Here is a 55713-nt window from a genome sequence, read left to right on the forward strand (position 1 = left end):
GATGACGATGATGCCGCCGGGGTGCGCGAGTCGCAGCCCGACGCCGCTCAGCACGCGGACCACGTCGAGGCCGTCCGCGCCGCCGTAGAGCGCCGCCGGCGGGTCGAAGAACCGCACCTCCGGGTCGCGCGGGATCGCTTCGTCCGGCACGTACGGCGGGTTCGACGCGACGACCGAGACGGTGCCGTCGAGCTCCGGGAAGGCGTGGGCGAGGTCGATGAACGCCAGGTGCGCGTTGCCGGCCCCGACGTGATCGAAGTTCTCCTTCGTCCACACGAACGCGTCGACGGAGTTCTCGGCGGCGTACACCTCGGCGTGGGGCACCTCGGTGGCCATCGCGAGGGCGATCGCGCCGGAGCCGGAGCCGAGATCGACCGCGATCGGAGACGGGGATGCCGCCTCCCGCAGCGCGTCGATCGCCAGCTGCGCCACCATCTCGGTCTCGGGCCGGGGCACGAAGACGCCGGGGCCGACCCGCAGCTCCAGGTGGCGGAACGGCGCCGTGCCGGTGAGGTGCTGCAGCGGCTCGCGCGTCGCGCGGCGCGCGACGAGGCCGTCGAGGCGCTCGGCGTCCTCGGCCGACAGCGCGTCGCCGCGGATGGCCGCGGCCTGCACTCCCCCGCGCCCGGTGCCCAGCACGAAGCCGACGAGGAGCTCGGCGTCGACGGCCGCATCGGGCACCCCGGCAGCGGCGAGGCGGTCGACGGCGCGGCGGAGCGCCTCGGCGAGAGGCAGGGCGGGGATGGAGGAAGTCATGACCGACCCACTCTATTTCGCGCACCCGTCACACAAGGACTCACATCGGATCCCGGGTCCTAGGCTGGGTCCGATCTGCCGTGAACCCTGCGAAAGGCCCGACATGCCCGGCATCCACTCCGATATCACCGCTGCTTTCGGCAACACCCCGCTGGTCCGCCTCAACCGCGTGACGGACGGCGCCGGGGCCGAGGTCTACGCCAAGCTCGAGTTCTACAACCCGGGCTCGAGCGTCAAGGACCGTCTCGGCATCGCCATCGTCGACGCCGCCGAGGCGTCGGGTGCGCTGCAGCCCGGCGGCACGATCGTCGAGGCCACCAGCGGCAACACCGGCATCGCGCTCGCCCTGGTCGGCGCCGCACGCGGCTACAAGGTCATCCTGACCATGCCGTCGTCGATGTCGGTCGAGCGCCGCCTGCTGCTGAAGGCCTTCGGCGCCCAGCTCGTGCTCACCGACCCCGCGGGCGGCATGAAGAACGCCGTCGCCGAGTCCGAGCGCATCGCCGCCGAGACGCCGGGCGCGATCCTCGCCAAGCAGTTCGAGAACGAGGCGAACCGCCTCATCCACCGCAAGACCACCGCCGAGGAGATCTGGCGCGACACCGACGGCGACGTCGACATCTTCGTCGCCGGCGTCGGCACGGGCGGCACCATCACGGGCGTCGGCCAGGTGCTCAAGGAGCGCAAGCCCGACGTGCGCGTCGTCGCCGTCGAGCCGTCGGCCTCGCCGCTGCTGTCGACCGGCACGCCCGGCCCTGCCAAGATCCAGGGCATCGGCCCCAACTTCGTGCCGCCGATCCTCGACACCACCGTCTACGACGAGGTCGTGACGGTCGAGTTCGAGGACGCCATCTCGACGTCGCGCGCTCTCGCGGCGAACGAGGGCATCCTCGTCGGCATCTCCAGCGGTGCCGCGGTGTGGGCCGCCATCCAGCTGGCCAAGCGCCCCGAGAACGCCGGCAAGAAGATCGTCGTCGTCACGCCCGACACGGGCGAGCGCTACCTGTCGACCGCGCTCTTCGAGGATCTGCGCGAAGATTGACCCGTCACGACGACGGCGCGACCGCATTCCGACCCGTTCGGACGCCGTCGCGCCGTCGTCGTCTTGTCCGCCGCACCTCGACACACTGGGAGCACCCGTGCCCGGCATCCATCCCGACATCACCACCGCGTTCGGCGAGACGCCGCTGGTCCGGCTCAACGCGCTCACCGAGGGTCTCGACGCGGAGATCCTCGTCAAGCTCGAGTTCTACAACCCCGGCTCTTCGGTGAAGGACCGCCTCGGCTACGCCCTGATCGAGGCGGCCGAGCAGTCCGGCGCGCTGCAGCCGGGCGGCACGATCGTCGAGTCCACGAGCGGCAACACCGGCATCGCGCTGGCACTCATCGGCGCCGCGCGCGGCTACAAGGTGGTGCTGACGATGCCCGCGTCCATGTCGAAGGAGCGCCGTGCGCTGCTGAAGGCCTACGGGGCCGAGCTCGTCCTCACCGACCCGTACAAGGGCATGACCGAGGCCGTCGAGACCGCGCAGCGCATCGCCGCCGAGCGCCCGGGCGCGGTGCTGGCCCGCCAGTTCGAGCACGAGGCGAACGCCGCGATCCATCGCCGCACCACGGCCGAGGAGATCTGGCGCGACACCGACGGTCACGTCGACGTGTTCGTGGCAGGTTCGGGCACCGGCGGGACCATCACCGGCGTGGGGCAGGTGCTCAAGCAGCGCAACCCCGACGTGAAGGTGGTCCTCGTCGAGCCGAAAGACTCGCCCGTGCTCTCGGAGGGTCGCGCGGGGGGTCACCGCATCCAGGGCATCGGACCGAACTTCGTGCCCGACGTGCTCGACCGGTCGGTCGTCGACGAGGTGTTCGACGCCGAGTTCGACGACGCGATCCGTGTCGCCCGCGACCTCGCGACCCGCGAGGGCATCCTCGCCGGCATGTCGGCGGGCGCCGCCGTGGCGGCGGCCCTGGAGATCGCCGCACGTCCCGAGTCGGCCGGAAAGCGGTTCGTCGTCATCGTGCCCGACTCGGGCGAACGGTACCTGTCGACCGCCCTGTACGCGCACCTGCGCGACCCGGAGGAGGGGGCGAAGTGACCGACGTGCGCATCGGATTCCTCGCCCGCGTCCGCGAGGATGTGGCCGCCGCCAAGCTCCGCGACCCCGCCGCCCGTTCGGGCATCGAGATCGCCGTGCTGTACCCCGGCCTCCACGCCATCTGGGCGCACCGCGTGTGGCACGCGCTCTGGGTCCGCGACTTCCGGTTCGTCGCACGCGCCGGATCGCAGGTCACGCGCTGGCTCACCGGCATCGAGATCCACCCGGGCGCCACGATCGGCCGCCGCTTCTTCATCGACCACGGCATGGGCGTCGTGATCGGCGAGACCGCCGAGGTCGGCGACGACGTCATGCTCTACCACGGGGTCACGCTCGGCGGACGTCAGCGTGAGGGCGGCAAGCGCCACCCCACGATCGAGGACGGCGTGGCGATCGGCGCCGGGGCGAAGGTCCTCGGCCCGATCACGATCGGCGAGGGCTCGGTCATCGGCGCGAACGCCGTGGTCACCAAGGATGCGCCCGCCGACAGCGTGCTGGTCGGCGTGCCCGCGAAGCCGCGCGCCCGCCGCGTCGGCGACGACACGCGCGCGCTGCTGACCACACCCGAGTACTTCATCTGATCCTCGCCCCACAGCGGGGGACGGGATGCCGCGTCACGCGGCGCTGCGGCGGTGGATGGCGGCGGCGGCGGCGCGCGAGGGCGCATCCAGCTTGCGCAGGATCGCCGACACGTGCACCGAGACCGTCTTGGAGCTGATGTACAGGCGCTCCGCGATCTGACCGTTGCTCAGGCCCTCGGCGACGAGCTCGAGCACCTGCTCCTCGCGGGCGGTGAGGGCCGAATGCGACGAGGCACCCGTGAGGCCGGCATCCGTGAGCACGTCGTTCGCGCGCCGTGCGAGCCCCTCGGCGCCGATCTCGCCGGCGTACGCCGCCGCACCGGCCAGCACGTCGCGGGCGGCGGCGCGGTCGCCCGCCGCGAGCAGCTCCTCGCCGTGCCGCACGCGCCCATAGGCACGCGCGTAGGCGGGGCCCACGCCGTCGGTCGCGGCCTCCCATGAGCCCTCTCCGAGCTCCGCGGTGAACACGGCCGCCCACAGCGGCGCCACCGGCCAGTCCGCCCAGGCGCCGACCACAGCGCGGTACGGCGCGATGTCGGCGTCCTCGCCCTGCTCGCGCAGCATCGCGACCGCACGGGCGGCGACCGACGTCAACGGCAGCGCGAGCGCGGCGGAGCCCTGGGAGCGCAGTGCGGCCTCGGCATGACCGAGCGCGGCGCGCGCGTCGCCGCGTTCCAGGGCGAGCAGGCCGCGGTCGTACGCCAGGCCGAGTCGCGTCTGGAACTCGTACGCGCCGAACGCATCCAGCTCCTCGCGCGCCGCCGCCAGTGCGTCCTCCGCCTCGCCCACGCGGCCTCGCCACAGCGCGAGGCAGACCTGTCGCTCGCGCAGGAACGCGGAGTACAGGCTCGGCTCGATCATCGGCAGCAGCCCGGCGCCCATCTCGGCAGCCGCCCGCAGCTCGCCGGCGTACATGAGCGCCTCGATCGTGTTCGCCTCGACCATCGCCAGGACGCCGCGATCGGAGCGATGCGCGCGGGCGTACGCCATGCCCTCGTGAGCGACGGCGACCGCCTCGTCGTACCGCCCGACCAGCATGAGCGAGTTGGAGTAGTTGATGAAGTACCGCATCATCGCGCGTACGAACCCCTCGGCGAAGGGGCGCGCGGATTCGAAGTCCGCCACCGCTCGGGCGTCGCCGCCGCTCGTGCCGCACGTCGCCGCGATGAGCATCGCGTGGGCGACGAGCTCGCGGGCCTCCGGGTCGCCGGCGGCCGCGGCCGGTTCGGCGGTGGCCTGGGCGACGAGCGCCATCTCACGGCCCACGCGCTGGTCGCCGCCCATCATCTGCACGCGGGCCGAGGTGACGAGCAGTCCCGCCCGCTGCACGTCGTGGCGCGGATCGTCGCCGAGGATCCGCAGCGCGCGCTCGATGCTTCCGGTGCCGTCCGAGACGCCGGACTGGAACTCGGTCGTCGCCAGCTCGCCCAGCATCGCCGCCTGTCCGACGGGGTCGTCGGCCGGCCACGTGTCGACCGCCTCGCGCGCGAACGCGACGGCGCGCTCGAGCCGGTTGGCCGACACCAGCGCGGCGGCGGTGCGGCGCAGCACCTCGGCCCGCGGCATCCCGCTCACCCCCTCGGGATCGGGCACGGCGTCCCACAACTCCAGGGCGCGCTCCCCCGCCTCGGCGGCCGTCCACCAGGCGGACGCGCCGATCGCGGCGCGCTGCGCGACCACCGCGGCGGCCAGCGCGCGGTCCGGCACGTGCGCGGCGCGCCAGTGGTGCGCGATGTCGGCGAGCACCCGCGGCGTCGCCGGCGCCGACTCCAGCGCCTGCGCATACGTCGTGTGCAGCCGGGTGCGTTCGGTCGGCAGCAGCTCGTCGTACACGGCCTCCTGCATGAGCGCGTGGCGGAACGCGTACGCGTCGTCGCGGACCACCACGATCTGCGCGTCCACCGCGCTGCGCACCGCGGTCTCGAGCGCGTCCTCGTCACCGCCGAACACCGTGCAGACCACCGCGTGGCCCACCTCGACCCCGCCCGTCGCCAGGACGCGGGCGAATCGCCCGGCGTCGGCATCCAGACGCTCGTAGCGCAGCAGCAGCACGTCGCGCAGCGACATCGGCAGGCGTTCGTCCGAGAAGCTCGCGAGCTCTTCGACGTAGAACGGGATGCCGTCGCTGCGGGCCGCGATGTCGTTGAGCACGCCGGCGGTCAGCGTCTCCCCCGAGACGGCGTTCGCGAGGGCACCCACCTCGACGGGGCTGAGCCGTGCGAGCGGGCGGTGCACGAGCAGGCGCGCGCGATCCAGTTCGGCGAGCACCGGGCGGAGGGGATGCCGGCGCCCGACGTCATCCGTGCGGTACGACAGCAGCACGAACAGGGGCAGCGCCGCGGTGCGGCGCACGAGCCGCGACACGATCTCGCTCGTGGTGCCGTCGGCCCAGTGGAGGTCTTCGACGATGACGACGAGGCGGTGGGTGCGCGCCAGGTCGGAGAAGAGCTCGACCACGACATCGGCCAGCCGCTCCGTGTCGCCGGGGGCGTCGGCGAGCGACGGGACGAGCACGCCGAGCGCGTCCGCACCGGGTCCGGCCGCCGCACGCACCGCGTCGGCGCCGAGGGCGTCCACCAGGCCTCGCACCAGGTCGGTGATGGCCGTGAGCGGCGCGGGGCCCGAGCCCGAGTCCACGCAGGCGCCGCGCAGCACGATCGACCGATCACGGCCGTCCGCCCGCTCGACCTCGTCCACGAAGTCGCGGAGCAGGCGCGTCTTGCCCATGCCGGCATCGCCGGAGACGATGACCGCGCGGCCCGTCTCGCCGACAGCGGCGAGCTCCTGCCGCAACGCATCGAGGTCCGCCTGACGACCGACCAGCGGAACCCTGCCGACCTGCATACCGTCCATCATTCCACCCGGCCCGGCGTGCGGGACGCCCGGCCGGATCAGGAGGTCTCCCTCTTCCGGCGTCTTCAGCTGCGGCGCTGCTGCACCTTGTCCTTGATGAACAGCGGCGGCAGCAGCCACGTCGCGAGCGCCGTCACGAGCCACACGATGAGCGTGCCGATGATCCACGCCACGGCGCCGTCGATGCCGATGCCGGCGGCCGGGATCAGCACGGCGATCAGCAGGGCGACGAAGGTCGAGAGCAGCCCGATGCCGCCGATCAGCGCGTTCGCGTGGCGGCGGGTGATCTTCAGCAGCCACGGCGCGAGGATGCTCTGCAGCACCGCGAAGATCACGACGGCCAGGACGATCCCCCACCAGTCGTTCCAGTGCAGGTAGAAGCCCGGCAGGATCAGGTCGGCCGCGATGAGCCCGAGCGCCGCCGACACGAGGAAGATCAGGGCGCGGATGAGGAACGTGAGCACGCTCGAAGCCTAATGGGACGGCATGACCCGCCGACGGCGCGTGTCACCGCATTTCGGGCCGTGTCGCGCCGACGCCGTTCGTCACGCGTCGGTGCCGAGCGCGGCCAGCCGTGCCTCTTCGTCGGCCTGGATCGCGGACTCGATGATCGGCTCCAGCGCCCCGTCCATCACCTGGTCGAGGTTGTACGCCTTGTAGCCGGTGCGGTGGTCGGCGATGCGGTTCTCGGGGAAGTTGTACGTGCGGATGCGCTCGGAGCGGTCCATGCCGCGGATCTGCGAGCGGCGGGCGTCGGATGCCGCGGCCTCCAGCTCCTCCTGCTGCTTGGCGAGCAGGCGGGCGCGAAGGACGCGCATGCCGGCCTCGCGGTTCTGCAGCTGCGACTTCTCGTTCTGCATCGACACGACGATCCCCGTCGGCAGGTGCGTGATGCGCACCGCCGAGTCGGTCGTGTTGACCGACTGGCCGCCGGGACCCGACGAGCGGAAGACATCGATCTTCAGGTCGTTCGGGTCGACGTGGATCTCTTCGGGCTCGTCGACCTCGGGGAACACCAGCACGCCGGTCGTCGAGGTGTGGATGCGTCCCTGCGACTCGGTCGCCGGCACGCGCTGCACCCGATGCACACCGCCCTCGTACTTGAGGTGCGCCCACACGCCCTGAGCGGGGTCGGACGAGGATCCCTTGATCGCGACCTGGACGTCCTTGTAGCCGCCGAGGTCTGACTCGTTGCGCTCGAGCAGCTCGGTCTTCCAGCCCTTCGAGGCCGCATACTGCAGGTACATCCGCAGCAGGTCGGCGGCGAACAGCGCCGACTCGGCGCCGCCCTCGCCCTGCTTGATCTCCATGATCACGTCGCGCGCGTCGTCGGGGTCTCGCGGGATCAGCAGACGGCGCAGCTTCTCCTGAGCCTCCGCGAGCCCGGCCTCCAGGGCCGGGATCTCGTCGGCGAACGCGTCGTCCTCACGGGCGAGCTCGCGGGCGGCATCCAGATCGTCGGATGCCGCCACCCAGTCCTCGTGGGCCTTCACGATGCGCGAAAGCTCGGCGTAGCGCCGGTTGACGCGCTTCGCACGCGCGGCGTCGGCGTGCACCGCGGGGTCCGAGAGCTCCTCCTGGACCGCGCGGTGCTCGTCGATCAGCCCTTTGACGGACTCGAACACGGGATCACGCCTCGACAAGCTCAGCGGATGCTGTTGTCGTGCGCGTGGCTGTGGCCACCGCTGTGACCGTTGCCGGCCCCCGGGATCGACTTCATCTGCATCGTCTGCATCTGCACCAGGAACTCGACGTTCGACTGGGTCTCCTTGAGCTTGCCGAGGACGACCTCCAGCGCCTGCTGCGGGTCGAGGCCGGCCAGCGCACGACGGAGCTTCCAGGTGATCTTGACCTCGTCGGCCGAGAGCAGCATCTCTTCGCGACGCGTCGACGACGCGTTGACGTCGACGGCCGGGAAGATGCGCTTGTCGGCGAGCTGGCGGCTCAGGCGCAGTTCGCTGTTGCCGGTGCCCTTGAACTCCTCGAAGATCACGTCGTCCATCTTGGAGCCGGTCTCGACGAGGGCCGTCGCGAGGATCGTGAGCGATCCGCCGTTCTCGATGTTGCGCGCGGCGCCGAAGAAGCGCTTGGGCGGGTACAGCGCCGACGCGTCGACGCCACCGGTCAGCACGCGGCCCGAGGTCGGCGCCGAGATGTTGTAGGCACGGCCCAGACGCGTGATCGAGTCGAGCAGCACGACGACGTCGCGACCGAGCTCGACGAGGCGCTTGGCGCGCTCGATGGCGAGCTCGGCGACCGTCGTGTGGTCCTCGGCGGGGCGGTCGAAGGTCGAGGCGATGACCTCGCCCTTGACCGTGCGCTGCATGTCGGTGACCTCTTCGGGGCGCTCGTCGACGAGCACGACCATGAGGTGGACCTCAGGGTTGTTGATCGCGATGGCGTTGGCGATCTGCTGCAGCACGATCGTCTTGCCCGCCTTCGGGGGCGCGACGATGAGGCCGCGCTGGCCCTTGCCGATGGGGGCGACGAGGTCGATGATGCGCTGGGTCAGCTTCTCGGGCGCGGTCTCCAGGCGCAGACGCTCCTGCGGGTACAGCGGCGTGAGCTTGCCGAACTCGACACGCGTCGCCGCGTCGTCGACCGACAGGCCGTTGATCGCGTCGACCTTGACCAGCGCGTTGTACTTCTGGCGGCTGGACTGCTCGCCCTCGCGCGGCTGCTTGATCGAGCCGACGACGGCGTCGCCCTTGCGCAGGTTGTACTTCTTGACCTGGCCGAGCGAGACGTAGACGTCGCTCGGGCCGGGCAGGTACCCGCTCGTGCGCACGAAGGCGTAGTTGTCGAGCACGTCGAGGATGCCGGCGATCGGGATGAGGACGTCGTCCTCGCCGATCTCGGTCTCGAACTCGTCGCCGACCGGCTGCGTGCCGCGGCGCTTGTTGCGCTGACGGCCGCGGCCGTTCGCCTGGCCCTGCTGCTCGTCGGCGGCCTCGGCCTTGGCAGGCTCGGCGGCCGGCGCCTCGGCCGGCGCGTTCTGCGCCTGGCTGTTCTGGGCCTGGCCGTTCTGCGCGTTCTGACCACGGTTGCGGCTGCGGCTGCGGCTGCGGCTGCGGCTGCGCGACGGGGTCTCACCGTCACCGTCGGCGGCGGGCGCCTCGGCGGCCTCGCCCTCGGCCGGTGCCTCGGCGGTCTCGCTCTCGGCAGCAGGCGTCTCGGTGGATGCCTCAGCCGGTGCCTCGGCGGGCTCGACGACCTCTTCGGCGGCCGGAGAGGCCTCCGCAGCGGGCGCGGCCTCAGCGGCCGGCTGCTCGTCGGCGACGGGCGCGGCCTCGGCCGGCGCGGCCTCGGCTGCGGCGTCGGCGGTGGTGCTCTTGGCGCGGCGGGGCGCGCGCTTGCGCGGCGCCTTGACGGGCGGCGCGGGCTCGACCGGGGCCTCTTCGGCCACGACCTCGGCCGCGACGGCCTCGACGACGGCCTCTTCGGCCACGGCCTCGGCCACAACGGCCTCGGCGACCGCCTCCTCGGCGGCCTCTTCGGCCTCCGGAGCGGGCTCGGCGACGGCCTCGGCCACCGCCTCTTCGGCCACGGCCTCGGCGACCTCGGCCTCGACGACCGCCGCCTCGGCGACGACGTCTGCTGCTTCCGCCTGGGCGACCAGGTCGCCGGCGGTGTCGACGTTCTCGGCGCCCTCGGGCGCCTCGGCGCGCTCGTCGGCCGGAACGTCGGCGTGGATCTCGGAGATGGACTCCACGAGTTCTCCCTTGTGAAAAACGAACGGATATGCACGATCGCACGGCGCTGCGGGGGCAGCTGCCCAGCCATTCGGCAGGGTTCAGTCCCGGCCGACGGGGTGAGGGACCGCGAGGGTTCTCAGCGGGCGTCGGCAGGTAAGAATGCCGTGCGGTGGTTTCGCAGAATTGCGACGGAGGCCAGATTCACGGGTTACGTGGAACCCTCCGCGTACTCCCTCACTGTACCACCCTTGAAGTCGACGGCGAGCATGAGCGCCTCCCACGGGGTGTCGGCTGCCAGGTTCGTCGACGATGCCGCGAGCGCCGCCGCCTCGAGGCGGCGCCCCGGTCCGTCGGCGAGCACGAGCACACTCGGGCCCGCTCCTGAGACCACCGCGGCGAACCCCTCGGCTCGCAGCGTCCGCACCAGCTTGTCGGTCTCGGGCATGGCGCTCGCCCGATAGTTCTGGTGCAGCTTGTCCTCCGTCGCCGCCTGCAGCAGCTCCGGACTCTGGGTGAGAGCCGCGATCAGCAGCGCCGACCGCGACACGTTGAACACGGCGTCCTCGCGCGGCACCTGCATGGGCTGCAGGCTCCGGGCGAGCGCGGTCGACATCGTGAACTCGGGGACGAAGACGAGCGGCGAGACACCGCGGTGCACCAGCAGCTTCTTGTGCTGCGGGCCGTCCTCGTCCACCCACGCGATCGTCAGCCCGCCGAACAGCGCCGGGGCGACGTTGTCTGGGTGCCCCTCCAGCTCGGTCGCGAGGCGCAGCAGCGCATCCGGGCCGAACTCGACGTCGCCCTCCAGCAGGCCCTTCGCGGCCAGCAGGCCCGAGACGACGGCTGCGCCCGACGATCCGAGACCCCGCCCGTGCGGGATCACGTTGCGCGCGTGGAGCCGGAGTCCCGGCATCCGTCGTCCCACCGACTCGTATGCGTACGCGATCGATCGCACCACGAGGTGCGAGGCGTCGCGCGGCACGTCTGCGGCACCGGCGCCCTCGACCTCGATCTCGAGCTGTCCCTCGGGCAGCGCGGTCACGTCGAGCTCGTCGTACACGCTCAGCGCGAGGCCGAGCGTATCGAAGCCGGGACCGAGGTTCGCGCTCGTCGCGGGGACCCGCACCAGGACGCGGCGCCCCGGTGCGGGGACGACGGCTGCGTTCACGCCGAGGCCGCCGCGGGGGCGAGATCGAGGACGGATGCCACCTCGGACGTGGTCGCGTCGACCACCGTCGGCTCGACCTGCGAGCCGTCGGCGTTGCGCAGCGCCCAGTGCGGGTCCTTGAGGCCGTGGCCGGTGACCGTCAGCACGACGCGCGCACCCTGCGGCACGATGCCCGCCTCGACACGGTCGAGCAGACCGGCGACGCTGATCGCCGACGCCGGCTCGACGAAGATGCCGACCTCGCTCGAGAGCAGCTTCTGGGCCGCGAGGATGCGGTCGTCGTCGATGGCGCCGAAGTAGCCGTCGGTCGCCGCGCGGGCGTCGATCGCGAGATCCCACGAGGCCGGGTTGCCGATGCGGATCGCGCTCGCCACGGTGTCGGGGTCCTTCACGACCTCGCCGAGGACGAGCGGCGCCGATCCGGCGGCCTGGAACCCGAACATGCGCGGCACGCGGGTCGACACGCCCGCCTGGGCCTCTTCGGTGTAGCCGCGCGTGTAAGCGGTGTAGTTGCCCGCGTTGCCGACCGGGATGAAGTGGAAGTCGGGCGCGTCGCCGAGCTGCTCGACGATCTCGTACGCCGCCGTCTTCTGGCCGTCGATGCGGTCGGGGTTGACCGAGTTGACCAGGTGCACGGGGTAGTTGTCGGCGAGCTCGCGCGCGATCTCGAGGCAGTCGTCGAAGTTGCCGCGGATCTGGATCAGGCGACCGTTGTGCGCGACGGCCTGGCTGAGCTTGCCCATCGCGATCTTGCCCTCGGGCACGAGCACGGCGGCCGTGATGCCCGCGTGGGCGGCGTACGCGGCGGCCGAGGCCGACGTGTTGCCCGTCGAGGCGCAGATGACGGCCTTTGCGCCGTGCTCGATGGCACGCGACACGGCGACGGTCATGCCGCGGTCCTTGAACGACCCGGTCGGGTTCATGCCCTCGAACTTCACCCACACGTCCGTGCCGGTGCGGCGCGACAGCGCCGGTGCCGGCAGCAGCGGCGTGCCGCCCTCGCCGAGCGTGACGACGGTCGAGGTGTCGGTGACACCCAGTCGATCTGCGTACTCGCGGAGGACTCCGCGCCAAACATGAGCCATGTCGGTCTCCTTCACACCCTCACTTGCCAGAAAAGTTCAATCGCCTTCGACCCGGAGCACCGAGACGACGCGTTCCACGACGCCGCTGGCGGCAAGACGCGCCACGGTGTCGCTGAGGTCCTGTTCGACCGCCTTGTGCGTGCCGATGACGAGGCGCGCCACACCGGGCTCGCCGTTGCCCGCCGAGACGACGGTCTGCTCGACGGTCGCGATCGACACGCGCCCCTCGCTCAGGGTGCCCGCGACCGTCGCGAGCACGCCCGGCTGGTCGTCGACCTCGAGCGTGATCTGGTAGCGCGTCGTGACGCGGCCGATCGGCACGATCGGCAGGTTCGCGAGCGTCGACTCCCCCACGCCCACACCACCGGCGATGTGGCGGCGGGCGGCCGACACGACGTCGCCGAGAACGGCGGACGCCGTCTGCACGCCGCCCGCGCCGGCGCCGTAGAACATCAGGTTGCCGGCGGCCTCCGCCTGCACGAACACGGCGTTGTTGGCGCCGTGGACGCTCGCCAGCGGGTGCTTGCGGTCCACGAGAGCCGGGTACACGCGCACCGAGATGGATTCGCCGGATGCCTCGACCAGGCGCTCGCACACGGCCAGCAGCTTGATGACGTAGCCGGCGTGGCGAGCGGCATCCATCATCGACTTGTCGATCCCGGTGATGCCCTCGCGGTGCACCGCATCGAGCGGCACCGTGGTGTGGAACGCGAGGCTCGCGAGGATCGCGGCCTTCTGCGCGGCGTCGTAGCCCTCGACGTCGGCCGTCGGGTCGGCCTCGGCGTACCCGAGGCGCTGCGCGTCGGCGAGCACGTCCGAGAACTCCGCGCCCTCGGTGTCCATGCGGTCGAGGATGTAGTTCGTCGTGCCGTTGACGATGCCCATGATGCGCTGCACGCGGTCGCCCGCGAGCGAGTCGCGCAGCGGACGGATGATGGGGATCGCACCGGCGGCCGCCGCCTCGTAGTACACCTCTGCACCCACCTGGTCGGCGGCGTCGAAGATCTCGGGGCCGTGCGTGGCGAGGAGCGCCTTGTTCGCGGTCACGATGTCGGCGCCCGAGTTGATCGCCTGCAGCAGGTACGTGCGCGCCGGCTCGATGCCGCCCAGCAGCTCGATGACGATGTCCGCGCCCACGATGAGCGACTCGGCGTCGGTCGTGAACAGCTCGCGCGGGAGGTCGGCGTCGCGCTTGGCGTCGACATCGCGCACCGCGATGCCGGCCAGCTCCAGGCGTGCGCCCGCACGGTCGGCGAGCTCGTCGGCGTGCTGACGCAGCAGCGCCGCGACCTGCGAGCCGACGGCTCCGGCTCCCAGCAGCGCGACACGGAGGCGGCGGTAGTCGGTCACTTCGTCTCGCTTCGCTCGCTCAGTACAGGCATGCGTGGTTTCCCTTCCGTCGGTGAATCGCCGGGCTCGTCCGTGAGGACGGACCCGACGGCGAGGCCGGCGTCGCGCGCGAGCAGATCGTCGATCGACTCGCCGCGCACGATGACGCGCGCCTCTCCCCCGCGCAGCGCCACGACGGGCGGACGCGGGACGTAGTTGTAGTTGTTCGACAGCGAGAAGCAGTAGGCGCCGGTCGCCGGCACCGCGAGCAGGTCGCCCGGGGCGACGTCGCCGGGCAGGTACTCGGCATCCACCACGATGTCGCCGGACTCGCAGTGCTTGCCCACGACGCGCGACAGTGCCGGCGCGGCGCCGCTCGTGCGCGAAGCGATGCGCGCCGAGAACTGCGCGCCGTACAGCGCCGGCCGCGCGTTGTCGCTCATGCCGCCGTCCACGCTCACGTACAGGCGGGTGTCGCCCGACTCCAGCGCCACCGGCTTGGTCGTGCCGACCTCGTACAGGGTGACCCCCGCGCGGCCGACGACGGCCCGCCCCGGCTCGAACGCCAGGTTCGGCATCGGGATGCCGCGCACCTCGCACTGCCGGGCCACGGCGTCGGCGATGCCGAGGGCGAGCGCCTCGATCGGCGTGGGGTCGTCGACCGACGTGTAGGCGATGCCGAAGCCGCCGCCGAGGTTCAGGACCGGCAGCTCGCCGCCTTCGCGCAGCTCTGCGTGCAGCTCGACGAGGCGGGCCGCGGACTCCTCGAATCCGGCGGTGCCGAAGATCTGCGAGCCGATGTGGCAGTGAAGGCCGACGAACTCGAGACCGACCAGCTCGCGGATGCGGGCGACGGCGGCCGGCGCGTCCTCCAGTGTGAAGCCGAACTTCTGGTCCTCGTGAGCGGTCGCCAGGAAGTCGTGCGTCTCGGCGTGCACGCCGGTGTTGACGCGCAGCAGCACCGCCTGCGTGGCGCCGCGGCGCTCGACGATGGCCGCGAGGCGCTCGATCTCGATGAGGCTGTCGATGACGATCGATCCGATGCCGACCTCGACAGCGCGTTCGAGCTCGGCGACCGACTTGTTGTTGCCGTGGAACCCGAGTCGTGCAGGGTCGGCACCTGCCGCGAGGGCGACGGCGAGCTCGCCGCCGCTGCACACGTCGACCGCGAGCCCTTCCTCGGCGACCCAGCGCACCATCTCGGTGCTGAGGAACGCCTTGCCGGCGTAGTAGACGCGCGCCTGCGCGCCGTGCAGCGCGGCGGCGGCGCGGAAGGCGTCGAGCGTGCGACGGGCGGTGCGGCGCACCTCGTCCTCGTCGAGCACGTACAGCGGAGTGCCGAACCGCTCGCGCAGCGCGGTGGCCGGGATGCCGCCCAGTTCGAGGACGCCGTCGGCGGTGCGCCGGGCGTCTGTCGGCCACACGGCCGGAGCGAGGTCGTTCGCCTCGACGGGGCGCTGAAGCCACGCAGGAGCGACGGAGCGGGTGTGCGGGTCGGCGGACACTGTGGACCAATCGGTGGGAGCTTCGACGCTTGCAGATCCGTCGCGGTGGTCGGGCGAGGGGAACCTGCGTGTGCCGCGGCCCGGGAGGTCACGAGTGTGCAGTGATACCGGCGCCTGGCAGTGCTAGAAGTCTAGGGCACACGGCATCCCGCGCCCGCGCCCATGACGTCGCACGGCATCCGGACGCGCGGGTGGCGAGCGATCAGGCGCACGTGCCGTTCTGCCGCAGCGCGGGATCGGTGGCGATGCGGCCGTCGACGTCGAAGTCCGCAACGAGCTGGGGGCCGTCGACCTCGACAGCGGTGAGCGTCGCGCCGGCGGGGAGCTGGTCGGCGATGCACACGTTCCAGTCGCGCAGCACGGCGTTCGCCAGACCGCCGAGCTGATCGCTCAGCCCGTCGGCGGTCACCTCCGACTGCCCGAGCGTGAACGATGCCGGAGTGAGCACGATGTCGCCGTCCGCCACCGATGGCGTCAGCGCGACGCCGATCGGGATCTGCGCCCCGAACAGCGTGAGGTCGAGGGTCATCGTGACGTTGGGCGCGTCGAGCCCGACGGTGTCGGCCGGGAAGCCGTCGATCGACGACAGCAGCTTCTGCAGCTCCTGCTCGTCGAGCGACACCTTCGCGGTCGCGCCGGCCAGTTCGGGCTCGCCGCGCACCGGGATGCCCCGCGCGTTGACGGTGACGTCGCCGGTGACGCCGGTGTCACCCAGCGGCACGTCGTCCGACGAGACCGTGAGGTCGTCGATCGTGCCGCCGATCAGCTGCGGCAGCACGGCGCCGGCGATGTCGACGTCGATCTCCTGGTCCGCCGGAAGTGACAGCTGCGTGCGCACCTGATCCTGCACGACGCCCGTCACGATCTGCCGCGCGATCGCCTCGGCGGCGAACCACGCCCCGACCGCCAGCACCGCGACGATCGCGAAGCCGACGATCCACGGCCACACGCGGCGGCGCGACGGCTCGACCGGGCCGCCGGGAACCATTCCGTCGGGAAGGGGCAGGGTGGGCTGAGCGTCGGCGTCGCTCATGCCTACATCCGCTCCGGAGCGGCGACACCGAGCAGATCGAGCCCGTTGCGCAGCACCTGGCCGGTGGCGTCGTTGAGCCACAGCCGCGTGCGGTGCACGGCCTCGACAGGCTCATCGCCCAGCGGGATGACGCGGCAGTTGTCGTACCAGCGGTGGTAGAGGCCCGCGAGCTCCTCGAGATAGCGCGCGACGCGGTGCGGCTCGCGCACCTCGGCGGCGAACGCGACGATGCGCGGGAACTCCTGCAGCGCGCCCAGCAGTGCCGACTCGGTCTCGTGCGTCAGCAGCTCGGGGGCGAACTCGGAGCGGTCGACGCCCGAGCCGTGGGCGTTGCGGGCCACGTTGTGCGTGCGCGCGTGGGCGTACTGGACATAGAACACCGGGTTGTCGTTGGTGCGCTTGCGCAGGATCTCGGGGTCGAGCGTCAGCGGCGAGTCGGCGGGGTACCGCGCCAGCGAGTAGCGCAGCGCGTCCGTGCCGAGCCACTCGCGCAGGTCGTCGAGCTCGATGATGTTGCCGGCGCGCTTGGACAGACGTGCACCGTTGACCGACACGAGCTGCCCGATGAGCACCTCGATGTCCTTCTCGGGGTCGTCGCCCGCGGCACCCGCCAGCGCCTTCAGACGGTGGACGTAGCCGTGATGGTCGGCGCCCAGCAGGTAGATCTTGTGCGCGAAGCCGCGGTCGCCCTTGTTGAGGTAGTACGCGGCATCCGCGGCGAAGTAGGTGTACTCGCCGTTGGAGCGGCGGATCACGCGGTCCTTGTCGTCGCCGAAGTCGGTGGTGCGCACCCAGACGGCGCCCTCGTCGTCGAACACGTGGCCCTGCTCGCGCAGCCGGTCGACCGCCTCGTCGACGAGGCTCGGCTCGCCGTCGGCGCCCTGGGCGTGCAGCGTACGCTCACTGAAGAACACGTCGAAGTGCACGTTGAACTTCTCCAGCGACGCCTGCAGGTCGCCGAGCTGGAGCTCGTACGCCCGGTCCCGTGCGACGAGGAGCTGCTCGTCGTCCGGCAGCGACAGCAGATCGGGGTGCGCCGCGAGCACGCGCTGCGCGAGGTCGTCGATGTACGAGCCCGGGTAGCCGTCTTCGGGGGTGGGCTCGCCCTTCGCCGCCGCCAGCACCGAACGGCCGAACCGCTCCATCTGGGCTCCGGCGTCGTTGACGTAGAACTCGCGCACGAGCGTCGCGCCGCTGGCGAGCAGCAGTCGCGCCAGCGAGTCGCCGAGCGCCGCCCAGCGGGTGTGGCCGATGTGCATCGGACCGGTCGGGTTGGCGCTCACGAACTCGAGGTTGATCGTGTTGCCGCGCTGCGAGTCGTTCGTGCCGAACGCGGCCCCGGCGTCGACGATGGTCTTCGCCAGGGCACCGGCGGCGGCGGCATCCAGCCGGATGTTGATGAACCCGGGTCCGGCGACCTCGACGCCCGCGACGCCGTCGACCTCCGCGAGGCCGTCGGCGATCTCGGCCGCGAACTCGCGCGGGTTCGCGCCGACCGCCTTGGCCAGCTTGAGCGCGGCATTGGAGGCCCAATCGCCGTGATCGCGGTTCTTCGGCCGGTCGAGCACGAAGTCGGCGGTGGTGAGCCCGTCGGCCGCACCGGGTCGTCGCGCCTCGGCGAGCGGGGCGACGACGGCGAGCAGAGCGGCGGAGAGGGCTTCAGGATTCATAGACCGACAAGTCTAGTTGCCCGCCCTCGCGCGCCCGCTCAGGCGATCTGGACGAGGGCACCGAAGTCGTCGAGCGAGGGATCGGATGCCGGCGGCACCGCCTCGTCCGTGAGGCCCGAGAGCATCTCCAGGCCGTCCGTCACGGCGTCCGGGACGACCCAGGCGTCCACGCGCAGGCGCTTGAGGCCGACGTAGCCGCCGTAATAGCTGAGGAACGCGCAGTCGGCGGCATCCCGACCCGTCGCGATGCGGACCAGTCCGCGGCGGTTGGCCAGGCGGGTCGCATCGATGACGTACCAGGCGCCGTCGAGGTAGGCCTCGGCGACCGCGTGGAAGTCCATCGGGCGCAGGCCGGGCGCATAGCACGCGGCGTACCGCGCGGGCATGTCCATCGCCCGCAGCAGGGCGATGACGACGTGCGCGTAGTCGCGGCACACGCCCTGCCCCGTCATGAGGGTGGTCACCGCGCTGTCGGTGCCGTGGCTGAGGCCGGGCGTGTAGGTCGTGCTCGTCGAGACGAACTCCGACACGGCGGCGATGAGGTCGTGGCCCGACAGCCCCTTGAACTGGCGGCGCGCCTGCTGGAACACCTCGTCGGACTGCGCGTAGCGGCTCGGACGCAGGTACGTGATCGCTTCGAGGTCGCTCGTGCGACCCGTCGCCGCCTGGCCGTCGACGGTCGCCTCGTAGCGGATCTCGAGGCGTCCGGGCTCGCCCGTGAGGCGGTGCAGACGGCTCCCCTGCTGGTCGACGATCTCCGTCGGCGTGTAGACGCGATCGCCCTGCGTGAACGTCAGCGACTCGTTCGACACAGGCACGCCCTGGGCGGTCGCCAGCTGCAGGATGAGGTCGACGGAGGCCCCCAATTCGAGGTCCATCTGAGCGGTCACGACGCGTTGCACCGAAGTATCCTCGCACGCCGCGGAGGCCGCTTCGTGCGGGGCCGCCGGGGGTCCGCCGGGAGTGTGCTGGAAGCGCTCCCGACCGAGCTCGCCGACCAGGGATTTTCTCCTGTTCACAGGCCGATGCGAACGTTCGCGGAGTCTTGACGTACCCTCTTCGCATGCACGCTCCCGGACGCCTCCGCGCACGGCGGTTGTGGCTGCCCCTCGCGGGCGTCGCGCTGGCCGTCGCCGCGGTGTGCGCGGTGGCCGTCGTCCGGCCCTGGGGCACCACCGAACCGGCGGTGCCGGCGACCGCGGCCGCCGACGATGCGGGAGTCGCGGCATCCGCCCCTCCCGCGCCCCTCGTGATCGACGACGACGCGAGCGTGCTCGTATTCGGGGACTCGTGGGTGTACGGGTCGGCGGCGACCGTGCCGACCCTGGGCTTCGCGTACCTGCTGGCCGACGAGCTGGCGGTCGAGACCGTCGTCGACGGCGTGCGCGGCAGCGGCTACCTCAAGCCCGGGATCGACGGCCCCGCCTACGGCGAGCGCATCGCCGCCCTCGATCCGGCTCTCGACCCCGACGTGATCATCGTCGAGGGTTCGATCAACGACCGTCGCGCGTATCCGACCGGATACCGGGATGCCGTCACGTCGGCGTGGGACGCCCTGCAGGAGCGCTTCCCCGATGCCGAGATCGTGATCCTCGGCCCGGCGCCGCAGGTGCTGCCCGTCGAGGAGCCGACCCGGGCGATCGACGAGGACCTGGCGGAGCTGGCCTCGGCGCGCGGCTGGTGGTACATCTCGCCGATCGGCGAGGACTGGATCACCGAGGCGAACTACCTCGACGTGATCGACACCACGGAGGTCGGCAACGACCATCCCTCGACCGCGGGCCACGCGTATCTCGCGAGCCGGCTCGCCGACGACCTGAAGCGGCTCGAGCAGCAGCCCGCGCTCGCCGCCGACGCCCCCTGACCTGGCGGGGACGCCCGTTCCGGGATGGTAACCTCGATCGGCACGCCTCCGTAGCTCAGGGGATAGAGCGTTGGTTTCCGGTACCAAAGGTCGCAGGTTCGATTCCTGTCGGGGGCACCAGTCGGGAGTAGGGGTCGCGGGACATTCAGTCCTCGCGGCCCCTTTCTCGTGACAACACATTGACAACACTTGAGACACGCTTGGCCTGATCGAGCTTGTCCGCCACGGCATCCGCTGCACCCGCCGGCCACATTCGCCACAGCGCCCTCGCCAGCAGAGAGATGATGGACTCATGCCGGCCGTCCACCGCCCCGGGCTTCGCATCAACGCAAGGGTCACCATCTCCGAGTCCGAGCTGTCATGGCGGTTTTCGCGTTCCTCGGGCCCGGGCGGACAAGGTGTGAACACCACAAGCTCACGAGCCGAACTCGTCTGGGATGCAGCATCCTCAGCCGCCCTCTCCCCTCAACAACGAGAGCGGCTCCTCACGCACCTGAGCGGCCGCCTGGTGGGCGGAGTGCTGACGATCACGGCATCCGAACACCGCGAGCAATTGCGCAATCGGGATGCCGCACGCGCGCGACTGGCCACGGTCGTCGCCGACGCCCTCCGCCCACCCCCGCCGACGCGACGACCCACCAAACCCAGTCGAGGCGCAGAAGAACGACGTCTGAAGGCCAAGAAGCATCGCACTGACGTGAAGCAGCTCCGTCGACCACCCCACGATTGACCTCTGACAGCCACCATCAGCGGCAGGAGCGGCCGAACGAACCAACCATGCGCCACATCAGGGACATGCGACACCTCATTCGCAGACCCGTCGCTTCGAGAACCGCCACCGCGTTTCCACAGCCGCAACGCAAGTGAGCGGGCCGCCACGATCCACGATGCCATGCTGGGCTGTCGGCCCTCGGTACAAGCGCCGACAGCCCACCATGAGAAGGAGATCGATGAAGAAGTTCCGTGCCTCAATTGCGTCCATCGCCACCGTTGGCGTGCTCGCCGGAGTGCTGCTCACCGCAGCACCCGCATCTGCGGCTGCCGACCTCTACTACCGGGCCACCACCCTCGCGAAGTGCCAAGCAGGGCAGGCCGATCTTCGCGCACAGGGCGCGAAGATCCTGGTGAGCTGCAACTACCAGCACAACGGATTCTGGCGGGTCACGTACACGTGGTGACCGGATAGCTTGACGGTCAGGCGAGGGGTAGGGCGGAGACAGCTCCCATGCCCTGCCCCTCGTTGCGAGGTTGGTAGCGGCGATCCCATCGGCGTCGCGGTCTGCACGCGGTCGGCACGTTCGCTTGTGCCCAGGCAGGCTCGCGACTTGGCGATCGGGTTGCTCGGGCCGAGCGATAGCGACTGCTTATCTCGCGGGCGAGCCAGGAGCGGCCGCCCGCGCGAGCGGCGCAAATCCATGAATTCTCCCTCTAGCCGGTCCGGCTCTTCCTGGGCCCACCGTGCCCGCGGAGCTCCCAGGATTGCCGTTCTGGTCGGGATACGTTGGCGGCATGGAGACGAAGATCGCCGGAACCACGATGCCCGTGCTGGAGATCACTCTGGCGGGGGGTGAACGGATCATCGCGGAGGGCGGTGATGTGTCCTGGTTGACACCCGGGTTCGACATCGAGACGTCGACCGGGTTCGGGTCCGGTGGCCAGGGCGGCTTCATGAGTGGTCTGAAGCGGATCGTCGGCGGTGGGCAGTTGTTCCTCACCCAGTACACAGCCTCGGCCTCGGGCGGCTTCGTGGCCTTCGCGGCGCAACTGCCCGGCACCATCCGGGAGTTGGCGATCGACGCTGCCGACGAATACATGGTGCAGTCGGGTTCGTACATGGCGAGCACTCCGGATCTCGAAGTGTCGGTGGGCCTGCAGAAGAAACTGGGCGCCGGCATCTTCGGCGGCGCCGGCGTCGTGTTCCAGAAGCTCACCGGCACCGGCACGGCGTGGGTGCAGCTCGCCGGCGAGATCGTCGAGTACGAGCTGCAGGCGGGCCAGTCGCTGCTGATCCACCCCGGTCACCTGGCGTTGTTCCGCGCGAACATGCAACTGGAGTTCGCGAGCATCAAGGGCATCAAGAACAAGCTGTTCGGCGACTCGATGTTCCTTGCTCAGCTTCACGGACCCGGGCACGTCTGGCTGCAGTCGATGACGCCCGCCAAGCTGGCCGCGGCGATCGAGCCCTACCTGCCCGACAAGTCGTCCTCGTCAAACAACAGCTGACGCCCCGCGGCCCCTGTCACGACTCCCGGACGGAGTCCTCCGGGGTCGTGTTCGCGGGCGCCGCGCTTGCGGCGCGTCGGCGGCCGTGGCGGTAGAGCAGGTAGGCGATGCCCGCGAGCGCGACGAGCCAAACGGCACCGATGACGCCGCCCTCGGGGCCAAAGCCTCCACCGGTGACCCACACCTGGGCGCCGTCGGTGGGTTCAAGGAAGATGAGCCCGGTCTTCTGCACGTTGATGCCGTCGACCTGGACGCCCCAGACGTTGCCTTCGGCCCAGTTCCAGCCGCCGTGGATGCCGATGATCAGCCACAGCGAGTTCTGCCACAGCACGATGAACGCGGCGAAGATCGCGTACATCATGATCGTCGTGAAGCCCAGCGGCTTGGTGAGCACCCCGTGCATCAGCGTGAACAAGAGAGCGGGGAGCACGATCGCGAGCCATCCGGGCATCTGCAGCGCGGAGTTCTGCATCAGGAAGCTGCGGATCAGGACCTCTTCGTTGCCGCCCTGTACGACGTGCGTCAGCACGAGGACGAGCACCAGCAGTAGCGCAGAGGACCCGGCCGTCGTGCCGGCCGGTGGGTCGATGAGCCGGTAGTTGCCGGTCGCCCAGAGAAGCAGGATCGGGACGGAGATGATCAGCGCCCCGATCGGGATGCCCAGCAGGAGCAGGAGAACCCCGCGACCGGGCCGCCGGAACCCCATGGTTTTGATGTGGCGGCGTTCGAAGAGCACGACCCAGAGGATGATGAGCGCCGTGGGGATGAGGCCGGCGGGGATCTCGAGCCATTGCGCCTCAGGAGACCCCGGCTCCGGGTGCAGTGTGAGCTCGAACACCCCCATGAGGCCGAACTGGACGATGAAGATCATCCCCAGCAGCACCAGCGGGTACGCGATCCACCAGCGGGTGACGCGCTTGCCGGTAGCGGCGTCCTGGACGAACGGGGTGTCACGGATCGGCATCGGAGTCTCGGGAGTCAGGCCGTGCCGGCGACCGTCAGGGACGGCAATTCGGTGTCGCCACGAGAGTCCCATCGGCGGTAGACGATGAACGCGACCGCTGCGGCGATGAGGAGGACGATCACCGCGGGGAGGCTGGCCTCGGTGCCGAAGTCGCCACCGGTGAGCCAATCGGGCGCGTCGGCGGCGGGCTCCAGGAAGATCGCCGATGTCGTCAGCGGAGGAAGCCCTGAGACGGGTACGCCGTAGATGTTGCCCATGGTGAAGTTCCAGCCCGCGTGGATCCCGATGACCAGCCACAGCGCACCGGTGCGCAGCACCAGGAACGATGCCATCAGCGCGAACAGGAAGATCATCGCAAACGGCAGCGGGTGGATCAGCACGCCGTGGATCAAGGTGAACAGCAGCGCGGGCAGCAGGACTGCCAGCCATCCGGGGAACTTCAGTCCGCCGTTCTGCAGCAGGAACCCTCGGGTGAGGAGCTCCTCCACGCCGCCCTGCACGACGAACGTGAGCGCCAGCAGCACGAGGAGCCCGGCCGCGCCGGCACCGCTGTTCGCGCCTGCCGGTGGGTCCACCTGGACGTACGCGCCGGTCGCCCACAGGAACAGCGTCGGGATCGAGAGCAGCACAAGACCGGCGACGAAGCCCACGAGGAGGGTGACGAGCCCACGTCCGGGACGACGGAAGCCCAGCGTGCGGATCTTGCGGCGTTCGAACAGCACCACCCACAGGACGAGGACGATGCCTGCCGCCGCGAACCCGATCATCTCCTGCAGCTGGGCCTCAGGCGTGCCCCGGCCGACCGGCCACACCTGTGAGAACACAGCGAGAACAGCGGACTGGACGCCGAGGATCAGCACGAGGAACACGATGATGTAGGCGAGCCACCACGGCGTCACCCGCTTCCCGGTCGCGGCATCCTGAACGAAGGGTGTGGTGCGAACAGACATCAGTCTCCTTGCTGGGGGGGCGAACGACAGGCGGGAGCGGTGCTGGTGGCCTCACGCTATCGCACGACTCGACCTCAGCCTCGAACGCGTCGCACCGTGGCGTGGCTGAGGGAGTGACAGCGCGGTTCCGTCGATTGGCCGAGCGCGATACCGACGTGTTCGTGCCGCCACCTGGATGTCCGCGGGAAGCGTCTACCGAAGGATCCGTGACAACATTCTGACAACACGTCGCGGAGATCGGGGCAGATCGGCCCGCCCGACACGGACCCAGCTTGCCCGCAATTGCGCGGATTTTGACGCTAGAGACGCGCTCCCCGAGCCCTGAATGAGGTTTCCGGTACCAAGGTCGCGGGTTCGATTCCTGTCGGGGGCACCAGTCGGGAGTATGGGTCGCGGGACATTCCGTCCTCGCGGCCCCTGGTCGTCCCCGACCGACTCGTAAGCCCTTCGCGCAGATCCCGGTCAAGAGCGTCACTGGTCGAACCTCGTCGCCCGCCGCGTTCATGCCCGTGTGACGCTCCTCTACAGTTCGCAACCCCGTCGACCATCTGGAGTTCGGGGTCTAGGGTCGCTGGCATGAGCGAGCAGAAGACGATGGTGCAGACATCCATCGCGCTCGGAGAGGCGCACTATCTCTTGGCGCAAGGTCACGACCCCGAGGAATTGAAGCAGCGGATCGGCGCTGCCATTCACTCGGGTGGGGCGTTCGTGGACTTCGTTGTCGTCGGGAATCGGACGGTCAGTGCGTTCCTCGACGGGCGTGAACGGATCATACTCACCGTCGAGACCGTGCTCTTCGACGAACGCGACACCGGCGACGTGGAAGCGCCATTCGGCGGCAGCTATGACATCGACGTCAATCGCATCGTCGAGGGCTTGGACCCGATCTAGAGCACACCGACCAGTCAGGGAGCATGCCGACGCGGCGTGGCATCCACGAGCGGAGCGGGGGCCTGCCGACATGCTCCGATCCTGATCATCCGCTCATCGAATCGTGGTCGCTACCCCTCACGCGTGACGGCGAGATGACCATGGGGCAGTCAGCGGGTAGCGTCCTTCCTGTGGGAACTCTCTACTACGGGGCGCAGGACACGCCGATCCACATCGAGGATCGGGCGCTCGCGCATCTGAAAGTGGTGATCGCCACCAAGCTCCGCCGTAACGAGAGCTTCACGCTGTCCTGGCAGCATCCCGAAGAGGAGCCGCGGGGCCGCTCGACGATCTGGCTGCACCCCTCGATCCCGCTGATGTTCGTCTTCGATGACCCCGAGCCCCCGGAGCTCAGCCGGGCATGGATCGAGAAGCTCGCGCATTCGGCGAACACGTCCGGCGGCATCCTGCTCGTCGACGAAGTTCTCGACGACCCCTCAGGCGAAGACTGAGTGGAGCCACCCACCGCGAGCGTAGGCGTCCGCCGCCGTGGAGACTCGACCCTCTGAATGCTCCCGTATGGAGATCCTCACGACCGGTGCGATCACGAGCCACACCGGGCATCTACTGACTGCCGACGACGCTCAGCTCATTGGTGGTGTCGTCGTGGGCCGGCGGTTCGGGTGGTTCGGGCACGAGATACAGGCCGCTCGGGGTATTGGCTATGTAGGCCAGTGCGTCGATCCACGCCACCAGTCCTCGTCGCTCACCGCCGTGACGCTCGGCTCTTCGACATTCTGGAGTCGCCGTGGCGATCTCGTTGCCCGGCTGGACCTCGCACTCCGACCATTGCGCAGCGGCGTTGTCGCACCCCGGCGGACCGCCCACGGCTGGCAGACCCGAAGGCAGCGACGACCCACCGCAGTCAGCGTGTCAACCCCATCGCTGCGGCAGGGATCGGGCGTTTAGGTTCGTGGCGAACCTGCCGAAGACTTGCGGAGGACAACACGATGACCCGACCGACGACCGACCCGCGGACACTTCACCATGACGACGGCTTCCCCGACCAGGAGCAGGAGCAGCCGGGTCTCATCGATCGCACCCGCCCCACACCCGACCACGGCGAGGACTCCTACCGCGGTACCGGCCGCCTGACGGATCGACGGGCACTGATCACCGGCGGCGATTCCGGCATCGGCCGTGCGGTGGCGATCGCTTTCGCACGCGAGGGCGCGGATGTCGCGATCGTGCACCTGCCCGAAGAACAGGAGGATGCCGATGCCACCGTCGATCTGGTCACCGTGGCCGGCCGTCGCGGCGTGTCGCTGGCCGGCGACATCCGCGACGAGGACTTCGCCGCCCAGATCGTGGACGATGCGATCGGTGACCTGGGCGGCCTGGACATCCTCGTGCTCAACGCCGCCTATCAGAAGGACCGGGACGGTCTGGAGAATCTGACGACGGACGAGCTGGACCGGGTCTTCCGGACGAATCTGTACGCGATGATGTTCACCGCGCGAGCGGCGATCCCTCGCCTCCAGCCGGGCGCGTCGATCATCGTCACCTCGTCCATCCAGGCGTTTCAGCCGTCGCCCGGGCTCCTCGACTACGCGATGACCAAGGCGGCGCAGGTCGCGTTCGTCAAAGCCCTCGCCGAAGATCTCGGGCCGCGCGGCATCCGGGTCAACGCCGTCGCGCCCGGCCCGATCTGGACGCCGCTGATCCCCGCCACCGGATGGGATGCCGAACGGCTCGCGACGTTCGGCCAGGACACGCCGTTCGGGCGGGCCGGTCAACCGGCGGAGCTCGCGGGAGCGTATGTGTATCTCGCGTCGCACGACGCATCATTCGTCTCGGGCGCCGTGCTTCCCGTCACCGGGGGCAAAGGACTCTAGCGCCGAGGCTGCCGTTCGCAATGTAGGTGTCCGCTCGCGGACGAACAGGACTAGCCGTCGAGGAAAGGCAGTCGGACGTGCGAGACCGGATCCAGCCCGGTGACTGTCACCCATCCCTCGGCGAGGTAGGCGGCATCCGTCCCCGGGTCGGGCGTGTGGGGAAGATCCTCGACAGCGAGGCGGATGTGGTGCTCGTCGCGCTCGGTGAGCGTCGTCTGCACGATGCCGAACGGTGCGAGTGTCGCCTGGCGGACTCCCAGGTTCTCGGCCGAGTTGGGTGCGTTGACGTTGATGACCGTCGACCTCGGGCTGCGCAGCAACCCCGGCAGCAGCTGCAGTGCGGCACCGGCCGCCACATCCCAGTGGAAGGCGTCCGGCCGCATGCCCACGTCGAGCGAGATCGCCATCGCCCACGCGCCGTTGAGCCCGCCGGTCAGCGCCGCCCCGACGGTCCCCGAGTGCAGGATCGCGCGGCCGACATTCGCCCCATGGTTGATGCCCGACAACACCACGTCGGCGGGATTCCCGAACGCGCCTCGCGCCGCGATCATGGCGATGAGCCCCGGACCGCCGTGGACCGCGAACGCCGGAACATCTGCCAGTCCGGCGAGCCGGCGTCGCTCCACCGCGATCCGGCCGTCGTGATCCTCGGCCATGATCGAGGCGCTCGACCCGCTCGACTGCACCGCCGGCGCCGCGATCGTGACGTCGAGGCCGGCGTCCCGGGCGGCCCGCGCGAGCACGTGGAGACCGGGGGCAGAGATGCCGTCGTCGTTCGTCACGAGCACACGTGTCATTGCTCGTCCTCTGTCTCCAGGAGGGCTACCAGCCCGTCGGGACTGACCCGTCCTGTCACCGGCTGCTCGATGTCGGCATCCAGCTCGTCGGCGATCGGCCGGACCGACACCTTCTCGCGCAACCGCCCGATGGCATCGCGATCGCCCGACCCGAGCCCGTGACGGGTGACGTTCATGGCGCCGGCCGCCGCGCCGAGAGTCACCGCAGACCGTGCGGACTCGCCTGTCGCCAGGCCCGCCGCGATCCCTGCGGTGAGCAAGTCCCCGGCTCCACGAGTGTCCGCCACCTCGAGCTCCGGGGTACGCACCTCGAGAAAGCCGTGCTCGTCGAGCAACAGCAGCGGGTCGCTCGATCGCGACACGACGACGACCGCCGCGCCACGGTCCCGCAGCGCCCTCATCGCGCCCATGATCTCGTGCAGCGAGTCGTCCGGGATCAGCCCGTCATCGATGAGCTCCTCGTGGCTCACCTTCAGCACGTCGACCCCGCCCTCCAGGGCGGCCGCGAGCCGCTCACCGGCGAGATCCGCCAGCACCAGCGTCCCGGTATCGCGGAGATCGGATGCGAGGCGCCGGTAGGTATCGGCGGGCAGGGCCTCCTCCCCCGCCGGGCCGCTCAGGATGACAGCGTGCGACGCCATCCCCTCCTTGAGCATCATTCCGTACAGCTCGTCTAGTTCGTGGCGGCCGATCGGTTCCCCCTCGTCCTCGACGACGGCGATGCGCTCACCGCCTCGGCGGTCGTGAATGTACGCCGAGCCGCGACCCTCGCGTTCGATGGCCGAGACATCGATCCCTTCGTCCTCGAGCAGATGCCGCATCACTCGGCCCGTCTCGCCCGTCAGCACCGCGCACATCGTGACCGACACGCCGAGCCGCAGCAGCATCCGCGCCTGCCACACCCCTTGCCCACCCGCGTGGACGTGGACCTCCGCGCCGAACGGGTGGTCCTCGATGGTCACGGTCAGCGTCGGCGAGGGGGCGAAGATCGTCACGTCGCTCATGCCTCGACGCTAGGGTGCGTGCCCCAGGGGAAACAGGGCCTTGCGTCGTGGACCAGGAAACGCAAGGAAGGGAGTGCGCACTGGCGGGACACACATGTTCTCGGGGGACGTCGGCCGGTCGGCCCGATCCATGTCAACCCCCTCGTCGCACCCGCCGAAAGCACCTAGCGTCCCAACACCGACGAGAGGAACGCTCTATGTCTGACACCTCGAGCCAGCCGGCTCTGCGTGCCCTGGCTCTCAACTGCACGCTCAAGGCGGATGGGGAGTCGTCGAGCACCGCGAAACTGTTGGAAGAGGTTCTCACCGCATTGCGAGAGCACGGCGCCGAGGGCGACCAGGTGCGTATCGCCGAACTGGACGTCCGTCCCGGCGTGGAAACCGATATGGGCGACGGAGATCAGTGGCCCGCGATCCGCACGAAACTCCTCGCCTCGGACATCGTCGTGCTGGGCACGCCGGTGTGGATGGGACACCCGTCAAGCGTCGCCCAGCGAGTGATCGAACGGCTTGACGCCGAGCTCGCAGAGACGGACGAGCGTGGGCGCCCCGAGCTCTTCGACAAAGTGGCTGCGGTCGCCGTCGTCGGCAACGAGGACGGCGCCCACAAGATCATCGCGGACATGTTCCAGGCCCTCAATGACGTAGGCTTCACCATCCCAGCCCAAGCGGGAACCTACTGGGTCGGCGAAGCGATGCAGAGCGTCGACTACAAAGACCTTCCGAGAACTCCGGATGCCGTCGGTCAAGCCACCGCAACGCTCGCACGCAACGCGACTCACCTGGCTCGGCTCCTCCGAGAGCGGCCGTACCCGCCGGCCGAGGGATAGCGGCAGGCGCCGGCGCGACGATGTGCGGTGGGGTCGCGCGGAACACGAACGACTCGCACAGGCGCCGCCGCCCGAAGGCCAGTCCGCAAGCATGCGGGCTCGGCATTGTCATCGACCTGGATGTCGCTGACGGTCCCCACGAATCGTCGGTGCGCAATGTCAAGTGGAAGGAGCCGCCTGCTCCGGGGCGCCTCACAACGTTCCCCTGATCGGACGCCCTTCCACGCTGCTACGTTCATCGCCATGCAGAAGCTCTGGCTGTTCGTGATGCTGGCCGGCGTCGCGTTCGTCGTGATCGCTTTCCTCGTCTGGTTCAACGATGCGGACTGCGGGTCTGACAGAGACTGCGGCTACTTGGTGGGACTCGCTATTTGGTTCTGGACTCTCCTCGTTCTGGGGATCGCGACCGTCATCGCAGGCTTCTTCCTGCGCTCTAGGCGCAACACACGCTGAAGATGACCTGGTGCGTGCGCCAGGCGTGACGGCAGCTCAGGGCGTGAGCGCGGCAATGACGGTGTCGCGCGCGAGTACGGGGGCGTCATCCGGCGTGACCTCTCCGCGGTACACGGCCTCGGATGCGCCGTGCAGGATCGCCTGGATCACGGTGAGCTGCCAGGCGATCGGGCCGTCCTTGCGGAACTGTCCGGCCGCGCGGCCTCGTTCGAGGAGGGCGCGCACCCGCGCGGCGGGTTCGTCGTGGGCGCGCTGGAGCTGGTCGGGGGTGAGCGCATGTGAAGCCGCGACGACGAGCGCACCGAACCGGTGGGTCTGGTGCCAGGTCACGACGAGGAGGCGTGCGAGCGCGTCGCGCGGGTCGCCGTCGAGATCGATGGTGGCAAGCGTACCTTCGGTGTCGGCGATCGCCCGCTCCGCCACCACACGCAGAAGCGTGGCACGCGAGTCGAAGTGCCCGTACAGGGTGATGCGGCCGACACCTGCTTCCGCGGCGATGTCGGCGAGGCTCACGTCGGGGTCGGTCGCCAGCAGTCGGGTGGCCGCGTCGATGATCGACTCGACGTTACGCCGCGCGTCGGCGCGTCTGGCTCGCCCCGTCACCGGCACATCAGCGTCACCACTCTTTGTGGTGTCGGTGCTCGCCACGATCGTCTCTCCTTCGCCGACGGGCATCGGTCGTGGCATCCCTGATCCCGTCACCGGCCGGACCGTTCCCATATCTCGAACACCAGTGTACATTTTCTCTAACTTGAACATGCATGTACGAGAAATGATTGGAGCGGGCGATGGATGCGGCGAACACGGCGGCTGCGCACGACTCCCCCGCGGCCGCGGCGCCAGGTCGCGGGCTGTGGCGGACGGCCTGGCCCGTGGTGCTCGGAGTGCTGGTGGCGGCGGCGACCGTGTACCAGATGGGCGACGGTCGCGACGTCGCCCCCGTCGTGGCCGCATCGGGTCTCGTCTACCTCGCCGCAGCGGCGACCCGGCGACCGTGGATGGCCTGGTTCGCGTTCGGTCTCACGCTCCCGCTCATCACGATCGACAAGTTCACCGGGTTCGCGGCGACACCGTGGATCCTCGCGCTCGCGCTCGGGCTATTCATCGTCGGGCTGGCAACGAAGTCCACGAAGCCTCGCTATGGGATGCCGCTGCAAGCGGTGGTGATGCTGGTGCTGGGTGCGACGGCCGTTGCCGCGATTCTCCTCACTCCCACAGCGGGCGCACTGCTGGTTTCGGTCGCGCTGATCGCCCACGCCGGATGGGACCTCTACCACCTCCGCGCGCGGCGGGTCGTCGACCGGAGTCTGGCCCTGTTCTGCGCCGCCCTCGACATCCTCGTCGCCGTCGCTGTGGCGTTCGTCGCACTGACACCATGACAGCGGCTTCGGAGGCTCCCGAGCGGGCGGGGAAGAGAGTCGTGCCGCCGGCAATCGGCCACGTCCTTGAGACGTCCGCGACGCCCCGACGGGCGAGCTGGCGCGGGAGAGGGTGCGCGATCCGGTGGATCTCACCGAGACGGCCGCGTTCGCGACGGGCACCAGCCCGCAACCGAGGCGGCCGGTGTTCATCTCTGTACGACCGGTCGCACTCGGCACCTCGGACCGCGCTCCACCGGCTGAAACGCCGCTGCCGCGGCTCAGTCGGTCAGGAAGAGCACGCTGATCAGCATCGCGATGATGAATGTGCTGAAGGCGAAGGCAATGTAGGTCTGTCCCGTGACGATGCGCCGCGCGCGCGTGGTCACGATGCTGACGTCCGACGACGAGAACGTCGTCGCGAGCTGCGCGGCGAGGTAGTAGTAATCGGCGAAGACAGGACCGTCTCCACGCTCTCCCGGCAGCTCGATGGATTCCTCCTGGCTGTTCAGACGCGCGTAGTGCATCGCGTAGGCCGTGACAGTGACGAGCCACGCGGTGATCACCACGACGAAACTCAGCGCGTTCGCGAGCACGCTATCGAGCAGTCCGGGAAGGATGAGCACTAGGGCGACGGCGAGCGCTGCCAGCACCGCCCACAGGGCCGTGTATGTCGGGATCGCGACGCTGCGGCGCGTGCTGTTCGTAGCCGACAGCCAGGCGCGCAGCGTCTGCGCATCAGCTCGGCCGAAGATGCCGTGCGTGAGGGCGAGAAAGGCGAGCGAGTACCCGATCCAGAACACGAAGACGGTGAGTGTCACCGTGTCGACCGTCAAGCGCACGGGCACGACGAAGCTGTATGTCAGGAGCGCGATGATCGCGACGACGGCGCCGATCCCGAGCGCTACGAGGTTGCGGAAACCCTCGTGGGCCAATCGCGGCGCGGGATCGACCACCGGTGGCATGCCGTGATGGTACTGCTCGAACGGCATCCGCCATAAGCAGTCCGAATGGTCGCGCGGTATCGTCCGCGTCCCGGCGCTTGGATCCTCCTGCGTACACTGCAGGAATGCGCCCGCCGCGCATCTCGATTGATGGCTTCCGCCGGTATCCCGTCACGCGGGATCCCGCCAGGACGCCTCCGTTGTTGATCTCCAGGAGAGACCGGTCCTTCGTCCGCAGGTCGAGGCGGATGAGAATGGCGGCGACGGTCAGCAGCACGAACATCGTGATGCCAGCGGCGACCGCGCCGGCCTTGATCATCATCGGCAGGACGACGAAGGGCGCGACTGCTCCGCCCAAGCGGCCGAGTCCGTCGCCGATCGAGGCCGCGGTCCCGCGGGCGGTCCTGGTGACCGCGGCCGACGAACCTCAAGGGACATTCAGATGGACTCTCGCTGGGGTCCGCGAGGCCGCAAACGTGAGCAGCGCGTGATTCCGTGCCAGCACTCTGACAACACTTCGCGGAGATCGGGGCAGATTGGCCTGATCGAGATGAACCCACTTGCCCGTAATTGCGCGGATTCTGACGATAGGCATCTCGCCCGCGTAGCCCTAATGCGGTCTCCGATACCAAAGGTCGCAGGTTCGATTCCTGTCGGGCGCACAGATAGAGGAAGGCCGGTCCGCAAGGACCGGCGTTCTCGCATGCACAGGCGTGATCCCTGTGCCTCGCACCGGGGTGCGCACCGGTTTCCACACGAGGCGCCCCGGCGTCAAGGGGGTCGTCATTCCCCCGGATTCGACAGAGGATCGCGGACGGCGTCGATCGGCGATCTCCTCTAGCGGCCCCCACTGCTTGTTTCGCCGGCGACGTCCCGAGAGGCGTGCCATGGGCAAACTGATCTACGAAGGAACCATCAAGGTCGATTTCGACGACCGGACACTCGCGCACCTGCAGCTGGTGATCGGCAACAAGCTGCGCCGCGGCGAACCGTTCCACTTCACGTGGCGGGATGACGCGAGCATCGGCGACGGACGGACCACGGTGTGGCTCCACCCCGCCTGCACCCTCGTCTATAAGTTCTACGGCGGGCGCAAGCCACAGCTGAACCCGGCGTGGGTCGACGCGCTCGCGTTCACCGCCAACTCCCAGTCGGGGCTGTATCTCGTGCCCGAACCGGCGGCGTCCGCCTCGAACGGCGCGCCCGACCACGACATCCCGTGAGGTCCCGCATGCGCCCGATCAGCCGGACCGCCGTTTGTCAAGGCGTTGTCGCGACGGGCGCCGGACGCGGTGGAATCTCAGGACACAACCGGGAGCGGTGATGAAGCGAATCGACATCTACTACGGCGGCGAGCACTACAGCGTGGGCGGGCGCCGCTTCGACGACCTGCGCGAGGAGATCGAGACGGGGGTCGAGCACGGCAGGTACTGGCTCGAGGTCAACGACGGCGAAGGCATGATGCGCACGGCATACCTGCTGCTCACGGACGGTGTACCGCTGGCGATCGTGCCCATCCCCGACGACGTGACGGACGTGACCGAGCTCGCCCCGGACGCCGTCTGGTCCGACGGCGGTCCGCCGTTGCTCGGCTGACGCCGCAAAGACTCCGACCGCCGGCGCTGCGAGGTGCGCCGGCGGTCGGGCCGTCTCTCAGGGGGTGACGATGTCGAAGTCCGGGTCGCCCTGGTCGAGCACCTCGAGCAGCTGCGTCAGCACCGAGATGTCGCCGCGCACTTCGATGCCGGCCGACTCGGTGTCACCGCCCGCGAGGAGGATGAGCCGCGGCTTGGTGAGCGTGAGGCCGAGCGGCGTCGCCGCGTCCGGATCCCGCTCGACGTAGACCAGCACGCCGTTGCCCAGCGACAGGTGGAAGCTGCGACCGAGGTCCGACAGCGTGACGTCGATCGCGAGGGACAGATCCCACGCCTTGGGACCGTCCACGCGGATCGCGACGGCGTCGAACAGCTGCTCGGGAGTGAGCTGGGCGAGGATCAGCGGTGCATTGGTCTGCGTCGGCGTGCCGAAGTTGCCCTCACGCAGCTCCGTCGCGCCCGACAGGAAGAAGTTGCGCCACGTGCCGTTCTCCGCACCGTACGCGAGCTGCTCCAGCGTGTCGGCATACAGCGTTCGCGCACCGGCGTGATCCTCGTCGGCGAACACCGCGTGGTCGAGCAGCGTCGCCGCCCAGCGGAAGTCCCCGGCGTCGAACGCCTCCTGCGCCAGCTCGACGACGCGATCGACGCCGCCGATCGCAGCGACGTAGCGTTCGGCGAGCGGCTTCGGCGGGTGCGGCCACAGGCGGGCGGGGTTGCCGTCGAACCAGCCCATATAGCGCTGGTAGATCGCCTTGACGTTGTGGCTCACCGACCCGTAGTAGCCGTGGGTGCTCCACGACGCCTCCAGCGCGGGCGGCATCTGGATCATCTCGGCGATCTCGGCGCCGTTGTAGCCCTGGTTCAGCAGGCGCAGCGTCTGGTCGTGCAGATAGCCGTACAGATCGCGCTGGATGCCGAGGAACCTCGTGATCTCGGCGTTGCCCCACGTCGGCCAGTGGTGCGACGTGAAGACGACTTCCGCCTCGCCGCCGAACCGCTCGATCGCCTCGGTGAGGTAGTGCGACCACACGTGCGGATCGCGAACGACCGCGCCGCGCAGCGTGAGCAGGTTGTGCAGCGTGTGCGTCGCGTTCTCCGCCATGCACAGCGCGCGGTACCGCGGGATGTAGAAATGCATCTCGGACGGCGCCTCGGTGCCCGGCGCCATCTGGAACTCGAACTCGACGCCGTCGATCGTGTGCTTCTCGCCGGTCGTGGTGATCTCCCGCGACGGCGGCAGGATCGTCGCCTCACCCGTCGACGTGGTCTGGCCGAGCCCCGCCCCGACCGCGCCCTGCGGGCCCCGCGCGAGCGCTGCGCCGTACATGTACCCGGCGCGGCGCCCCATGGCGACACCTGCGTAGACGTTCTCCGCCACCGAGTGCTCCAGGAAGCCCTCGGGCGCAAGGATCTGCACGCGCCCCGAGGACACGTCGTCCGCGCTCACGAAGCCCAGCACGCCGCCGAAGTGGTCGATGTGGCTGTGCGTGAAGATGACGGCGGTCACCGGGCGGTCGCCGCGGTGGCGACGGTACAGCTCGAGGGCGGCCGCACCGGTCTCCTTCGAGATCAGCGGGTCGACGACGATGACGCCGGTGTCGCCTTCGATGAACGACATCACCGACAGGTCGAGGCCGCGCACCTGGTACAGCCCCTCGACGACCTCGTACAGGCCGTGCTTGGCGACGAGCTTCGACTGGCGCCACAGGCTCGGGTTGACCGAGTCGGGAGCGTCGCCCTGGATGAAGTCGTAGGCCGCGGCATCCCACACCACGTCCCCTGCGGCGTTGCGGATCTTCGGGTCGTCGAGTGTTCCGATGAAGCCGCGGTCGGCGGCAGCGAAGTCGTCCACGTCGTCGAACGGCAGCGAGGCGCGCAGCCTCGCCTGTGCCTCCCGGATCGACGCCTCGGGCTCGCGCTGTTGCATGTCTTCTTTCCTTTCGTGGCGGTCGTGCGACCGCGTCCTCAGTCCTTGTGCGGTACCGGCTCGGCGAGGGCCGCCACGGCGGCCCGGTTCGTGGCGTAGAACGTCTCGTCGGTGACGAGCCCGAGCTTCTGCAGGCGCTGTCTGGTGCGTGGCCGCGCACGGCTGAACGCCAGGGACACGTCCTCTCCCCTGAGCCAGTCCTCCAGCGATGCGAACGCCTCGGCGCCGGTCACATCGACGTCGGTGACCGCTTCGAGGTCGATCACGACGTGGTGGACCGGATCGGATGCCCCCGTCACCGCCTTCTTGACGGCGGCGGTGAACACCGCGCCGTTCGCGAAGAACAGCGGTGCCGCGAGGCGCACCACGACCACGCCCGGCGCCGTGCTCTGACCGGTCGTCGCCTCTTCCAGGAGGGACTCCTTCGGGTCGCCGTCGGACTCGAGAACGTCGATGGCGGGGTTGGCGGCCCGCTTGGCCAGGTTGATCAGCGCCAGCACGAACGCCACGACGATGCCGGGGATCGCGCCGACGAACAGCGTCACGAGGAAGCACACGGCGCCGACGGCGAACTCGAAGCGATCCTGCTTCCACAGCCCGCGGAACTCCTTGATGCCCAGCAGCGGCAGGACGGCGACGCCCACGACGGCGCCGATCGCGGGTGAGGGGATGTCGGCGAGGAGCGCAGTGCCGAACAGCAGGAGCAGCAGCGTGCCGACGGCGAGCACGAGCGACGGCAGCTGGGTGCGCGAGCCGGCGGAGTCCATGGCCGCCGTGCGCGACGTGGACGAGCCCATCGCGAAGCTGGCCTGCGTGCCCGCGACGATGTTGCTCAGCCCGAACGCGAAAAGGTCGCGGTTGGCGTGGAACGGGTACCGGTGCTTCTCGCCGTAGGAGCGGGAGACGAGCAGACCCTCGGCAGTCGTCACGAGGGTGAGGGCGATGGCCGACGGGATCAGCGCGAGCCACATCGTCCAGTCGATGACCGGCCACGTGAGAGTCGGCGGACCTGCCGGCACAGCGCCCAGCACGTCGACGCCCTGCTGGTCGAGCGCGGTGAGCACGACCACGACCGTCGAGATGATGAGGACGATGAGCGCCCACGGCACGGCCTTGAGCAGGCGCGCGCCGATCATCAGCACGGCCACCGACGCCGCGGAGATCAGCAGCGACCAGCCGTTGACGGTCCCGATCCCGCTCACCAGGTCGCCGACCTTCTCGACGAACTCGCCGCCCGAGTTGATCTTGACGCCCAGCATCTTCGCGATCTGGCTGACGAGGATGTCCAGCGCCAGGCCGCCGACGAAGCCGACCAGGATCGGCTTCGAGAGGAAGTTGGCGAGGAATCCGAGCTTGAACACCGACATCAGCAGGAACATGACTCCGCAGATGATCGCCTGCGCCAGTGCGAGCGTCGAGTAGTCGGCGCTCCCTGCCGTGGCCAGGCCGCCGAGCGATGAGCCGACCAGCGCGGCGGCCGCCGCGTCCGGCGACAGCACCAGCTGGCGCGACGACACCACGAGCGCGTACACGAGGGTGGGGACGATGAGGGCGTAGAGGCCCGCGGTCGGCGGGAGCCCCGCGATCTGCGCGTACCCGATGTTCAGGGGGATCGCGATCGCCAGGAGCGTGACTCCCGCGGTCAGCTCTCGGACGAGGTTCTTCGAGGTCAGACCTGCGAGCGGTCGCTGCATTCCGGCTCCTGTGGTGACGGCAACGGCGGTCGCCGATACGACGGCGAATCCCCTCCACCCTGGCACGGGACCCACGGTGCGCGCACGTGCGGCAGAGGGCGCGTCAGACCGGGTCGGCGGGGATGAGCGGCGCCACCGGCACCTCGCTCGTCACGACCGAGGCGCCGTGGCGTGCGGCGAGGGCATCCGCGAGGGCCCGCACGACAGCCGACCTCACCGTGAGCCCGTCCTCCGGCCGGTGCCAGAACTGGACGCTCGCGACGATGCGCTCAGGCGAGATCGCCGTCATCACGACCGCGACCACGGGGATCTCGTGCACGCCGTCGACGGCGGTGGCGGCATCCACCAGCGTCTTCACGACGTCGTCGATGCTCGCGCCCGCGCGCTCGGCCCTCACCTGCACCGTGCTGCGCAGCGCGCCGTGGCGCGAATCGTTGACGAGCGCGTCGCCCAGCAGCTTGGCGTTGGGGACGTGCACCGTGCGGCCGTCGGCCGTGAGCAGCACCACGCTGCGCGTGTTCAGCTCGCTGACGATGCCCGACCACAGCTCGCCGTCAGGACCCTCCACCGTGATCTGCTCCCCGACGACGATCGGCCGGCGGGTGGCGATCAGCACGCTCGCGGCGAAGTTGTCGGCCACTCCCCGCAGCACGAGGACGCCGACGATCGCGAGCACGATCACGACGGCCAGCAGCGGCTGGATGTTCGCGCCGAGGAACGCCAGTCCCACGCCGATCCCGAGCAGCAGCAGCGAGTACTGCGCGAAGTGGGCGGCGAAGCGCGTCATCGCCGGCGTGGCGTTGGGCACCCGCGCCATCAGGGCTGTGACGCCCTTCTTCGCGAAGCGGGACGCGATCCACCCTGCCACCACCGCGACGACAGCGAGCAGCAGCTCCCACCACGTGATCGTCGACGTGCTCAGGAACTCGCTGAAATCCACGGCGCAAGACTACGAGGGGATGCCGCCGCCCGGCCGCGCCTCGCCGATCTCACTCGTGGCCGACGAGCTTGAGCCCCACGACGCAGCCCACGAGGCCGAGGATGAGGAGCATCTTGACGAACGAGAACGCCTCGTCGCCCGTGATCATCGCGTAGGCGACGGTCAGCGAGGCACCGATCCCGACCCACACCGCGTAGGCGGTGCCGGTGGAGATGTCGCGCATCGCCCACGCGAGGCCACCCATGCTGGCCACGAGTGCGACGCCGAAGACGATGCTCGGCCAGAGCTTCGTGAAGCCCTCGGACTTTCCGAGCGCGGTCGCCCAGACTGCTTCGAGCACGCCCGAGAGGATGAGGATGACCCACGACATGACTGTGCCTCCTGGCCAGTCTTGTCGCGCACCGGGTACTGATCCGTCGTCCGGGGACCCTGTCGGGGATCCGTGAGTCAGCCTACCCGACGGGTCTGGGCAGGGCCTGGGCAAGGGTGCCGGTCAGCCGCTCAGACGAGGAACAGCCCGTCGAGCAGACCCGGGTTGTGCGCGTGGACGAGCACGAGGAAGACGATGGCGTCGAAAAGCAGGTGCACCGTCACGACGTACGTGAGCGAGCGCGTCTTCATGAAGATGAAGCCCTGCAGCAGCGCGAACGGGATCGTGAGCAGCGGTCCCCACGCCTGATAGCCGAGCTCCCACAGGAACGAAACGAACACGACCGCCTGCAGCGCGTTGGCCTGCCAGAACGGGAAGTGCCGCCGCAGCAGCGCGAAGCACGTGCAGATGAAGAAGAGCTCGTCCCAGATGCCGACGGCGCCGACCCCCACGAACAGGCGCGCGATGAGCTCGGGGGTGTCGACCACGGGCCAGTTCAGGTACACGCCGGAGGTGATGAAGTAGAACGGCAGGATCAGCCACCCGAGCACGAGCACGGCCGCCAGCCACACCCACTGGAACGTCGTCCAGCGCCCGCCGCCGCGCCATGGGAACCGGATCGCCCGGTCGCGGTAGACCCAGCGCGACAGCACGTACGGAACCACCACCGCTCCCCCGAGGGCGAGCGCGAAGCGCAGCATCGCGAGGTCGTCGAGCTCGGCCTTCAGCGAGATCGCACTCACCACCAGGAGCCCCGCGGCGATGAGCGACAGGTCGCGGACGAGAGAGGGGGACCGGATGCCGGCGGCCTCGACCGCCCCGGCCGTCGTCGTGAAGGCATCCGGCCGGGTGGCGGCATCCCTCCGCTGCACCAGCCACGCGAGCGCGAGTCCGAGCGCGAGCAGCGACCAGCCGAGCCACGGGAGCCGCACCACGAAGAAGGCCGGCGCGGCCGAGCACACCACGAGCGCCGGCGCCAGGCGCCACGACCACCCCACCGGGACGGTGACGGGTGCGGCGTCGGGGTGTGCGGGCATGAGCGGCTCCTGCGGCGTCGTTCAGTGGTCGAGAGGGTGGGCGAGCTCGTCCTTGTGCATGCGCGCCACGACATAGGCGATCGCGCCGAGGATCAGCGGGATCACGCCCGCCGCGATGAAGATCGCCTCGACCGGCACGACGGCAGCCAGCGGTCCGGCGAGCGCCATCGACAGCGGCATGAGGGCGAGCGAGACGAAGAAGTCGAGGCTCGAGATGCGACCGAGCATGTGACGCGGCACACGGCGCTGCAGGAGCGTGCCCCAGATGACGTTGCCGTAGCTGAAGCCGAAGCCGACGAGGAACAGGCACACGGCCATCAGCCAGTACTCGTGCGTGACCCCGACGACCGCGAACGGCAGTGTGCTCACACCCCACACGCCCATCATCACCGTGAGGTACCGACGCGGGAGCTTGAGCGACGACACCACGATCGAGCCGAGCACCCCGCCGATGCCGTAGACCGCGAGGAGGAAGCCGAACAGGCGCGGATCCTCACCGACGCGCTCGCGCGTGACGAACGGCAGCAGGACTTCTTCGGGGCCGAGGAACACCAGGACCCAGCCGGTCGCGAACAGCAGGGTCCACAGCAGCCACGGCGTGCGGATCGTGAAGCTCACCGCCTCGTGCAGGTCGTGCAGCACGCCGCGCACGCCCTCGGGCGCCTCGCGGGCCTCACCGGCTTCCGGGGCCGGTTCCGGGCGCACGAACAGCAGCAGCACGAGCGCCAGCGCGTGCGCCGCCACGACGCCCCACGCCGCGTGCGCCGGAGCCAGCACGGCCGCGACGATCACGCCGGCCGCGGCGGGCCCCGCCGCCTGCTGCAGGGCGGGCCGGATCGCGCCCTCGAGCCCGTTGGCGGCCAGCAGCTGCGCCGGCGGCAGGATGCGCGGCAGGATCGCGCTGTACGCCGGGAAGAAGAACCCGGCCCCCGCCCCCAGCACGAAGGCCACGATCGCCAGGTGCGGGATCGTGACGGCTCCGAACAGGCCGGCGACGGCGACCGACGTGATGGCGAGCAGGTTCAGCACCTCCACCACACGCAGGATCAGGCGGCGCGGGATGCGATCGGCCGCGATGCCGCCGGGGATGGCGCACGCGAGCAGCCCCACGGCGTTGGCAGCGGCCACGATCGACAGATCGATCGGGCCGCCGCCCGCGCCGATGACGGTGTAGACCATGACGACGGCCCACATGCCGGCGCCGAAGATCGACAGCACGACGGCGCCGAACAGCATGCGGAAGTCGCGATGTGCCAGCGGCCGCACGAAGCGCCACGGATCACGCCGGTGCGGCCCTGGCTCGGGCTCGGGCTCGGGCAGCGACACCGGCCCCGTCACCGGCCCGGGCCCTCCGCTCATGTCCTCGGGGCGCGGCGATACGAGAGGTCGCGGATGTCGCGCCCCTTCGCGGAGCCCTTGCGCTCGAACGCGGTCAGGACGCGGCCGTCGAAGCGCGGCGCCCACTCCCCCTCGAACATCGCCGAGAAGTCGGGCGCGACCGACATGACCTCGCGCATCTGCAGCGCGTAGTCCTCCCAGTCGGTGGCGAGCCGCAGCACGCCGCCGTCCTTGAGCGCGGCGGCGGCCGTCGCGGCGAACTCGGGCGTCACGAGGCGGCGCTTGTTGTGCTTGGTCTTGTGCCACGGATCGGGGAAGAAGACCCACAGCTCATCGATGGATGCCGGCGGCAGCAGGTGCTGCAGCACCTCCGGTGCGTTCGCCTCGACGAGACGAAGATTGCGCGCCCCCGCGCGGTCGGCGTCGAGCATCGTGCGCGCGAGCCCGGCGCGGAACACCTCGATCGCGAGGAAGTCCGTGTCGGGATGCGACGTCGCCGCGTGGACGATCGCGTGCCCCTGCCCCGAGCCGATCTCGACGACGAGCGGCGCCTCGCGCCCCCACACGGATGCGGGGTCGACCGCGGAGCCCGGGCGGATGCTGGTCGACGCCCGGTCGCGCGGCGACTCGAGCACGTACTGCGGCGCGAGCTCGGTCCAGGCGCGCTCCTGCGCCTCCGACATGCGGCCGCTGCGGCGCACGAACGACACCGGCTTGTCACGGTAGGTGCGGGGCTCCGGGGAAGGCGTGGCGGCTTCGGTCACCCCTCCAGGCTACCGAGCACCCGGGACGCCGCGTGGCGCGGGGTGCGGATTCCCGCCCTCACGCCGGGGCGGTGACGAAGTCGATGAGCTCTTCGACACGGCCGAGGAACGCGGGCTCGAGGTCGCGGTAGGTGGTGACGCTCGCGAGGATCCGCTGCCACGCGCGGGCGAGATCGGCCTGATCGCGCGCGGGCCAGCCGAGCGCGCGGCACACGCCGACCTTGAACTCGATGCCGCGCGGGACGTCGGGCCAGCGCTCGATGCCCATCGCGCGCGGCGTGACGCACTGCCACACGTCGATCCAGGGGTGCCCGACGATGAGCACGTGCGCACCGTGGCGGCCGCGGCCGATCTGCTCCGCGATGCGGGACTCCTTGGAGCGCGGCACGAGATGGTCGACCAGCACGCCGTAGCGACGGGAGGCCGACGGCGGCTCCTCGTCAAGTGCGGACTCCAGCAGATCGATGCCCTGGAGGTACTCGACGACGACGCCCTCCGCACGCAGGTCGTCGCCCCACACCTTCTCGACGAGCTCGGCGTCGTGCCGGCCTTCGACGAGGATTCGGCTCGCGCGCGCCGTGCGGGCGCGGGCGTCGGGCGCGGCGAAAGAGCCGGACGCCGTGCGCTGCGGCCCCTTCGCGACGGGCGCGGCCACCGGCGGCCCCAGCACGATGTCTCGGCCGTCGATCAGGAACCCGGCGCCCAGCGGGAACAGGCGACGCCTGCCGCGGCGGTCCTCCAGCTCGACCATGCCGCCGGCCACGCCCACGACGGCCCCGCAGAAGCCGTCGTCGGCGACCTCCACGACGAGATCGCGGGATGCCGCCACCCGCGGCAGCTCCCGCACCCCGTGGCCCTTCCATCCCGTGGCCAGCACGTCGGCGCCGTAGCGATCGTCCATCGTCTCCTCCGAAGCCGAAACGCTACCGTCTGGTGCCGCCGCGGCCGCGCAGCGACGCGGCGGACGCGCTTCTCCCCGCCGAGAACGTGCGGTCTCGCCGAATCAGCACGTCTTCCGCGTCGACAACCTGCGTCCTCGACGAAAACGTACGTTCTCGGCGAACACACACGTGGGGACGGGGCGCCGAGCTACCGCGGCGTCCGCGCGGCTGAATAGACTCGCCCAAAGGGGACGGCGTCCCGAAGGGGGTTTCGATGCGTCTGCGATGGACTGCAGCGCTCGTGTCTGCTGCGGTGATCGCGGCCACGGCGGTCGGCGGAGCAGCGGCGGCCACGGCCCCCGTGACGCTCGACAGCACGTACGTGCTCGACGACGCCGGCGTGCTGTCGTCCGCGGACGAGGCGACCGCCGAGGCACGCTTGGAGCAGTTCAGCGCCGACACCGGCCTGGGGCTGTGGGTGGTGTTCGTCGATGAGTTCACCGACCCGTCGGACTCGGCCGACTGGGCCAACCAGACCGCGCAGGACAACGGCCTCGGCCCGACGCAGTACCTCCTCGCGGTCTCGACCGACGGGCGCCAGTACTACCTCTCGGGCGACTCGTCGGGCCCGATCAGCGAGGACCAGCTCGCCACCATCGAGCAGACGCAGATCCAGCCCGCACTGCGCGACGACGACTGGGTGGGGGCCGTGGACGCGGCCGCCACGGGTCTCACCGACGCGAAGAACGGCGGCTCGGGCTCCGGCGACGCCACCGCGGGCGGGGGCTCCTCGTGGTTGACGTGGCTGCTCGTGATCATCGTGATCGGCGTCGGCGTCCTGCTGCTCGTGATGTTCCTGCGACGTCGCAAGAAGGAGGCCGTGACCGGTGGCCCGGCAGGCGCGCCGCAGGTGAGCATCGAAGAGCTGCAGCGTCGCGCGTCGTCACTGCTCGTGCAGACCGACGACGCCCTCAAGACCAGCACGCAGGAGCTCGGGTTCGCGAAGGCGCAGTTCGGGGATGCCGCCACCACGGAGTTCGAGGCGGCCCTGGGCAGCGCCCAGAAGGGGCTCGACGAGGCGTTCGGCCTCAAGCAGAAGCTCGACGACGAGCAGCCGGACTCCCCCGACGACATCCGCGCGTGGAACGAGCGGATCATCGCCCTGTGCGAGGCCGCCAACACGCTGCTCGACGAGAAGGCCGCCGCGTTCGACGAGCTGCGCAAGCTGGAGCAGAACGCCCCCGAGGCGCTGCGCCGCGTGCAGGACGAGCGGACGAAGGCGGCGGCATCCCTCGATCAGGCAACTGCGCGCCTGCGCGAGCTGCAGGGGTCGTACGCTCCCGAGGCGCTCGCGACGGTCACCGACAACCCCACGCAGGCCCAGCAGCGGCTCGCGTTCGCCGACGAGCAGCTGACCGCCGCACAGGCGGCGATCGGCGCGGGAGACGGCGGCGAGGCCGCGGTCGGCATCCGTGCCGCCGAAGAGGCCGTCGGTCAGGCGACGCTGCTCGAGAACGCGATCGACAAGCTCGCCGACGACCTCGCGGCCGGCGAACGCAACGCCGCCGCCCTCGTGACCGAGCTGGAGGGCGACATCGCCGCCGCCTCGGCGATGCCCGACGCCGACGGCCGCATCGCCGGCGTCGTCGCAGCCACGAAGCAGCAGCTCGAGACCGCCCGCGCGCAGCTCAGCGGCAGCGCGAAGCGTCCACTGGTCGCCCTGCAGAGCCTGGAGGCGGCGAACGCGCAGATCGACGCGCTCCTGAAGGGCGTGCGGGATGCCGCCGCCCAGGCCGACCGCGCGCGTCAGATGGTCGGCCAGGTCATGATGCAGGCGCAGGCGCAGGTGTCCGCCGCCGAGGACTACATCACCGCACGCCGCGGCGCGGTCGGCGCCGACGCGCGCACGCGGCTCGCCGAAGCGGGCGCCTCGCTCGCCCGCGCGCAGGCGCTGCAGGCGTCGGACCCGCAGCAGGCGATGCAGCAGGCGCAGCGCGCCGACCAGCTCGCCGGGCAGGCCATCCAGCTCGCGCAGAACGACGTCGGCTCGTTCGGCGGCATGAACGGCATGGGCGGCGGCGGGCAGTCCGGCGGCGGCAACGGCATGCTCGGCGCGGTGCTCGGCGGCATCGTCATCAACTCCCTGCTGAGCGGCGGAGGCGGCGGACGCTCCTCCGGCGGGCTCGGCGGGATGTTCGGCGGCGGGGGCGGCGGCGGCGGAGGCATGCGTCCCGGCAGCTTCGGCGGCGGCGGCACCCGCGCGCGCCGAGGAGGTGGCCGCTTCTGAACCGGCATCCGTCCCCGATCCTCACGACCCGACCCGACCTGACCTGAAGTCCGATGAAAGGAAATCCGATGGCGAAGCAGTCCATCTTCGGTCGCATCTCGACCCTCATGAAGGCGAACATCAACGCACTCCTCGACTCCGCCGAGGACCCGCAGAAGATGCTCGACCAGCTGGTGCGCGACTACACCAACTCGATCGCCGACGCCGAGTCGGCCATCGCCGAGACGATCGGCAACCTGCGCCTGCTCGAGCGCGACCACCAGGAGGACGCGCAGGCGGCCGCCGAGTGGGGCAACAAGGCGCTCGCGGCGAGCCGCAAGGCCGACGAGCTGCGCACGACCGGCAACACGACCGACGCCGACAAGTTCGACAACCTCGCCAAGATCGCGCTGCAGCGCCAGATCAGCGAGGAGAACGAGGCGAAGGCGATCGCGCCGACCATCGCGACGCAGAACGAGGTCGTCGACAAGCTCAAAGAGGGCCTCAATGGCATGAAGCAGAAGCTCGAGCAGCTGAAGGCCAAGCGCTCCGAGCTGCTCGCGCGTGCCAAGACCGCCGAGGCCCAGAACAAGGTCCACGACGCCGTCAAGTCGATCGACGTGCTCGACCCGACCAGCGAGCTCGGCCGCTTCGAAGACAAGGTCCGCCGCCAGGAGGCCCTCGCCGCCGGCAAGCAGGAGCTGGCCGCGTCCACGCTCGACGCGCAGTTCAACGCCCTCGAGGACGTCGGCGAGCTGACCGAGGTCGAGGCGCGCCTTGCCGCGCTGAAGACCGGCGCAGCACCTGCGCCGGCCTCGATCGAGCAGTAGGACCCCGCACGCCGGAGGGCGCCGGGCCCGTCAGGGTCCGGCGCCCTCCGTATGCCTGCGTCGTTCGCCGTGGGCGTGCCCGAATCGGATGCCGGCGGCCGCGGTCTGCGGGAAGATGAGGGGATGACGCGATACCTCGTGGTCCCGCAGTGGCAGGGCAGCCCCTCGTCGCGGGCGATGCAGCTGATCGACGGCGCACAGGCGATCGCCGGCGACCTGCCACGGTCGGCCACCACGGTGCTCGACGTGCCCATGGAGGCCGGGGAGTCGCTGGGAAGCGGCATCCATCGTCTCAGCGCCCTGCAGCGCGTGAACGGGCTCGTCGCCGAAGCCCTGGATGCGCATCACGCCGCAGCCCCGGACGAGGCCGTGCTCACGATCGGCGGCGACTGCGGCATCGCCCTCGCGCCCATCGCCCACGCGGCACGGCGCGCGCCGGGGCTCGCGGTGGTGTGGATCGACGCGCACCCCGACCTCAATTCCCCCGACTCGTCGCCGTCGGGCGCGTTCGCGGGCATGGTGCTGCGCGCCGTCATCGGCGACGGCGAGCCCGGGCTCTCGCTCCCGGTCGGGACCGTCGCGGCGGAGCGCGTGGTCGTGGGCGGCGCCCGGTCATTCGACGACCCCGAGCTCGATCTCGTGGCAGAGCGCGGCATCGCGGCGCTCACGGTCGAGGCGCTGCGCGACGCGGAGGCCCTGGCCGACGCCGTCCTCGCGACCGGCGCGGACGCGGTCTACATCCACATCGACATCGACGCGCTGGATCCGGCCGAGATCGCGGGGAACGCGCACCCCGAGCCCTTCGGCGTCACCGTGGCGGAGCTCACGGCCGCCGTGACGGCGCTGCGCGCGCGGGTGCCGCTGGTCGGGGCATCCCTCGCCGGATACTCGCCCGCTTCGCTGGCGGCCGCGAACGACGATCTCGGGGCGATCCTGCGCGTGATCTCGGTGCTGGCGTGAACGGCGTGATCGCGTGAGCCCCATCCCCGCACCGCCGGCCGGCTGGCGCGCCGCCGCGGAGCGCTCCGTCGTCCGCGGGCGGCGGATCGACCGGCTGATCCCGTCGTTCCTGCTCGACTCCCCCATCAGCCGGCTCGGCTACTGGTACGGCTGCACCGTCGGCTGGGTGTGGGGGTCGCTGTGGAGCGTCGGCCGCGTCGAGCAGCGTGAAGGGCTGTGGGTGTTCCGCGGGATGCCGCGCTGGACGTTCCCCCGCGGCGGATCGTGCGTGGGCGGATGCTTCCTCACCGGCGACGGCGTGCTCACCCCGGCGCTGCTGCGGCACGAGGCCGTGCACAAGCGCCAGTGGCAGCGCTACGGCTTCCTGATGCCCGTGCTGTACCTGTTCGCCGGTCGTGACCCGTTGCGCAACCGGTTCGAGATCGAGGCCGGGCTCGAAGACGGCAACTACGTGCCGCGCGGCACGGCCTGACTCAGGCGGCGTCCCTGGCAGCGGGCGGGACGGCGATCCCGGCCGCACGACCCACGCGGTACACCTGACGACCGAGCACGATCACGACCGCGAGCGGGAAGACGATCCAGAACAGGTTCGGCAGCACGGCGACCATGAGGAAGCCGACGAGGTCGCCGCGCTCGAGGGACTGCCGCGTCATCTCCAGGCCGCTCGATGCTTCGACGAGGAAGTAAATGACGGTCTTCCAGAACGTCGCGACGGTGACGATGAGGCCCACGACGACGCCCGACCACTTGCGGGTGTGGAACAGCGCCCACACGATGAAGACCACCTCGACGAGGTTGGCCCAGCTCTGCGCGCTGCCGAAGGCGTCGAACTGGCCGTAGCGGTGGTCGAAGGTGCTGTAGAACACATGACCTGGCCAGAATCCGGCGAGCGGTCCGCCGGCGTGCGACAGCGGGCCCAGCAGCACGTAGCACGCGTCGTACGTCTGGATGACGGCCGAGACGGTGAGCCACACCACGACCCACACCGGCATGCGCAGATCACGCGGGTCGACGGCGGGCGGGGCGGCGGGCACGGCGGTCTGCGTCATGGCACGACTGTAGCGACGCGTGCCGACGCGACGCGACTGCGGGGACGCGGAGGCTCAGCGGGCGGTCGTGAGGCCGTACTGCTCGGGAGCGTGGATCGACTCGGCGCGGATGCCGAGCCCCACGAGGTGATCGACGATGTCGGCGGTGCCGAGGTAGCCGCCCAGCAGGTGGATGCGGGTCTGGTCGTCCTCAGCGCAGAGCATCTCGCCGGCCCACGCCGTGACGGCGCGCGTGAGCGCTTCGCCTGCTCCGCAGCCGCGGCCCGTGCCCGGCGCGCCCGAGCGCTGCGAGCGATCGAGCCACGTCACGACCATCCGGCTCGGGGCCGAGATGTCGGCCAGCCACGAGGCGTCCGGCACCTCGATGAAGACCCGCCCGGTCGAGCAGATGGGCAGCGTCGCCAGCACGGCCTCGAGCTCGGCCAGCGACGACTCGTCGGCCGTGATCAGGTGCTGCACGCGCGTGTGGCGCGACGCACGGCACGCGGAGGCGTTGTGCACGGCAGGCTGCGACGAGGTGGTGTGGGACATGGCCCCTTCAGCCTACCCCATACGAAGGGTTGCCTTACCTCACTCTGTAACGAAGGGATGCCGCGCCCTCACGTCGCCCGCAGCAGCACGCGCCGCAGCTCGGCCAGCTCGTCGTCGGCGAGGCCGTGCGCACGGAGGTAGTCGGCGGCCGAGCCGTACCGGCCCGCCACATCGTCGAGGAGCGCCCGCATCACCGGTGCCGGCGAGCGCGTCGCGAGGTCCTCCAGGTGCACGGCATCGGGATGCATCGCCCGGAGCATCTCGACGACGCGGCGGTTGCGGTACTCCGGCAGCAGCCCCTCGGTGCGGGCGTAGTCGGCGACGACGGCATCGGCGTCGACGCCTGCAGCGGCGAGCGTGAGGGCGACCGTGACGCCGGTGCGGTCCTTGCCGACGGTGCAGTGCACGAGCACGGGCTGATCCGCCAGGATGCCGCGCACGACGTCGACCACTCCCCCGGACGAGTCGTCGACCAAGTGGCGGTACATGTCGTCGAGGCTGAGGTCCTCGCGGAAGAACGACTCGACCGAACCCAGGAACAGCGGCACGCGCTGCGTCACGACATCGACGCCGTCGAGGCGGCTGGGCTCACGCACGACCTCGTCGTCGTCGCGGAGGTCGATGATCCGTCGCAGATGCAGATCGGCGAGCGCTCGTGTGCCCGACAGGTCGAGGCGGGCGAGGTTGCCCGAGCGGAACAGCACGCCGTGGCGCGTGACCGAGGCGCCCGCGCGCAGCCCGCCGACGTCGCGCAGGTTCACCGCTCCCGGGATGACGGGGTCGGATCCCGGCGGCGGGTCGGAGCGTTCGGGCCCGGAAGTCGTCACCAGGCCTTGCCCCGCGCGGCGTCCTTGTCTTCGCCGGCGAGGTCGTCGCGGGGCGGCACGCCGTAACGGCCCGCGATCGCGATGCGGTTGAACGCGTTGATCGACACGAGGATCCAGCTGAGCCCGACGTACTCCTTCTCGCTGAGCACGCTGCCGACGCGGTCGTACACGTCGTCGGGCACTCCGTCGTCGTGGATGAACACGTACGCTTCGGCGAGTTCGAGCCCGGCCCGCTCGCGTTCGGTGAAGACGCCCGAATCGCGCCACACCGCGAGCTGGGCGATGACATCCGCCGTGATGCCTGCTGCGACCGCGCGCTCGACATGCACGCGGACGCAGTAGGCGCAGCCGTTGAGCTGCGACGCGTGGATCTGCACGAGCTCCTTGAGGCGGTCATCGATGCCGTTGTCCGCCGCGATGTCGCCGACGGTCTTCGAGAAGGCCGAGAGGGCCTGGTAGGCGGGTCGCGCCGCCCGCGAGAGATGCACGCGGTGTTCTGCCGTCATGACGCCAGACTACCCAGGGGCGCCGCCGCCGCGGCCGGACGGTTCATCGTGGGGCACAATGAGCGGGTGAGCGACCCCATCGACGAGTTCTCGTTCCTTCCCGAGCAGGCCGAGGAGGCGGGACTGGATGTCGCGGTCCCCCGCGGCGAGCGCGTCTCGCTCACCCTCGGCGACGGCCGCACGCTGAGCGCGCTGCGCTACACGCCGGCCGACGCGCCCGACGCCGCCCCCGTCGTGACCTTCCTGCACGGCGCGGGCCTGAACGCCCACACGTGGGACACCACGATCCTCGCCCTCGGGCTGCCTGCGCTCGCGATCGACCTCCCGGGGCACGGCGACTCGTCGTGGCGCGACGACGTCGCGTACGTCGCGCGCGTGCTCGCACCCGACGTCGCCGCGGGCATCGACGCCTGGGCGAAAGGACCGCAGGTGCTCGTCGGGCAGTCGCTCGGCGGCCTCACCGCGGCGGCGGTGGCGGCATCCCGTCCCGACCTCGTCCGGGAGCTGGTGGTGATCGACATCACGCCGGGCCTCGACCCCCAGGGCGGGGCCAGCCAGATCCGCGAGTTCTTCGCGGGGCCGGTGGACTGGGCCTCGCGCGACGAGCTCGTCGACCGGGCGCTGTTGTTCGGGCTCGGCGGCGGCACGCGCCGCAAGGCCGCCCGCGGCGTCTACTTCAACTCCCGCGTGCGCCCCGACGGGCGCGTCGAGTGGAAGCACCACTTCGCGCACGTCGCCAACGCCATGTCGTCCGATCCCGCGGCGGCGGCTTCGGCGCAGCGTCAGCAGGATGCCGTGGCCGCCGTGCTCGGCGAGTCCGGCTGGGAGGACCTGGCCGCCGTCACCGCTCCCACCACGCTCATCCGGGGCTCACGGGGCTACCTCACGGACGCGGATGCCGCGGAGTTCGCGCGGCGGGTGCCCGCGGCATCCCTCGTCGAGGTGGAGTCGGGACACAACGTCCAGGAGGACGTCCCGCGGGAGCTCGGAACCCGTCTGCGCGCCCTCGCCGCAGCCGGATGAGGCACCGCGGGAAGCCCTAACGCTTCTGTTGCGTTCCGAGTAGTGGGTTGTCGCGGGGCACCGCGATATCCCTAGGCTGTAACCCGCGTCAGCCGAGCCCATCATCACGGCCGACGCCCGCACCGTACTCGGGACCCCGCCCGAAAGGACCTTCATGCTCCGCCGTACCGCCCTCGCCGCAGCGGCCATCCTCGTTGCCGGCGCCCTCGCCCTCACCGCCTGCACCTCGGGCGGTGGGACCGCGACCCCCACCTCGACCGGAAAGCCCGACCCCGACGCGTCGGTCGCCATCCGCCTGGTGCTGGAGCCCGGCAACCTCGACATCCGCCAGACGGCGGGCTCGGCCCTCGACCAGATCCTGGTCGACAACATCTACCAGGGCCTCGTCGCCCGCACCCCCGAGCAGGACATCGTCGCGTCGCTCGCCAGCGACTGGACGGTCTCCCCCGACGGGCTGACCTATACGTTCACGCTGCGCGAAGGCGTCACCTTCCACGACGGCCAGCCGCTCACTCCGCAGGACGTCGTGTGGTCGCTCACGACGCGCCGCAACACCCCGGAGTGGCGCGACTCGGGCCGTCTCGCGAACGTCACCTCGATCACCGCGGAGGGCCAGAACATCACGCTGACCCTCGCACAGCCGGACTCGAGCCTGCTGTGGAACCTCACCGGCCGCGCCGGCATCATCCTCAAAGAGGGCGACACCGTCGACTACAAGACGAAGGCGAACGGCACCGGCCCGTTCATCCTGAAGAACTGGACCCAGGGCGACAGCATCACCTTCGCGCGCAACGACGCCTACTGGGGCGACAAGGCCGGCGTCGCCGAGGTCGTCTTCGACTACATCCCCGACAACCAGGCGGCCCTCAACGCGGCGCTGGCCAACGAGGTGGACGTACTGACCGGGTTCGACGCGAACCTGAAGGACCAGGTCGAGAAGAACGGCGACTTCGCGCTCGTGCTCGGCACGTCCACCGACAAGGGAACGCTCGCGTTCAACCAGACGTCGGGCCCCCTCGCCGACAAGCGCGTGCGCCAGGCGATCCGCCAGGCCATCGACCACCAGGCGTTCGTCGACGCGATGGCGTCGGGCGAGACGCTCTACGGCCCGATCCCCGAGCTCGACCCGGGCTACCGCGACCTTTCGGACGTCGCGCCGTACGACCCCGACGCGGCGAAGAAGCTCCTCAAGGAGGCCGGGGCCGAGGATCTGGAGCTGACCCTCACCATCCCGAACTTCTACTCCACGACGATCCCGCAGATCCTGGTGTCGGACCTCAACGCGGTCGGCATCACGCTCGAGGTCAACTCGGTCGACTTCTCGACGTGGCTCACCGACGTGTACACGAACCACGACTACGAGCTCAGCTTCGTGCTGCACACCGAGGCGCGCGACTTCGAGAACTGGGCCGACCCGGACTACTACTTCACCTACGACAACCCCGAGGTGCAGTCCCTGTACACGCAGTCGCTCGCCGCAACCGACGAGGCCAAGGCGGCCGACCTGCTGTCGCAGGCCGCGCGCATCGTGTCGGAGGACGCGGGCGGCGACTGGCTGTACAACGGCGCGTCGGTCCTGGCGGTCGGCACTAACATCACCGGTATGCCCTCGATCAACGTGAACGAGCGCCTCGACCTCGCTGACATCGCCAAGAGCAACGGGTGATCCGATACACGCTGACCCGGTTCGCCCTGCTCCTGCTCGGGCTGCTCGTGGCCAGCGTGCTCATCTTCCTCACTCTGCGGGTGCTGCCCGGCGACATCGCCCAGCTGATCGGCGGCGTCAACAGCAGTCCCGCGCAGATCGCCGCGATCCGCGAGCGGCTCGGTCTCGACCGGCCGCTCGCGGTGCAGTACCTGGAGTGGATCGGCGGCGTGCTGCGCGGTGACCTCGGCACGTCACTGCTGACGGGCACGCCGGTGATCGACGAGCTCGTCCAGAAGGCGCAGGTGACGGTGCCCCTGGGCATCATGTCGCTGCTGGTGGCCGTCGTCATCAGCGTGCCGCTGGGCGTGCTGTCGGCCATGCGCCGCGGCCACGCCGACGGCACGGCGCTGAGCGTCGGCTCGCAGACCCTCGCCGCGGTCCCCGTGGTGTGGGCGGGCATGATGCTGGTCGTGGTGTTCGCCGTGTGGCTGGGCTGGCTCCCTGCGCAGGGGTTCCCCCGCGCGAGCTGGAGCGACCCGGCCGCCGCCTTCCAATCGCTCATCCTGCCGGCCCTCACCATCGGCGTCGTCGAGGGCGCCATGCTGCTGCGCTTCGTCCGCAGCGCCACGCTGCAGGCGGTCGGGCAGGACTTCGTCCGCACCGCCGCCGCGAAGGGCCTCACCCGCGACGCGGCGCTCATCCGTCACGGCCTCCCGGTGGTGGGCCTGTCGGTGATCACGGTGCTGGGGCTGCAGGTCGCCGGCATCATCGTGGGCGCCGTCGTCATCGAGCAGCTCTTCTCCCTCCCCGGCATCGGGCGCATGCTCGTCGCCGACGTCGCCGCCCGCGACCTGCCCAAGGTGCAGGGCGAGCTGCTGGCGCTCACCGGGTTCGTGCTGATCGTCGGGTTCGCGGTCGACCTCGTGCACCGCGTCATCGACCCCCGTCAGCGGGAGGCCGCATGACCATCCCGCCCCCTTCGACGTCCGGCGACCGGCCGATTCCGGCACACGACGGCCAGCTGCCGCGACCCGATGGATGGGTGGATGCCGGGGGCCCGGCATCCTCCGATCCCCCGCGCCGTTCGCGCTGGGCGTGGCTCGCCCGGCTGTGGGCGCTGTCGACGGGGCGGTTCGGGCTCATCGTGGTGGCGGTGGTCGTGCTGACGGCGATCGTCGCCCGGTTCTGGACGCCGTTCGACCCGCAGCAGGTCGACATCGCGGACCGCTGGGCGCCGCCGGGCTGGCCCCACGTGCTGGGCACCGATGCGACCGGCCGCGACATCCTGTCGCTGCTGATGGCGGGCGCACGCACGACGGTGTTCGTCGCCGTGGGCGCGGGGCTCATCGCCACTGTCATCGGCGTCGCCCTGGCCGCGCTCGGCGCCCTGACCGTGCGGTGGGTGCGCGAGTCGGTGGCCGTGTTCGTCGACATCCTGATCGCGTTCCCCGTGCTGCTCATCGCGATGATGATCTCGGCGGTGTGGGGCGGGTCGCTGTGGGTGGTCATCTGGGCCGTCGGCATCGGGTTCGGCGTCAACATCGCGCGCGTCACGCGGCCCGAGCTGCGCCGCGTGCTGCACAGCGACTTCGTGCTCGCGGGCCGGGCGTCGGGCCTGACGCCCGCGCAGAACCTGTGGCGGCATCTGCTCCCCAACGTCGCGCCGGTGTTCATCGTGCAGCTGTCGTGGGGCATGGCGGTCGCGGTGCTCGCCGAGGCGGGCTTGTCGTACCTCGGGTTCGGCGCCCCCGTCACCGAGCCCTCATGGGGCCTGCTGCTGGCGCAGCTGCAGCAGTACATCCAGGTGCACCCGCTGTCGGTGGTCTGGCCCGGGCTCGCCATCACCTTCACCGTGCTCGGGCTGAACCTGCTCGGAGATGCGCTGCGCGAGGCCACCGACCCGACGCTGTCGCGCAGCCCCTTCGCCACGCGCCGCGCCCGCCTTCACGTGCCGGAGGTGGTCGCATGAGCCTCGAGGTGCAGGACCTCACGATCGACGTCGGCGGACGCCGTGTGGTCGACGGCGTGTCGTTCGCCGTGCCGGACGGCGCCCGAGTGGGCCTCATCGGCGAGTCCGGCTCGGGCAAGTCCCTGACGGCGCTGGCGATCCTCGGCCTCCTGCCCGACGGCGCCGAGGCGCGCGGCAGCGTGCGCTGGGACGGCCGTGAGATCCTCGGCCTGCGCGACCGCGAGCTCGCCGAGCTGCGCGGTGACGAGATCGGCATCGTGTTCCAGGAGCCGCGCACCGCGCTCAACCCCATCCGCACGGTGGGACGCCAGATCGCCGAGTCGGTGAGGATCCACGAGGGCCTGTCGAAACGGGATGCCGCCGCCCGGGCGGTCGCCGAGGCACGCCGTGTCGCCCTTCCCGACCCCGAGCGCATCGTGGGCCGCTACCCGCACCAGCTGTCGGGCGGCCAGCGCCAGCGCGTGGCGCTCGCGATGGCGCTCGCGTGCCGCCCGCGGCTGCTGATCGCGGATGAGCCCACCACCGCCCTGGATGTGACGATCCAGGCCGAGATCCTCGAGCTGCTGCGCACCCTCGTGCGCGACGACGGCATGTCGCTCGTGTTCATCACGCACGACCTGGCGGTGCTGTCGCAGATCGCGACGCACGGCGTGGTGCTCGAGGACGGGCGCGTTGTGGAGCAGGCGCCCGTCTCGCAGCTGCTCACGGCACCGGCATCCCCCGTCACGCAAGGCCTGCTGCGCGACGCGACGGCGACGCTCTGGCGACCGGGCGGTGATGCCGCGTGAGCGAACCGCTGATCCGCGGGCGCGGCCTGTCGCGCCGCTACCCGGTGCCCAAGTCGCACGTGTTCGAGCGCAAGAGCTTCACGACGGGGCTCGTGGATGCCGACATCGACGTCCGCGAGGGGTCCGCGGTCGGCCTCATCGGCGAGTCGGGCTCGGGCAAGTCCACGCTCGTGCGCCTGCTGCTGGGGCTCGACGTGCCGTCCGCGGGCACCGTCGAGTTCGACGGGAGGCCGGTCGAGGCCGCCGCGTCGGCGCGGTCGCTGCACTGGCTGCGCCGGCAGACGGGCATCGTCTTCCAGGATCCCTACGCGTCGCTCGACCCGCGCATGAGCGTGGGGCGCATCGTCGGGGAGCCGCTGTGGGCGCTCGGCATCGACGGCGACCGGCGCGCCCGCGTGCGAGAGGTGCTCGTCGACGTCGGCCTGGAGGCGGGCATGGCCGACCGGTACCCGCACGAGTTCTCGGGCGGGCAGCGCCAGCGCATCGCACTGGCGCGGGCCGTCGTGCACCGCCCGCGCGTCCTCGTCGGCGACGAGCCGCTGTCGGCGCTGGACGTCACGGTGCGCGCGCAGGTGCTCGAGCTGCTCGGAGAGCTGCGCGCCCGCGACGGACTCACGCTGCTGATGGTGTCGCACGACATCGGCGTCGTGCAGAACCTGTGCGACGAAGTGGTCGTCATGAAGGACGGCCGCATTGTCGAAGAGGGGCCGACCGAGAAGGTGCTGCTGCAGCCGCAGGTGTCGTACACGCGGCGTCTGCTGGCATCCATCCCCGTCATCGACGCCGGCGGTGCAGACGACGCCTGACACCCGGCGCGGGGCGGCGCCGACGTCGGCGGCCGGGGCTA

General features: G+C 70.5%; 56 protein-coding genes, 1 tRNA gene and 1 riboswitch (1 of these 58 only partly in view). Of the genes, 26 read left to right on the forward strand and 31 right to left on the reverse strand.

Annotation, left to right across the window (positions count from 1 at the left end):
* Positions 1 to 756: the 5' portion of a peptide chain release factor N(5)-glutamine methyltransferase gene (gene prmC / locus ACFWJ8_RS11985; RefSeq protein ID WP_378811605.1), read on the reverse strand. Its footprint begins 123 nt before the window's first position; the window shows 756 of its 879 coding nt (coding positions 1–756); its start codon is at positions 754 to 756; its stop codon lies beyond the left edge, outside the window.
* Between the two features lie 103 nt (positions 757 to 859).
* Between prmC and cysK (ACFWJ8_RS11990) the strand changes: the two genes are divergently transcribed.
* The 3 genes from cysK (ACFWJ8_RS11990) (at position 860) to epsC (ending at position 3430) form a co-directional block, all read left to right on the forward strand.
* Positions 860 to 1798: a cysteine synthase A gene (gene cysK / locus ACFWJ8_RS11990; protein ID WP_378811606.1), complete on the forward strand. Its 939-nt coding sequence runs from the start codon at positions 860 to 862 to the stop codon at positions 1796 to 1798.
* A gap of 97 nt (positions 1799 to 1895) precedes the next feature.
* Entirely contained in the window at positions 1896 to 2849 is a 954-nt protein-coding gene (gene cysK / locus ACFWJ8_RS11995; protein WP_378811607.1) for a cysteine synthase A, read from the forward strand.
* Positions 2846 to 3430 carry a serine O-acetyltransferase EpsC gene (gene epsC / locus ACFWJ8_RS12000; RefSeq protein ID WP_378811609.1) on the forward strand — a complete coding sequence of 195 codons (585 nt, stop codon included), beginning with the start codon at positions 2846 to 2848 and terminating at the stop codon, positions 3428 to 3430. The genes cysK (ACFWJ8_RS11995) and epsC overlap by 4 nt, the downstream gene beginning before the upstream one ends.
* A gap of 33 nt (positions 3431 to 3463) precedes the next feature.
* On the opposite strand, the gene ACFWJ8_RS12005 is transcribed toward epsC, so the two are convergent.
* The 11 genes from ACFWJ8_RS12005 to ACFWJ8_RS12055 form a co-directional block, all read right to left on the reverse strand.
* Entirely contained in the window at positions 3464 to 6274 is a 2811-nt protein-coding gene (locus ACFWJ8_RS12005; RefSeq protein WP_378811610.1) for an AAA family ATPase, read from the reverse strand.
* A 74-nt stretch (positions 6275 to 6348) separates the two neighbouring features.
* Positions 6349 to 6747, reverse strand: coding sequence for a hypothetical protein (locus ACFWJ8_RS12010; protein ID WP_378811612.1), 399 nt, complete (start codon positions 6745 to 6747; stop codon positions 6349 to 6351).
* Between the two features lie 81 nt (positions 6748 to 6828).
* On the reverse strand, positions 6829 to 7908 hold the full coding sequence (gene prfA, locus ACFWJ8_RS12015; RefSeq protein WP_378811613.1) for a peptide chain release factor 1: 1080 nt from the start codon (positions 7906 to 7908) through the stop codon (positions 6829 to 6831).
* A gap of 20 nt (positions 7909 to 7928) precedes the next feature.
* The gene (rho, locus tag ACFWJ8_RS12020) at positions 7929 to 9995 is read right to left on the reverse strand and encodes a transcription termination factor Rho (protein WP_378811615.1); all 2067 of its coding nucleotides are present in this window, start codon (positions 9993 to 9995) and stop codon (positions 7929 to 7931) included.
* A 191-nt stretch (positions 9996 to 10186) separates the two neighbouring features.
* Positions 10187 to 11146, reverse strand: coding sequence for a homoserine kinase (gene thrB / locus ACFWJ8_RS12025; RefSeq protein WP_378811616.1), 960 nt, complete (start codon positions 11144 to 11146; stop codon positions 10187 to 10189).
* Positions 11143 to 12231 (reverse strand): threonine synthase, encoded by a 1089-nt coding sequence (thrC, locus tag ACFWJ8_RS12030; protein ID WP_378811618.1) that lies wholly within the window; start codon positions 12229 to 12231, stop codon positions 11143 to 11145. The genes thrB and thrC overlap by 4 nt, the downstream gene beginning before the upstream one ends.
* Positions 12232 to 12267: 36 nt before the next feature.
* Positions 12268 to 13581 (reverse strand): homoserine dehydrogenase, encoded by a 1314-nt coding sequence (locus ACFWJ8_RS12035; RefSeq protein ID WP_378811619.1) that lies wholly within the window; start codon positions 13579 to 13581, stop codon positions 12268 to 12270.
* Complete coding sequence (gene lysA / locus ACFWJ8_RS12040) at positions 13578 to 15065, reverse strand: diaminopimelate decarboxylase (protein ID WP_378811621.1); 1488 nt, start codon at positions 15063 to 15065, stop codon at positions 13578 to 13580. The genes ACFWJ8_RS12035 and lysA overlap by 4 nt, the downstream gene beginning before the upstream one ends.
* A 202-nt stretch (positions 15066 to 15267) precedes the next feature.
* The gene (locus ACFWJ8_RS12045) at positions 15268 to 16098 is read right to left on the reverse strand and encodes a DUF2993 domain-containing protein (RefSeq protein ID WP_378811623.1); all 831 of its coding nucleotides are present in this window, start codon (positions 16096 to 16098) and stop codon (positions 15268 to 15270) included.
* A 2-nt stretch (positions 16099 to 16100) separates the two neighbouring features.
* Positions 16101 to 17768 (reverse strand): arginine--tRNA ligase, encoded by a 1668-nt coding sequence (locus ACFWJ8_RS12050; RefSeq protein WP_378811625.1) that lies wholly within the window; start codon positions 17766 to 17768, stop codon positions 16101 to 16103.
* Positions 17769 to 17806: 38 nt separating this feature from the next.
* A complete protein-coding gene (locus tag ACFWJ8_RS12055; RefSeq protein WP_378811626.1) occupies positions 17807 to 18670 on the reverse strand; it encodes a transglutaminase family protein in 864 nt (287 codons plus the stop codon).
* A 161-nt stretch (positions 18671 to 18831) separates the two neighbouring features.
* On the opposite strand from ACFWJ8_RS12055, the gene ACFWJ8_RS12060 reads away from it, so the two are divergent.
* The 5 genes from ACFWJ8_RS12060 to ACFWJ8_RS12080 all read left to right on the forward strand — a co-directional run bounded on the left by ACFWJ8_RS12060 (position 18832) and on the right by ACFWJ8_RS12080 (position 21855).
* Entirely contained in the window at positions 18832 to 19632 is an 801-nt protein-coding gene (locus ACFWJ8_RS12060) for an SGNH/GDSL hydrolase family protein (RefSeq protein ID WP_378811627.1), read from the forward strand.
* Between the two features lie 44 nt (positions 19633 to 19676).
* Positions 19677 to 19752: transfer RNA gene (locus ACFWJ8_RS12065), tRNA-Arg, on the forward strand.
* A gap of 172 nt (positions 19753 to 19924) precedes the next feature.
* Positions 19925 to 20362 (forward strand): alternative ribosome rescue aminoacyl-tRNA hydrolase ArfB, encoded by a 438-nt coding sequence (gene arfB / locus ACFWJ8_RS12070; RefSeq protein WP_378811628.1) that lies wholly within the window; start codon positions 19925 to 19927, stop codon positions 20360 to 20362.
* A 220-nt stretch (positions 20363 to 20582) separates the two neighbouring features.
* Entirely contained in the window at positions 20583 to 20810 is a 228-nt protein-coding gene (locus ACFWJ8_RS12075) for a hypothetical protein (RefSeq protein ID WP_378811629.1), read from the forward strand.
* A gap of 331 nt (positions 20811 to 21141) precedes the next feature.
* Complete coding sequence (locus ACFWJ8_RS12080) at positions 21142 to 21855, forward strand: AIM24 family protein (protein WP_378811630.1); 714 nt, start codon at positions 21142 to 21144, stop codon at positions 21853 to 21855.
* Between the two features lie 16 nt (positions 21856 to 21871).
* Here ACFWJ8_RS12080 and ACFWJ8_RS12085 read toward each other — a convergent pair whose 3' ends face one another.
* A complete protein-coding gene (locus ACFWJ8_RS12085; protein WP_378811631.1) occupies positions 21872 to 22819 on the reverse strand; it encodes a CPBP family intramembrane glutamic endopeptidase in 948 nt (315 codons plus the stop codon).
* A 14-nt stretch (positions 22820 to 22833) separates the two neighbouring features.
* Complete coding sequence (locus ACFWJ8_RS12090; RefSeq protein WP_378811632.1) at positions 22834 to 23769, reverse strand: CPBP family intramembrane glutamic endopeptidase; 936 nt, start codon at positions 23767 to 23769, stop codon at positions 22834 to 22836.
* A gap of 576 nt (positions 23770 to 24345) precedes the next feature.
* Here ACFWJ8_RS12090 and ACFWJ8_RS12095 point away from each other — a divergent pair.
* Both ACFWJ8_RS12095 and ACFWJ8_RS12100 read left to right on the forward strand, forming a co-directional pair.
* On the forward strand, positions 24346 to 24660 hold the full coding sequence (locus tag ACFWJ8_RS12095; RefSeq protein ID WP_378811634.1) for a hypothetical protein: 315 nt from the start codon (positions 24346 to 24348) through the stop codon (positions 24658 to 24660).
* 170 nt (positions 24661 to 24830) lie between these two features.
* Entirely contained in the window at positions 24831 to 25151 is a 321-nt protein-coding gene (locus tag ACFWJ8_RS12100; RefSeq protein ID WP_378811718.1) for a hypothetical protein, read from the forward strand.
* Positions 25152 to 25263: 112 nt separating this feature from the next.
* Here ACFWJ8_RS12100 and ACFWJ8_RS12105 read toward each other — a convergent pair whose 3' ends face one another.
* Positions 25264 to 25392 (reverse strand): hypothetical protein, encoded by a 129-nt coding sequence (locus ACFWJ8_RS12105; protein ID WP_378811636.1) that lies wholly within the window; start codon positions 25390 to 25392, stop codon positions 25264 to 25266.
* A gap of 257 nt (positions 25393 to 25649) precedes the next feature.
* Here ACFWJ8_RS12105 and ACFWJ8_RS12110 point away from each other — a divergent pair, with 257 nt between their 5' ends.
* The gene (locus ACFWJ8_RS12110) at positions 25650 to 26534 is read left to right on the forward strand and encodes an SDR family oxidoreductase (protein WP_378811637.1); all 885 of its coding nucleotides are present in this window, start codon (positions 25650 to 25652) and stop codon (positions 26532 to 26534) included.
* A gap of 50 nt (positions 26535 to 26584) precedes the next feature.
* Here ACFWJ8_RS12110 and surE read toward each other — a convergent pair whose 3' ends face one another.
* Together surE and ACFWJ8_RS12120 are read right to left on the reverse strand one after the other, a co-directional pair.
* Entirely contained in the window at positions 26585 to 27331 is a 747-nt protein-coding gene (surE, locus tag ACFWJ8_RS12115) for a 5'/3'-nucleotidase SurE (RefSeq protein ID WP_378811638.1), read from the reverse strand.
* Complete coding sequence (locus tag ACFWJ8_RS12120) at positions 27328 to 28293, reverse strand: 1-phosphofructokinase family hexose kinase (protein WP_378811640.1); 966 nt, start codon at positions 28291 to 28293, stop codon at positions 27328 to 27330. The genes surE and ACFWJ8_RS12120 overlap by 4 nt, the downstream gene beginning before the upstream one ends.
* A 239-nt stretch (positions 28294 to 28532) precedes the next feature.
* Here ACFWJ8_RS12120 and ACFWJ8_RS12125 point away from each other — a divergent pair, with 239 nt between their 5' ends.
* Together ACFWJ8_RS12125 and ACFWJ8_RS12130 are read left to right on the forward strand one after the other, a co-directional pair.
* Complete coding sequence (locus ACFWJ8_RS12125) at positions 28533 to 29165, forward strand: flavodoxin family protein (protein ID WP_378811641.1); 633 nt, start codon at positions 28533 to 28535, stop codon at positions 29163 to 29165.
* Between the two features lie 243 nt (positions 29166 to 29408).
* Positions 29409 to 29618, forward strand: coding sequence for a hypothetical protein (locus ACFWJ8_RS12130; protein WP_378811643.1), 210 nt, complete (start codon positions 29409 to 29411; stop codon positions 29616 to 29618).
* A 36-nt stretch (positions 29619 to 29654) separates the two neighbouring features.
* On the opposite strand, the gene ACFWJ8_RS12135 is transcribed toward ACFWJ8_RS12130, so the two are convergent.
* A complete protein-coding gene (locus ACFWJ8_RS12135) occupies positions 29655 to 30266 on the reverse strand; it encodes a TetR/AcrR family transcriptional regulator (protein ID WP_378811645.1) in 612 nt (203 codons plus the stop codon).
* Between the two features lie 140 nt (positions 30267 to 30406).
* Here ACFWJ8_RS12135 and ACFWJ8_RS12140 point away from each other — a divergent pair, with 140 nt between their 5' ends.
* Entirely contained in the window at positions 30407 to 30997 is a 591-nt protein-coding gene (locus ACFWJ8_RS12140; RefSeq protein WP_378811647.1) for a hypothetical protein, read from the forward strand.
* Between the two features lie 260 nt (positions 30998 to 31257).
* Here ACFWJ8_RS12140 and ACFWJ8_RS12145 read toward each other — a convergent pair whose 3' ends face one another.
* Positions 31258 to 31968: a DUF1345 domain-containing protein gene (locus ACFWJ8_RS12145; RefSeq protein WP_378811649.1), complete on the reverse strand. Its 711-nt coding sequence runs from the start codon at positions 31966 to 31968 to the stop codon at positions 31258 to 31260.
* 839 nt (positions 31969 to 32807) lie between these two features.
* Between ACFWJ8_RS12145 and ACFWJ8_RS12150 the strand changes: the two genes are divergently transcribed.
* Together ACFWJ8_RS12150 and ACFWJ8_RS12155 are read left to right on the forward strand one after the other, a co-directional pair.
* On the forward strand, positions 32808 to 33143 hold the full coding sequence (locus ACFWJ8_RS12150) for an ATP-dependent DNA ligase (protein WP_378811650.1): 336 nt from the start codon (positions 32808 to 32810) through the stop codon (positions 33141 to 33143).
* 100 nt (positions 33144 to 33243) lie between these two features.
* Positions 33244 to 33516 (forward strand): hypothetical protein, encoded by a 273-nt coding sequence (locus ACFWJ8_RS12155; protein WP_378811652.1) that lies wholly within the window; start codon positions 33244 to 33246, stop codon positions 33514 to 33516.
* Positions 33517 to 33573: 57 nt separating this feature from the next.
* On the opposite strand, the gene ACFWJ8_RS12160 is transcribed toward ACFWJ8_RS12155, so the two are convergent.
* From ACFWJ8_RS12160 to ACFWJ8_RS12195, 8 genes are all read right to left on the reverse strand, one after another.
* Positions 33574 to 35445 (reverse strand): alkyl/aryl-sulfatase, encoded by a 1872-nt coding sequence (locus ACFWJ8_RS12160; protein WP_378811654.1) that lies wholly within the window; start codon positions 35443 to 35445, stop codon positions 33574 to 33576.
* Positions 35446 to 35483: 38 nt separating this feature from the next.
* Entirely contained in the window at positions 35484 to 37139 is a 1656-nt protein-coding gene (locus tag ACFWJ8_RS12165; RefSeq protein WP_378811656.1) for a SulP family inorganic anion transporter, read from the reverse strand.
* 103 nt (positions 37140 to 37242) lie between these two features.
* Complete coding sequence (locus ACFWJ8_RS12170) at positions 37243 to 38079, reverse strand: mechanosensitive ion channel domain-containing protein (RefSeq protein WP_378811658.1); 837 nt, start codon at positions 38077 to 38079, stop codon at positions 37243 to 37245.
* A gap of 49 nt (positions 38080 to 38128) precedes the next feature.
* Complete coding sequence (locus ACFWJ8_RS12175) at positions 38129 to 38449, reverse strand: DMT family transporter (protein ID WP_378811659.1); 321 nt, start codon at positions 38447 to 38449, stop codon at positions 38129 to 38131.
* A 10-nt stretch (positions 38450 to 38459) separates the two neighbouring features.
* Positions 38460 to 38523, reverse strand: a riboswitch (guanidine-III (ykkC-III) riboswitch).
* A gap of 57 nt (positions 38524 to 38580) precedes the next feature.
* Complete coding sequence (locus ACFWJ8_RS12180; protein ID WP_378811660.1) at positions 38581 to 39486, reverse strand: type II CAAX prenyl endopeptidase Rce1 family protein; 906 nt, start codon at positions 39484 to 39486, stop codon at positions 38581 to 38583.
* Positions 39487 to 39507: 21 nt separating this feature from the next.
* Complete coding sequence (locus tag ACFWJ8_RS12185; protein WP_378811720.1) at positions 39508 to 40752, reverse strand: MFS transporter; 1245 nt, start codon at positions 40750 to 40752, stop codon at positions 39508 to 39510.
* Positions 40753 to 40841: 89 nt separating this feature from the next.
* Complete coding sequence (gene trmB, locus ACFWJ8_RS12190; protein ID WP_378811722.1) at positions 40842 to 41507, reverse strand: tRNA (guanosine(46)-N7)-methyltransferase TrmB; 666 nt, start codon at positions 41505 to 41507, stop codon at positions 40842 to 40844.
* Positions 41508 to 41646: 139 nt separating this feature from the next.
* A complete protein-coding gene (locus ACFWJ8_RS12195) occupies positions 41647 to 42489 on the reverse strand; it encodes a DUF3097 family protein (protein WP_378811662.1) in 843 nt (280 codons plus the stop codon).
* A gap of 254 nt (positions 42490 to 42743) precedes the next feature.
* On the opposite strand from ACFWJ8_RS12195, the gene ACFWJ8_RS12200 reads away from it, so the two are divergent.
* The 4 genes from ACFWJ8_RS12200 (at position 42744) to ACFWJ8_RS12215 (ending at position 46997) form a co-directional block, all read left to right on the forward strand.
* The gene (locus tag ACFWJ8_RS12200) at positions 42744 to 44756 is read left to right on the forward strand and encodes a TPM domain-containing protein (RefSeq protein WP_378811663.1); all 2013 of its coding nucleotides are present in this window, start codon (positions 42744 to 42746) and stop codon (positions 44754 to 44756) included.
* A gap of 68 nt (positions 44757 to 44824) precedes the next feature.
* The gene (locus ACFWJ8_RS12205) at positions 44825 to 45565 is read left to right on the forward strand and encodes a PspA/IM30 family protein (protein WP_378811665.1); all 741 of its coding nucleotides are present in this window, start codon (positions 44825 to 44827) and stop codon (positions 45563 to 45565) included.
* A gap of 123 nt (positions 45566 to 45688) precedes the next feature.
* On the forward strand, positions 45689 to 46525 hold the full coding sequence (locus ACFWJ8_RS12210; RefSeq protein ID WP_378811666.1) for an arginase family protein: 837 nt from the start codon (positions 45689 to 45691) through the stop codon (positions 46523 to 46525).
* A 13-nt stretch (positions 46526 to 46538) separates the two neighbouring features.
* Positions 46539 to 46997 (forward strand): Fe-S oxidoreductase, encoded by a 459-nt coding sequence (locus tag ACFWJ8_RS12215; protein ID WP_378811667.1) that lies wholly within the window; start codon positions 46539 to 46541, stop codon positions 46995 to 46997.
* Position 46998: 1 nt separating this feature from the next.
* Here the strand turns inward: ACFWJ8_RS12215 and ACFWJ8_RS12220 are convergent, their stop codons facing one another.
* The 4 genes from ACFWJ8_RS12220 to ACFWJ8_RS12235 all read right to left on the reverse strand — a co-directional run bounded on the left by ACFWJ8_RS12220 (position 46999) and on the right by ACFWJ8_RS12235 (position 49438).
* On the reverse strand, positions 46999 to 47574 hold the full coding sequence (locus ACFWJ8_RS12220) for a hypothetical protein (RefSeq protein ID WP_378811669.1): 576 nt from the start codon (positions 47572 to 47574) through the stop codon (positions 46999 to 47001).
* Between the two features lie 54 nt (positions 47575 to 47628).
* Positions 47629 to 48105, reverse strand: coding sequence for an SIP domain-containing protein (locus ACFWJ8_RS12225; protein ID WP_378811671.1), 477 nt, complete (start codon positions 48103 to 48105; stop codon positions 47629 to 47631).
* 68 nt (positions 48106 to 48173) lie between these two features.
* Positions 48174 to 48932, reverse strand: a complete 759-nt coding sequence (locus ACFWJ8_RS12230; protein WP_378811672.1) for a tyrosine-protein phosphatase — start codon at positions 48930 to 48932, stop codon at positions 48174 to 48176.
* The gene (locus ACFWJ8_RS12235) at positions 48929 to 49438 is read right to left on the reverse strand and encodes a carboxymuconolactone decarboxylase family protein (protein ID WP_378811674.1); all 510 of its coding nucleotides are present in this window, start codon (positions 49436 to 49438) and stop codon (positions 48929 to 48931) included. The genes ACFWJ8_RS12230 and ACFWJ8_RS12235 overlap by 4 nt, the downstream gene beginning before the upstream one ends.
* 66 nt (positions 49439 to 49504) lie before the next feature.
* On the opposite strand from ACFWJ8_RS12235, the gene ACFWJ8_RS12240 reads away from it, so the two are divergent.
* The 6 genes from ACFWJ8_RS12240 (at position 49505) to ACFWJ8_RS12265 (ending at position 55672) form a co-directional block, all read left to right on the forward strand.
* A complete protein-coding gene (locus tag ACFWJ8_RS12240) occupies positions 49505 to 50461 on the forward strand; it encodes an alpha/beta fold hydrolase (RefSeq protein ID WP_378811676.1) in 957 nt (318 codons plus the stop codon).
* 154 nt (positions 50462 to 50615) lie between these two features.
* Positions 50616 to 52127: an ABC transporter substrate-binding protein gene (locus ACFWJ8_RS12245; protein ID WP_378811678.1), complete on the forward strand. Its 1512-nt coding sequence runs from the start codon at positions 50616 to 50618 to the stop codon at positions 52125 to 52127.
* Positions 52124 to 53074, forward strand: a complete 951-nt coding sequence (locus ACFWJ8_RS12250) for an ABC transporter permease (RefSeq protein ID WP_378811680.1) — start codon at positions 52124 to 52126, stop codon at positions 53072 to 53074. The genes ACFWJ8_RS12245 and ACFWJ8_RS12250 overlap by 4 nt, the downstream gene beginning before the upstream one ends.
* Complete coding sequence (locus tag ACFWJ8_RS12255; protein ID WP_378811682.1) at positions 53071 to 54078, forward strand: ABC transporter permease; 1008 nt, start codon at positions 53071 to 53073, stop codon at positions 54076 to 54078. The genes ACFWJ8_RS12250 and ACFWJ8_RS12255 overlap by 4 nt, the downstream gene beginning before the upstream one ends.
* Complete coding sequence (locus ACFWJ8_RS12260) at positions 54075 to 54866, forward strand: ATP-binding cassette domain-containing protein (RefSeq protein ID WP_378811684.1); 792 nt, start codon at positions 54075 to 54077, stop codon at positions 54864 to 54866. The genes ACFWJ8_RS12255 and ACFWJ8_RS12260 overlap by 4 nt, the downstream gene beginning before the upstream one ends.
* Positions 54863 to 55672 (forward strand): ABC transporter ATP-binding protein, encoded by an 810-nt coding sequence (locus ACFWJ8_RS12265; protein ID WP_378811686.1) that lies wholly within the window; start codon positions 54863 to 54865, stop codon positions 55670 to 55672. The genes ACFWJ8_RS12260 and ACFWJ8_RS12265 overlap by 4 nt, the downstream gene beginning before the upstream one ends.
* Positions 55673 to 55713 lie beyond the last annotated feature (41 nt).

Source organism: Microbacterium sp. NPDC058389, assembly GCF_042722305.1.
GTDB lineage: Bacteria > Actinomycetota > Actinomycetes > Actinomycetales > Microbacteriaceae > Microbacterium.

Coding starts and splice junctions, on each gene's coding strand:
- cysK (WP_378811606.1), top strand. CDS start 860: ATGCCCGGCATCCACTCCGATATCACCGCTGCTTTCGGCAACACCCCG.
- ACFWJ8_RS12005 (WP_378811610.1), bottom strand. CDS start 6,274: ATGCAGGTCGGCAGGGTTCCGCTGGTCGGTCGTCAGGCGGACCTCGAT.
- thrC (WP_378811618.1), bottom strand. CDS start 12,231: ATGGCTCATGTTTGGCGCGGAGTCCTCCGCGAGTACGCAGATCGACTG.
- ACFWJ8_RS12045 (WP_378811623.1), bottom strand. CDS start 16,098: ATGAGCGACGCCGACGCTCAGCCCACCCTGCCCCTTCCCGACGGAATG.
- ACFWJ8_RS12050 (WP_378811625.1), bottom strand. CDS start 17,768: ATGAATCCTGAAGCCCTCTCCGCCGCTCTGCTCGCCGTCGTCGCCCCG.
- ACFWJ8_RS12060 (WP_378811627.1), top strand. CDS start 18,832: ATGCACGCTCCCGGACGCCTCCGCGCACGGCGGTTGTGGCTGCCCCTC.
- arfB (WP_378811628.1), top strand. CDS start 19,925: ATGCCGGCCGTCCACCGCCCCGGGCTTCGCATCAACGCAAGGGTCACC.
- ACFWJ8_RS12075 (WP_378811629.1), top strand. CDS start 20,583: ATGAAGAAGTTCCGTGCCTCAATTGCGTCCATCGCCACCGTTGGCGTG.
- ACFWJ8_RS12080 (WP_378811630.1), top strand. CDS start 21,142: ATGGAGACGAAGATCGCCGGAACCACGATGCCCGTGCTGGAGATCACT.
- ACFWJ8_RS12085 (WP_378811631.1), bottom strand. CDS start 22,819: ATGCCGATCCGTGACACCCCGTTCGTCCAGGACGCCGCTACCGGCAAG.
- ACFWJ8_RS12090 (WP_378811632.1), bottom strand. CDS start 23,769: ATGTCTGTTCGCACCACACCCTTCGTTCAGGATGCCGCGACCGGGAAG.
- ACFWJ8_RS12095 (WP_378811634.1), top strand. CDS start 24,346: ATGAGCGAGCAGAAGACGATGGTGCAGACATCCATCGCGCTCGGAGAG.
- ACFWJ8_RS12110 (WP_378811637.1), top strand. CDS start 25,650: ATGACCCGACCGACGACCGACCCGCGGACACTTCACCATGACGACGGC.
- surE (WP_378811638.1), bottom strand. CDS start 27,331: ATGACACGTGTGCTCGTGACGAACGACGACGGCATCTCTGCCCCCGGT.
- ACFWJ8_RS12125 (WP_378811641.1), top strand. CDS start 28,533: ATGTCTGACACCTCGAGCCAGCCGGCTCTGCGTGCCCTGGCTCTCAAC.
- ACFWJ8_RS12130 (WP_378811643.1), top strand. CDS start 29,409: ATGCAGAAGCTCTGGCTGTTCGTGATGCTGGCCGGCGTCGCGTTCGTC.
- ACFWJ8_RS12140 (WP_378811647.1), top strand. CDS start 30,407: ATGGATGCGGCGAACACGGCGGCTGCGCACGACTCCCCCGCGGCCGCG.
- ACFWJ8_RS12145 (WP_378811649.1), bottom strand. CDS start 31,968: ATGCCGTTCGAGCAGTACCATCACGGCATGCCACCGGTGGTCGATCCC.
- ACFWJ8_RS12150 (WP_378811650.1), top strand. CDS start 32,808: ATGGGCAAACTGATCTACGAAGGAACCATCAAGGTCGATTTCGACGAC.
- ACFWJ8_RS12155 (WP_378811652.1), top strand. CDS start 33,244: ATGAAGCGAATCGACATCTACTACGGCGGCGAGCACTACAGCGTGGGC.
- ACFWJ8_RS12160 (WP_378811654.1), bottom strand. CDS start 35,445: ATGCAACAGCGCGAGCCCGAGGCGTCGATCCGGGAGGCACAGGCGAGG.
- ACFWJ8_RS12165 (WP_378811656.1), bottom strand. CDS start 37,139: ATGCAGCGACCGCTCGCAGGTCTGACCTCGAAGAACCTCGTCCGAGAG.
- ACFWJ8_RS12175 (WP_378811659.1), bottom strand. CDS start 38,449: ATGTCGTGGGTCATCCTCATCCTCTCGGGCGTGCTCGAAGCAGTCTGG.
- ACFWJ8_RS12180 (WP_378811660.1), bottom strand. CDS start 39,486: ATGCCCGCACACCCCGACGCCGCACCCGTCACCGTCCCGGTGGGGTGG.
- trmB (WP_378811722.1), bottom strand. CDS start 41,507: ATGTCGGAGGCGCAGGAGCGCGCCTGGACCGAGCTCGCGCCGCAGTAC.
- ACFWJ8_RS12195 (WP_378811662.1), bottom strand. CDS start 42,489: ATGGACGATCGCTACGGCGCCGACGTGCTGGCCACGGGATGGAAGGGC.
- ACFWJ8_RS12200 (WP_378811663.1), top strand. CDS start 42,744: ATGCGTCTGCGATGGACTGCAGCGCTCGTGTCTGCTGCGGTGATCGCG.
- ACFWJ8_RS12205 (WP_378811665.1), top strand. CDS start 44,825: ATGGCGAAGCAGTCCATCTTCGGTCGCATCTCGACCCTCATGAAGGCG.
- ACFWJ8_RS12210 (WP_378811666.1), top strand. CDS start 45,689: ATGACGCGATACCTCGTGGTCCCGCAGTGGCAGGGCAGCCCCTCGTCG.
- ACFWJ8_RS12220 (WP_378811669.1), bottom strand. CDS start 47,574: ATGACGCAGACCGCCGTGCCCGCCGCCCCGCCCGCCGTCGACCCGCGT.
- ACFWJ8_RS12225 (WP_378811671.1), bottom strand. CDS start 48,105: ATGTCCCACACCACCTCGTCGCAGCCTGCCGTGCACAACGCCTCCGCG.
- ACFWJ8_RS12235 (WP_378811674.1), bottom strand. CDS start 49,438: ATGACGGCAGAACACCGCGTGCATCTCTCGCGGGCGGCGCGACCCGCC.
- ACFWJ8_RS12245 (WP_378811678.1), top strand. CDS start 50,616: ATGCTCCGCCGTACCGCCCTCGCCGCAGCGGCCATCCTCGTTGCCGGC.
- ACFWJ8_RS12255 (WP_378811682.1), top strand. CDS start 53,071: ATGACCATCCCGCCCCCTTCGACGTCCGGCGACCGGCCGATTCCGGCA.
- ACFWJ8_RS12260 (WP_378811684.1), top strand. CDS start 54,075: ATGAGCCTCGAGGTGCAGGACCTCACGATCGACGTCGGCGGACGCCGT.